We start from the raw sequence: 53,851 nt of genomic DNA, 5'->3' as shown, positions 1-53,851 counted from the left end.
GGGGTCGAAGACGCTGGGGGTGGTCATGACGATCGTCCTTGGGGAGATGGGGTGGTGGACCTCGGCGTGCGGGCCTCGGGGTCTGATCCACTCTCGAACTCCGTTCCGGGCCGAACAAGATCGAAGTCATCTACGATCGGTGCGCCAAACTCACCCATGGAGGCCGGCGATGGAGCGACACGAGATCGAGGTGTTCCTGACGCTGGCCGAGGAGCTGCACTTCCGGCGTACCTCCGAGCGGCTCGGTCTGGCCCAGGGACGGGTCAGCCAGACCATCAAGAAGCTGGAACGCCGCATCGGTGTCCCGCTGTTCGAACGCACCAGCCGCCGTGTCGCCCTGACCCCGACGGGGCAGCAGTTGCGCGACGATCTGATCCCGGTCCGCCGGCAGCTCCAGCGCGCCGTGGACCGCGCGATGGCCATGGGCCGGGGCATCACGGGCGTGCTCCACGTCGGGTACTCGAGCCCGATGGTCGCCGAGATCCTTCTGAGGGCCGCCGACACCTTCCGTACCCGCTACCCGGACTGCGAGATCGAGATCCAGGAGGTCCAGCTCTCCGACCCGTTCGGGCCGCTCAGGAGCGGTCGGCTCGATCTCCAGGTCACCGAACGCCCGGTGCAGGAACCCGATCTCACCCTCGGTCCCGTCGTCCTGCACGAGCCGCGGTCGCTGATGGTCCCGGCCGAGCACCCCTTCGCCCGGCGTACGTCCGTGTCGGTGGAGGACCTCGCCGAGTCGACGCTCCTCGCCGTGTCCGGAGCCGTACCGCCGTACTGGCTCGACCACCACTACCCGCGGCGGACTCCCCAGGGGTCGCCCGTCGAGCACGGCCCGACGTTCACGTACTGGACCGAGGTGATGAACCTCGTCGGCCTGGGACGTGGCGTCTCACCGGCGTGCCGGACCGCGGAGCGCTACCACGCCCGTCCCGACGTGGCGTGGGTCCCCTTCCGGGACGCCCCGCCCGTCGTGTACGGCTTCGTCTGGCCGGCGAGCGGCGAGAGCGCCCGGGTACGCGCCTTCGTCGACACGGTCTGCGAGGTCACTCGATGACGCTGTCCCGGATGCCACCGATGTCGGTGGTCGGCACGGGCCGGTTCATTCCGACCGGCTGACGGCCGCGGCCCCTTCCGCCAGCAGCGCGAGCACCTTGCCGATCTGCTCGCGCACGTCCGGATCGGTGATGAGCCCGTCCTCGCCGACGATCTGGGGAGCCACCGGAATCCTGGCGCAGGCCGATTCCACGACGGCGGCGCCGGTGTAGCCGAGCACGAGGCGCAGAGTGGCCTCCGCACCCTGGCCGCGCCCGGGGGCGGCGGCGGTCACCCAGGCCACGGGCTTGTCGCAGATCTCGGTGCCGCCGACCGTCCAGTCCAGCAGGTTCTTGAACGAGCCGGGCAGCGTACCCGCGTACTCCGGAGTACAGATCAACACCGCGTCCGCCTCCTCGACGGCGGCCCGTAGCGAGGCGACCGGAGCGGGCAGCGGATCGCGGTCGTCGTCGGGGTTGAAGTGCGGAAGCGCGCCCAGGCCCTCGTAGAGGCGGGTGCGTATCCAGGAGGGCGCCACCGCTTGCGCGGTGCCGAGCACCGCCGCGTTGGAGGAACCGGCCCGCAGGCTTCCGGACACCAGGAGAATCAGAGGCGGCGTAGGCATCCAGCCACCCTAACCAGCGTGCCGCGCACGGCGGATGGGCTTTTCGGCCGCGCGGATGGAAGACCTGGGGCCGAAGACGTGCGGGCGGAAGCCCTGCGGACGGAAGACCTGCGGGCGGGGCCGGTCCTACGGGCGACCACCCGCTTCGTGCTCCCGGATCGCCGCCTCCACGAGGGCGCGTGCCGCCCAGGTGATGGCCTCCTCCTCGGCCTGCGGGCCGAGCCCGCGGACGTCGCGCAGAGCGATCTGCGCCTCCCAGCCGACCACGATGGTCAGGGCCGAGATCAGCCTCTCGTACGACTCCGGGGCGAGGGTCTCGCGGAGCGGCTCGCAGGCCTGCTCCAGCCACTCGACCCGGCGGGGGCCGCGCCGCGGGGCGGGCGGGTCCTGGCTCTCGTCCACCGGCTGATCGACGGTCAGCCGGATGAGCCGGCGGCCGAGCGGAAGCGACTGCGGTGAGTACTTCAAGAGCGTCCTTATGAGGGCGTCCACGCGGGCCGCGGGGTCGTCGGCGATCGCGGGGTCGGCGAACGCCTCCTCGACGGGGGGCTCGTTGAGCGCGCCGGCGGTCGCGTCGATCAGCAGGTGATCGAGGCTCGGGAAGTACGCGTAGACCGTGCGCCGCGACACGTCGGCGGCGGCCGCGATCTCGTCGATGGACGGCGTCGCTCCGCCGGCGCTCAGCCGGACCGCCGCTTCGACGATCGCCTTGCGGGTACGGCGGCGCTGCGCTTCGCGGCCACCGCGACGGACTGGATCGTCACTGGTCATCGTCGACTGTCGCTCCCGGGTCGGTGGGTCGGCGGGGTCTTGACGCCCCCTCAGGGAATAAGTATATCTTCATGCAGTCGCTGCACAGCAGTGCAGTGAGTGCACGAAAGTGAACCGGAATGTTGTCCAGGTCACACAGCCGTACCTGTCACAGGAGCCGGGCCGCCGGTGTCTTGAGGCCGAACAGGCAGAACCGGACCTGATGCGGACTTGAAGCGGAGGACACACCATGAGCAAGCACACCGATGTGGTCGTGATCGGCGGCGGGTACGCCGGTGTCATGGCGGCCAACCGCCTCACGCAGGGCGGCGACGTGACGGTGACCGTGATCAACCCGCGCCCGTCCTTCGTCCACCGGATCCGCCTGCACCAGCTGGTGGGCGGGACCGGGGAGGCGGTCCACGACTACCGGGAGGTGCTGGGCGAGGGCGTCCGGCTGGTGGTCGACACCGTGACCCGGATCGACGCGACGGAGCGCAGCGTGGCGCTGGCGTCGGGCGGCACGGTCGGCTACGACTACCTGGTCTACGCGGTGGGCAGCGGCAGCGCCGACCCGAGCGTGCCGGGAGCGGCCGAGTTCGCGTACCCGATCGGCACGTTCGAGGAGGCGGAGCGGCTGCGGCCGGTCGTGGAGGCCGCGTCCGCGACGGCCGCGGTGACGGTCGTGGGAGCCGGCCCGACCGGCATCGAGACCGCAGCCGAACTGGCGGAGGCGGGTCGCGCGGTGACCCTGGTCTGCGGCGGCGTGCTCGGCCCGTACCTGCACCCGCGGGGCCGCCGTTCGGTGGCCCGGCGCCTGGCCCGGCTCGGGGTGACGGTCCTCGACGGCCCCGACGCGAAGGTGACGGAGGTGACCCGCGACGCCGTCCGGCTCAGCGGCGGGCGCGAGCTGCCGAGCGCGGTGACGATCTGGACCGTCGGCTTCGGCGTCCCCGACCTGGCCGTGCGCAGTGGTCTGAGCACCGACGCCCTGGGCCGCCTGCTCACGGACGAGACACTGACCAGCGTGGACGACGCCCGCATCATCGCGGCCGGGGACTCGGCGGCACCGTCGGGCCTGCCGCTGCGGATGAGCTGCCAGGCCGCGATGCCGATGGGCGCGCAGGCCGCGGACACGGTGCTCAGCCTGATCGCGGGCGAGCAGCCCGAGACCCTCAACAACCCGTTCGCCGCCCAGTGCATCAGCCTGGGCCGCGGCGACGGCATCTTCCAGTTCTCCAACCGGTCGGACGCCGCGGTGTGGCTGAAGGTCGACGGCCGCCTGGGCGCGAAGATCAAGGAGACGGTGTGCGTGGGCGTCGTCAAGCACATGGCCGACGAGGCGGCCAACCCCGGCGGCTACCGCCTCCACCGCGCGGGCGGCGCCGGCGCCCGCCAGGCCCGCCTCGAGGCAGCCGGCCCGGCCCCGACCTCGGCCCAGCGAGCATCGGCCTGAACGCCCGCGCCCCGGGCTGGGTGCGCGAAGAACGAGTGCACCCGGCCCGGTCACGACCGGGCCGCCGTCCGCAGCCCGGTCACGACCGGGCGGCCGCCCCTTCCGAAGCCTCCGCGGCGCGCCGGGCGGTCACCAGATAGCCCGCGAACCGCACATCGGGCCGGGCCTTCGCCCACCCGTCCGCCCGCTCGACCGGCACCAGCACGGTGGTGCCCGGAACGGGGTGGTACGTGTTGCCCGTGCTGCCGGGAGGCAGCGCGTAACGGCAGTGCACCTCGGCGATCGTCAGCACCTCCAGCGAGCTCGGCGCCTGCTCGTCCCCCTGCCCGTGATGCTCCTCGCGGAAGTCGATGCCCGCCGCCCGCTCGTCACCGACGACGTCGGCGTAGTCCTCCGGATCGACCTCCAGCAGCCGCCACGAGACGACGTCCCCCGGCGCGAAGTCCTCCCCGCAGCACTGCATCTGCCAGTCGTCGACCCAGATCGTCACCGTCATGAAGACCATTGTCCGCCGAGGAGCTCCCGGGCCCGGAGCCCGGCCTGGAAGCGCGAGCGGGCGTCCAGCGCGGTCATCAGCGAGGCCACCCGACGCCGGTACGTGCGCAGGGAGACCCCGAGCAGTCGGGACGCCGTCTCGTCCGTGTGGCCGGCGGCCAGGGAACGCAGTACGGCCCGGTCGGCCTCGCCGAGACGCGGAAACGGCGTGCGGCCGTACGCGGCGAGGTCCGTGGCGGTCTCCCACGCCGTCTCGAACAGTGCCCGCACTCCGGCCACGACGTCCGGCTCCTGGACGACGCTGTACGTACGGGGTTCTCCGGTCGCGGGCCGCGGCGCCGCGAGGACGGCGAGGCGCCGGTCGACGACGATCGCCTCGTGGGCCGGGGGAGCGGGCGAGATCCGGATCTCCGCACCGGCCCCGGCGAGGCGCTCCAGCAACTCCCGTCCGCCGGGAGCCCGGTAGACGGCGGGCCCGTACAACTTCCGCACCACGAGGCCCGGTACGGGTGTGCGCCGGGCGCCGACGGCCGCCGCCGACCAGGTCCCGGGTTCCCCGGCGGCGCAGAGGAACTCCTCCCGTGCGCCGTCGAAGAGGGCGCCGGCCCGCCGCACCAGCTCGGCGGTCCCCCGCAGCGTCACGATGCCCTGGGTCGTCATGGCACCAACCTGCCACCCGTTCGCCACGGGTACGACCGCTCCGCAGGATCTGAGGCATGACGACCACTGATCAGCAGACCTCCCCCACCTTCCTCCTCGGCGGAGACCTCCCCGTCGCCCGCATGGGATTCGGCGCCATGCGGCTGCCGGCCCGGGAGATCGCCGGCCCCGCGAACGACCCGGAGACCTCGGCGGCCGTACTGCGGCGGGCCGTCGAGCTCGGGGTGAACCACATCGACACCGCCTGGTTCTACTTCCACGGCGGGCTCTCGGCGAACGGCCTGATCCACCGCACTCTGCACCCGTACCCCGAGCACCTGGTCCTGGCGGCCAAGGTCGGCCCGGTCCGGAACCCCGACGGCAGTTGGGGACCCCCGGCGGGACCTCGCGAGCTGGCCGCCGACGTCCACCGCACCCTGCGCGAACTCGGCCGCGACCGTCTCGACCTCGTGTACCTGCGCCTCCAGCCGGGCGGCGGGGAAGGGCCGCTCGCCGACCGGTTCGCGGCACTCGCAGCCCTGCGCGAGGAGGGCCTGATCCGACACCTCGGCCTGAGCAACACGACCACCGAGCAGCTCGCCCAGGCGCAACGGATCGCCCCGGTGGCGGCCGTGCAGAACCAGTACGGCCTGTTCCACCGCCCGGACCCGGCCGTCCTCGACGCGTGCACCCGTCAGGGCATCGCCTACGTCCCGTTCTTCTCCTTGGAGACCCTGGGCCGCCCGGAACCGACCGAACCCCTCCACCGCATCGCCGCGCGACACGAAGCCACACCGGCCCAGATCAAACTCGCCTGGATGCTCGCCCAGTCCCCGGTGGTCCTTCCCATCCCGGGTACCTCGTCACTGCCCCACGTGGAGGAAAACACCGCAGCCGCCACCGTGCGCCTCGCGGAGCCCGACCTGACGATGCTGAACGCGCTACCGCACTGAGTCCGCCGCGCCTGGGTTCGATGCACCGCGGTGGGCCCGCTCACTCCGCCGCGTAGGCGCCCGTGAAGTAGTCGAGTTCCGGATCGGGCGGCCCGCACCGCAGGATCGCGTCGACCGCGGGCCGGACCTCGACCGGTACGGCGTAGCAGTAGAGCATCCAGGGGTCGTCCGGATCCGGCTCGATCACGTCCCGAAGCCGCAGAATCTGCTCGGGTTCGACGGGGAACGTGGTGCGCAGGAACTCATCCGCCTTGCTGTACCCCTCCAGTACCCAGACGGCGACGGGAGCGGTGAAGGGCAGTCGGCGTGGGCAAGGTCTTCCCGTCGGCTCACTGGACATGCGCTCAGCACGGCGCCCGCCCCAGGCCGCGACCATCGCTTTTCGCGATGCCAGGACCAGCGCCCACGTCACCGACCTCCCGAAGTCGTGCCCGGCTACTTCGCCTTGTCCTCCGCGAGGGTGTGGGCGACCAGGGCGTTGGCGTGGCCGTGGCCCAGGCCGTGCTCGGACTTGAGCCACGAGACGAGCTCCATGTGCTTGGTCAGCGGGGAGGAGCGGATGAGGTCCTTCCATTCCGCGATCGGGCGGCCGTACTTCTTCTCGATCGAAGGAAAGTACGCGGCACCCTTCAGCGAGTCCGTCATGTCGTCCATGCCTTTCGTTCGTCGGTGTAACTCGGTGTAACTCGGTGTAACTCGGTGTAACGCGGTGTTGGACGGTGTCGGTCGGTGTGTGTCGGTCGGCAAGCTCGGGTGTGTGCCGACGTGTCGGCCGCCACGCGGTCCGGTTGTATGACCGAGGGGGATCACCGAACTCATCGGTCCGGCCGCGGGGGTCACAGGCTGCGGGCGGTGATGTCCCCGTAGGACGTGGTCGCGTGGATGTTCAGGCCGGCGGCGGCACCGCCGGTGTTCTCGAGCGAGTTGTGGATGCGGCCGTAGCCGGTGCCGGCGTCCAAGGAGGCGGAGACCCCGCGGGCGACTCCGACGGTGATCGGGCCGTGCTCGGTGCTCAGGGTGACCGTGCCGGTCACGGCCTCGGTGACATGGATGGCGCCCTTCTGGGTGCTGATCCGGGCGGGGCCGCTCAGGCGGCCGACCGAGACGTCGCCGGCGAGAAGGGTGAGCCGGGCGCCGGCGGTCTCGTCGAGCTCGACCTTGCCCTGTGCGCCCTCGAAGGTGACGTCGCCGAGCCGTCCGACGCCCTCGAACGCGGCGTCGGCCGTCTTCGCCTCGACGCTCGAGCCGGCGGGCAGTTGGACGGTCACCGCGACATATCCGGAGTTGCCGAGGAGCTGGTGCTTCGCGGCCGGGGCCGCGATCCGCAGCACACCGTCGCCGAACTCGACGACCGTCTCCGCCGCCGCCTGCACGTCGCGACCCTTCGAGGCATCCGCGGGCAGGACCTCGACGGTGGTGTCGCTGCGGTCGGAGGCGATGAACCGGACGCGTCCCGCGGGGATGTCCAGGACGGCGGTGATCGGGCTGGTGGTGTCGAACTTCTGCATGTCGCTCTCCCTGGGCTCGTTGTTTCCGATACAGGAAAAGCTACGTTGCGTTCAGGGATCGGTCAACGAGATCTTTGCGCGGATTCGGCGTTATCCCAGGTAGTCGCAGCAATTTCATTGCGATGAGCCTACTGCTTAATGCAACGAGAGGGGCCCTCGATCGTTGCGATGACTGAAGGTGAACGCGCGGGGAGCGTGGAGCCGCGCGACAACAGGGGCATACCCGCAGTCGCTTCGGCCGGCCGGCCGGTCGGCGAGTCGCCTTCGCATCCCTCAGGGACTGGCGAAGGTGTGCCGGGTTTCCGGGTGGTACTAGGCGTCGAGACCCAACGAACGCCCCAGCTGGGCGAGTTCGGCATGGAAGAGCTTCTCCGGTGAGGGCGTCTGGGCGCGCAGGTGACCGTAGATCTCCAGCGTGACCAGGCCGTGCAGGTGTCCCCAGATCCGCAGGGCCAGGGCCACCCCGGCCGGCGGAAGCGCGGGGAACGCCGGTCGGACCTTGCCGAGGAGGCCGGGGTCGAAGTCGTCCCATGCGAAGTCGCCCTCGTACGCGGGTCCGGCGCTGTCCCAGGCCGCGTCGGCAAGCCCGGCGATGCCCACGCAGACCCGCCGCGCGGCGTCCGGCGCGGCGCCGCCGTCCGGGGCCCGGTAGCCGGGGACGGGGTCGCCGTAGATCAGCCGGAAGCCCTCGGGGTTGGTCAGCGCCCAGTCGCGGAAGGCGTGCGCCCATGCCTGTATCCGCTCGGCCGGGGCGCCCTGCGCGGAGGCGGCCCAGGCGGCGTCGACGGCGTCGGCGAGCGCGGTGTAGACGTCCGCGATGAGGGCCGTGACCAGGTCGTCGCGGGTCGCGAAGTAGCCGTAGATGGCGTTGGCGGTCATGCCCATCTCGCGGGCGATCGCCCGCAGGGTGATCGCGTCGGGACCGCCCGAGCCCATCAGCTCAAGTGCCGTGCGCTTGATCTCCGCGGTCGTCTCGGCCCGCAGTCGCTCGCGTCGTCCGGTGCTTCGGGTGGCTGCCACAGGCGCACTCTACAGCGTCACTACACTGCCTGCCGTATGGAAACTTCACGCTGTATAGTTTCCGCGCGGCGTGAGGCCCGGGCCTCGTGCCGCGTCCGGCACGACCACGGCATGAATCAAGGGGAGAACCATGCACATCGGCGTCATCGGAGCCACCGGCACCATCGGCAGTCGGGTCGTCGACGAGGCGCTGCGACGCGGACACCGCGTCACGGCGTTCAGCCGAAACGCCTCCTGGATCACCGACCGGCGCGAGAACCTCAGTTGGGCGAGCATCGACGTGTTGGACGCCGCGAGCGTCGCCGCCGTCCTGCCGGGCCTGGACGTCCTGATCAGCGGCTTCCAGCCGGGCAACGCGGCGAAGGACTTCGCCGACACCGTCCGGCGCTCGATCGCGGACCCGACCGTCTACGCGACTGCCGCCCAGGCCCTGCTCAAGGCCCTGGAGAGCCACCCCCGAACCCGACTGATCGTCATCGGCGGCGCCGGCAGCCTGGAGATCGAGCCGGGCGTCGTCCGCGCCGACCACGAGGACCTCATCCACGCATCGCTCGACGAACTCGGCCTGCCTCGCGCGTACGCCGCCGCCGTACGCGGCCACCGAGAGGCGCTGAACGTCCTGCGCGCCTCGAACCGCCTCTGGACGTACTTCAGCCCCGCCGAACAGATCGCCCCCGGCGAGCGCACCGGCCGCTTCCGCATCGGTGGCGACCAGCCCGTACGAGACGCCGACGGCCTGAGCCGAATCTCCGCGGAGGACGCCGCGGTCGCCCTCCTGGACGAAGCGGAACTGCCCCGCTTCGTCCAACGCCGCTTCACCATCGGCTACTGACCCGACAACAGGGTTGCCGCACGTGGCTGCCGTACCGCAGGATCCTGGCGGGGGTGACCATGGAACGCCATGTGCTCGAGAACCTGTTGGCCGGCGGCGACGAGGTGGCCGAGGCCGCCCTGGCCGCCCTCCGCAACGGCGCCACCTACACCGTGACGGACACGACGCATCCCGCAGAGCGACATGCCGGAGTCTTCGCACTCCGACTTCGGCGCATGCGGCGGCGGTACGGAGCAGAACCTCTCGGGGCGGAACGCATGGTGCACCTCCTCCGCGAACACCGCCGTCCGGTGCGCGGATGCCTGATCGATACCGCCGATCAGAAGTGGACCTACCTGCTCTACCTCACCGAAGACGCCGACGCCCTGGTGTCCTGCGCCCGCCTGCAGCGAGGTCCCCAGCGCCGACCGCTTCAATGAAGCTCTTTCATCCTGTACTGGTGGGTGAAATGGGCTGGTCAGCGGGTGCGGTGACGAGGCAGGGCCCCTCGTCGTCGGCGTGGTGATTCCACTCATCACACCCGAAGCACGGCATGAACGTGCAGGTCATCGCCCGTCCCGATGGCACACCGCTGTGGTTCTCCCGCGCGACACCCGGTCGCACCCACGACCTGACCACGGCCCGCGCCCATGGCATCGTCCGGGTCTGCCTCACCCGGCAGATCCTCGTCCTCGCGGACCGCGCCTACCAAGGTGCCGGCGCCACCTTCCGCACCCCGTACTACCGCCACCGAGAACAGCCCCAGCATTACCATCGTCCAAGCCGTCCACACGCTGCTGACCTGCAACTATCCGGGATGAAAGAGGCCGAAGGAATCAGGCCGGCCTCCTCACCTATGCCCTCACATCGAGACGCACGAGCGCGCCGATCTCCACGAGCTGGTCCGGCAGCGCCAAGTCGGAAACGCCCATGACCGTGCTGGCGGGCCGGTGCTCCCCGAAGTACTCGGCGTGGAGGCGTGCTGTCGTGTCGAAGTTCTCCCGCAGGTTCCTCACCAGAACCGTGGTCTCCACTATCTGGCCACGCTCGGCCCCGAACTGCCTCAGCACCAGGTCCAGATTCTCCAGCGTGGTGCGGACCTGCAGTTCGAAGTCGCCGGCACCCACGAAGTCGCCGTGACGGTCATGAGACAGCTGCCCCGACACATAAACCGTGTCACCGACCTGAGTGGCCTGACTGTACCCGTACAACGACTCCCACGGCATGCCGAACCCGAATGCCTTCACCTGAGAACTCATGACTCACTCCCTTGATACAGCGCGCGGAACCGTCCGTTGCAGACCGGCCCCTTGCGCATAGAAGTTACGGGTCCGTACAAACGATGCTTGTCTGGTAGCGCCTTCCAAGTGTTCTCTGCGCGCACAAAATTGGCGCAGTGGGCTCCTCCGGGCGCCGGTGTGATGAGTGGAACCTGTACGCCGACGACGAGGTGCCCTGCCTCCTCACCACACCCCGTCGGCCAGCCCGTTTCACCCTCCAGCAGAGGATGAAAGAGGCTCAATGAGCTAGGCCGGGCTGCGCAGCACCTCGCCCGCAGTAGCGACAAACGCGTTGTATGCCGACTCGGTATCGAAATGCAGGTAGCGATTTCGGTGCGTCGCCATGTCGGCCGCCGAGGTTTCTACGGCATGCGCCCATTCCCTCAACAGGTAAGTGATCCCTCTGATCCTGGCCATGAGTTCACCCACTGCATCCTGGAGCTCAGGTGGTCCCCATAGGTCCAGTTGACGGCTCACGGGCGCCATGGCCACAAGCAAGCTCTCCATCGTCTGCCTCTGTTCGGCAGTTGGTGTCTCCTCGCGCCACAGAGCTTCCTGCGCCCCTGCCAATACCTGAAGCATTCCCGCGTAGTGCTCCATGAGCTGAGAGCAGGCCTGCCGTCGATGCTCCCGCGCCCAGTGCCGGTGTTCGATCTCCGCCTGGTCCTGTGTCTGCTTGAGAAGAGCCGCAGAGGTCTTCTCCGCGCCGATTCGCGCGCCGCGCACAGCGGCCAGGCCTCCCACCGCAGCCCCACCGAGCGCACCCACCATGCCGGCCACACCGGCGACAACCCCTGCGACCCCTGCGTCCATTCGCTCATGGTGGATCACTGCGGCGATACCCGCGTGAACACTGGCAGAAGAGGGCCCCGCCGGCGCCCGCGGATGGGACGACCCACGGTGGGATCGGATGGATGCGCCACACCCCGCGCTGGACGGTCATATCGGTCTGCGTCGCCGAGGAACCGACGTCGCCGCCGACTGGTACGCGGTCTACGGCATCCAGCACAGCAACCTCGCCGCTCAACCCGGCCTTCAACGACTGACCGTCGTCGCCGCACTCGTCCTGGTAACGGCACCGTTCATTCGACGACACCCCACCAAGGTGAGATGACGTCTTCGGCGTGCGCTGCTGTACCGCCCCCAGTTCGGAGCTTCCATGGAGCGCCCGACGGCGGCCATGTCGCTCCGAAACGCCTCCTGGTGTTCGGCGCTCGGCGTGATGGAGTCCCCGCCATCTCAAGGCGGCTGGTGAGGTACCAGCCGCCGCCGACATCCGTCGACGGGTTCGGTCCGATGGTCGGTGGCCACCGGCGCTAGTCGGCCGTCGAGCTGCTTGGCTTCTCGCCTCGGTACGGCATCCAGCGGTATCCGGGCCGGAAGGGGACGTACTCGTCGTCGAGGCCAAGCTCACCGTGGAGACTCTCGCAGAGCACGAGCCCGTGGAGGCTGCCATCCGCCAGCTCCTCCGACCACTCAGCCTTGAGCTCGACGGGATCCAGCAGCGATTCAGGATCCCAACCGACGCGTGCGATGACGTACCCGTCAAACGTGGCGAGCAGCTCGTACAACTGGTGCCCCAGCTCGGTGAGCTCCGCCGCGGTGAGTCGCAGTCTCGGAAGGGTGCCGTCCAGGGCAACCCCCGAACCGACGGCCACCGGCACGAAGGAAACCTCGGAGTACGAGCCGGCGGCCCTCAGCATCGGCCGATGCAGGCGGACGCTGTGGTCACCTGCGCGCAGCACCCACGGCTTGGTATCGGTAAGGGCGGCCGCCCGCGCGGCCCTGATGTTGTCGCCGAAGTTCACGACGAGCTCGAAGCAGATCGCCAAGATTCGTCCCCCACTCTCACATAACTCAGCCCGCATCCCAGCACCGAAGACATCCCCACGATGCGCGAGGTGCGGCGAAATGGGTCCCTCGGCGACTCGGCAGCAGGGGGAGTACGGCGTTCCCGGCCACGGATCTGGCACGCAACCAATAGAAAGGTCTCGACAACACAAAAGCCCCGGGTCTCTGACCTGGGGCTTTGTAGTGGAGCGGATGACGGGAATCGAACCCGCGCTATGAGCCGGGGAACCACCGGCGCCCAGCTGGAGAATCAGGTTCCTGACCTGCGAAAACGGCCTCAGTTGCGGGGCTTCTTGTTGGCTCGGCGACAACCGTGTTGACGGCTGTTCACCGCCCCCAGGGCACGGGAGCGGAAGGCGGGGCGCAGCGGCGGTGGCACCTCCTGGACAAGACGAGGGATCAGCGCGGTCGCGGGAACAGCAGGTGTCATCTCCGCACGCCGTGGGGCAGGTAGATCATGCGTGCCCCGACGACGGGGCGGGGGCGGAGCCGGGGCTGCCGGGAGGCGCCGCGGTCCGTCTCCCAGGCGTCCTCACCGGCCCCTGCCTCCCGCAGGAGACGACCGGTCGCGTTCTCCTCGGACATCAGGGTGCCTGTGGTGTGGACGTTGCCCGGGGCGGACGCGGCGGCCATCAGCCTTGCGGCGGCGGCGGGTTCGGTCTCCGGGGGAATCACCAGCAGGTCGCAGCGGCCGAGGTCGTACGAGAGCAGGATCATCGTGTCGGGGGCCTGCTCGGTGAACCAGCCGACGTGCACGGCGTAGCCGCCGATGGGGACCTTGCGCAGGGCGACAGGCCAGGGTGCCGGGTTCGCGGTGATCCGCGTGACGCGTCCGAAGCGGTCCCGCAGCGCCTCCACCAGGGGGAGCAACTCGGTGGCGAGATCGCGTGAGTACGGCCACCAGGCGCCGTCCAGCAGGCCGGCCATGGAGGTGTTCGGGGTCAGGACCAGGCGAGCCTGGCGGGTGGGAGCGGTGGTGCTGGTCATGAGACCGGGACCCGTCCCCGGGGCGCCTGCGGGCGCCCCGGCCTAGTGATCGCCGGGAACGACGTCCGCGTGGGAGCGGGTGTACGAAGTGCTCCCGGTACCTCCAACGTACTCCGCGCCGCAGCCGGACGGGGGCGGCGGACCGGGCCGGTTCTTCCGGCGGGCGGGGCCGCCGGAAGCGCCGGGTCCCCGTCATCCGCGTCCGCGCCACTCGACGAGGACGAGGGTGGCGTCGTCGGTGGTGGCCCCGCCGCGGGCCCGTCTGAGCGTGTGGGACAGGTCGCGTGCCACGGCCCGTACGCTCCGGTCGGCCCGGTCCAGCCGGTGGACCCAGTCGATCAGCTGGTCCTCGCCGAACTCCTCCTGCCCGGTCTCGTGTTCCTCGATCAGGCCGTCGGTGAAGCAGAGGATCCGGTCCCCGAGCGCGAGCGTTACTTCGCTGACCTGCGGCTGGTCTCCGCCGAAGCCGACGGGGAGGGTGGTGGGGCTGTCGAGGCGGCGTACGACGCGGTGCTCGCGGATCAGCATGGGGGCGGGGTGCCCGGCATTGACCCACTGGAGGCGGCCGGTGCCCGTGTCGAGCCGCAGCATCTGTGCGGTGACGAAGTGGTCGGGGGCGAACTGTTCGGCGACGGCCCGGTCCATGAAGAGGTAGATCTCGGACAGCTCGACGCTGGTGCGGCGGGCGTGCCGGTACGCGCCGATGGCCACGGTCGCCATGGTCGCCGCGTCCAGGCCGTGGCCCATGGCGTCGATCATGGCGAGATGGAGGACGTCGCCGTTCAGGGCGTAGTCGAAGCTGTCGCCGGCCACGTCGTAGGCGGGTTCCAGGACTCCGGCGACGGCGACGCGGGGCATCGTCATGGCGAGCGGTGGCAGGAGCGACCACTGGATCTCGGCGGCGACGCTCATCGGTTCGCCGCGGCGGGTGCGGAAGAAGAGGTCGGTGTAGCCGTTCTTGGTCTGCATCGTGTCGGCGGCCAGGGCCGCGAGCCTGCGCAGGATGCGGCGGGCGTCGTCGTCCACCGCGTCCAGGGTGACGGCCAGGACGCCGGCCTGGTCGCCGCCGTCGAGCAGCGGGACGTGGACCCGTACGCCGTCGGCCACCGGCACCTCCACCGGGCGCGAGGTGAGGAAGCAGCGGCCGGCCTCCGAACCGTCGATGGGCAGGGGGTAGCCGTCCTCCAGTCCGTCCCCGGCCAGGGGGACCAGATTCTGCTGACCGTAGTCCTGGAGCAGGATCCGCACCTCGCGGCCCCCGATCCGGGCGACCGCGTCGGCGAGGGCCGATCCGACCCGGTCGGGCGGCAGCGCGTGGGCGTGGTCCAGGAGCCCGCCCAGCAGCATCTCCCCGAAGCTCTCCGAGCGGTCGGGGTCCCCGTCCTCGTGCGGTCCGACGGTCATCCGGGGGGCCTCCAGGTGGGCGGCGGGGCAACGCCCTGGTCCGGTGCCGACGGGCCGATCCGTCGGTATCGCGGTGCGGCTTCCAGGATGCTCCGCGGCGACCGGGTCCGCCACGCGCGCCGTGGGCTCCGCCCCCTGGTCAGGGTTCCTGCGAGTGGGGCCCCGTGCCGCTCGGGGGCCTGCTGGTGGCCAGCCAGGACCGGGCCGGTTCGGCGGTGTGGGCGGTGTCGACGGTGAGGTGGAGGCGGGTGCCTCCGCCGGGGGCGGGGTAGCTGCGCTGCTCGTCACCGGCGAAGCAGTGACGGAGGACATCGGCCACCATCCGGGCGGCGTCGGGGGTGGCGGCGACGATGCGGACTTCGGCGTACCCCGGCGGCGGCAGGACTTCGGCTTCCGGCTCGTTGCGGTCCAAGGCGGCACCGTCCTTTCCCATCGGCGACCCGCCCGCGCACGCCCGGAGCGGGCATGGCTCCATACGTCCACGGTACGTCCGAAGCCGTCGGCGCCGACCGGTCCCCGGCGGAGAGCGGCGCGTCCGCGCGACCTCCCGGAGTACGGTGAAAGAACGGGGCCGTCGCCCCGCCCGCCGGCCCGGCGTCCGCCGTGGCACCGGTCCGGGCGGCAGCGGCACCACCCGTGGACGGGCGGACCGATCATGACCGACGCAGGCTTCTCCCCGCGCCTCCTGCCGGACGAGGTCCACCGGGCCGTCGGGCCGGGCACCGCGCTGCTCCGGCTGGAGACGACAGGGTCTCGGCAGAGCCTCCTCGACGGCGCGTGGTGGCCGCGCTCGCGCGACGTCGGGCGGGAGATCCCGCCGTTGATCACCGCCCTGACCGAGCACCTCGGGCCCATCACCCGGGTCGGCCTGGACGCCTCCGCCTGGAACGGCATCCCCACTCGCCTGACCGTCGACGACCGGGTCGTGCACCTCGACTCCTTCCCCGTCGGCGACGACACCGTCCTGATCACACGCGGCGACAACGACCACTTCTCCCTCATGGTCGTCCCGCCCGCCACGACCCCCGAGGCCGCTCGCACGGCCATGGCCCGCGCCGTCCACGCCGACAACGTCACCCAGGCCGCCGAGATCCTCCTCGCCGAACTCCCCCACGCCGCAGCCCCGTCGGGCGGTACTTCCCCGGACGACGACGAAGCCCCAGGTCGCTGACCTGGGGCTTCATAGAAGAGCGGATGACGGGAATCGAACCCGCGCTATAAGCTCGGGAATCACCGCTGCTTTGGCCGCCCACATGGCCTCTGACCTGCGGACAAGTCTCTTCGCGGGTCCTGCCGGGAGGCTCTGCTCACACCCGTGGTGACCGCTGTTCACCGTCCTGGAGGGCACGGACGGGCACGTACCGGCTCCCACCCGGCGGTCCGGTGCGGCTGGACGGGTGTCGTTCGGCACCCGACTCCGGCGCCGTCCGCCTGGAGCGTCGCCCGGCCGGATTACATGAGCCTGCGCCTCGGCGCGGGGCGTGCCGGGGCCCTTCGCGGCCCCGGACCCGACGACTGGAAGAGCACCATGGCAGAGCGCCACCCTCGCAACCGCACCGGCCGCGGCCCGCTACGTCGCGGGCTCGCCGCCGCCCTGCTCGCGGTCGGCATGCTGACGGCTTCGACGACACCCGGATACGGCACAGGCGAGGCCGCGCCGGTGCCCGGCCCCCAGTTCACGCCGCTGACGGCGGCGGTGATGACGGAACCGGCTCCGTTCGTTGCCACGGACGGCAAGACGCACCTCTCGTACGAACTGCTCACCACGAACGCGCTGGCCGGCAGCGCACGGGTGCGGCTGGACCGTGTCGAGGTCCGGGACGCCCGCACACACCGGGTGGTGGGATCGCTGAGCGGGCAGGCGCTGGCCGATGCCGCCAACCCGGTGGGCGACCCCCTGCCGGGTGCGGACGGGTATACGCCGGCGCCGCCGGGGCCGACGCCGACCGTGATCCCGGGCTCCCAGCAGTGGGTCGTCTGGATCGACCTGGCCCTCGACCACGGCCAGCGGGTGCCCAAGGTCCTTGAGCACCACCTCTCGGGCGCCGTCCTCACTGCCTCCGGCTCCGCCCCGTTCGAGGAGACGGTTCAGGTCACCCCGACCGACCGCACCGCGCCGCTGAACCTGAACGCGCCGGTCCGCCTCGGCACCTGGTACTCCAGCGAATCGTGCTGCGGCAACACCCACCACCGTCGCGGCCTCGGCCCGATCAACGGCCGCTTCTACGTACCGCAGCGCTTCGCGATCGACTGGTACCGGGTCGGCGAGCAGGGGCAGACCTGGGAGGGCGACCCCGCGCGGCTCACCAGCTACCTGAGCTACCGGCAGCCCGTCGTGGCGGCGGCCGGCGGCCGAGTGGTGGAGGTCCAGGACGGGATCCCGGACAACACGCCGCCCGTCACGCCGCCGGTCCCCCCGATCGAGGAGACCGTCGGCAACCACGTCACCGTGGAGGTCGCGCCCGGCCGCTACCTCCTCTACGCGCACCTGAAGCCCGGCTCGCTCAGGGTCCGGGAAGGCGACCACGTCGAACCCGGCCGGGTCCTCGGGCTGATCGGCAACAGCGGCAACTCGACCACGCCGCACCTGCACTTCCAGGTGATGACCACGCCCGAGTTCTTCCCGACCGACAGCCCGCCGTTCACCTTCCGGAAGTTCCGCGTCGTCGGACAGGTCGAACCCCGCATCTGGGACGACAACCTGGGCCTGCAGCCCACCGGCGTCCTGCCGATCACGCCCTCGCCGTACGACGGACCCCACCGCGCGCGGTACCCGCTCGACCGCGAGGTGCTGGAGTTCTGACCGGATTCCGGTCGGGCCGACGATCGAGACAACGACGAAGGCCCTGGTCTCTGACCAGGGCCTTCGTTCAAGAGCGGATGACGGGAATCGAACCCGCGCTATAAGCACCCGGCACTTGAGCTGTTATATACCCGCTGACCTGCGGAAACGGATGCCGAGGCATGGGGTGGGCTGTCGCGGCCCACCCCATGCCGACCGTTGTTCACCGCTGCTACTGGCATGTTGTGGCACGGCCGCCGACTTCATGCGGCTCCTGATCGGGAGCTGGATCCGCAGCGTCTCCGGGCGCGGTTCACCCGCGCCCTTCTTCTTCGGCCTCCATGCGGCGGATGCCCTGGTGGGTGAGGGAGATCATCGCGGGGGTGTTGCCCGGTTCCCAGTCGACGGTGATCAGGTTCTCGCCGGCGAGGTAGGTGCAGGCGGCGGCCCGGTCCTCCTCCGGGATGCGCAGGTCGTTCCGCAGCTTCGGCCCGGGGACTCCGAGGAGGCGGTTGCCTCCGGTGGCTTCGTACGGCGAGCGGGATCAGGATTTCCACGGGGTCACCTCCGGAGCATGCCCGGGATGGGGATCGTCCGCGCGCCGATGAGCGGGTGTCGCGGGGGCGCCGGAGCCGCGCCGCCGTCGGTCTCCCAGGCGTCCTCGCTGCCGCGGGCGTTCCGTATACGTCGGCTGATCGTGGCCTCGTCGGACATCAGGGCGCCGGCGGCCAGGATGCTGCCGGGGAGGGCGGCGGCGGTCATGAGCCGTGCTGCCGAGGCGGGTTCGGTTTCGGGCGGGATCACCAGGAGGTCGCAGCGGCCGACGGCGTACGAGAGCAGGATCATCTTGTCGGGATCCTGTTCGGTGAACCAGCCGACGTGCACGGTGTGCCCGGTGACGGCGACCTTGTGCGGGACGACGGGCCAGTGGGTGGGGTTCACCGCGACGCGCGTGATGCGTCCGAAGCGCTCCTCCAACGCGTCGACCAGAGGCGGGAGTTCGACGTCCAGGTCATACGAACGAGGCCACCAGGCACCGTCCAGGAGGCCGGCGAGTGTGGTCTTCGGTGTCAGTGACAGGCGCGCCGAAAGCAGGGATGCGAGGGTGGTGGTCATGATCGCGGACCCGTCTCCGGGCCGCCCTGCAGGGCGGCCCAGTGTCTTGATCGCCGGAAACGACGTCCGCGTGGGAGCGGGTGCTCGACTTACTCCCGGTACTTTCAGCGTACTCCGCCCAGCGGCCGGACGAGCCGCCCTGACCAGGTCATTTCCCGCCGGGCACGCCGCCCGGAGCCGGGGTGGTCCCGAGCGTCATCCGCGCCACTCGATCATGACCAGTGTGGCGTCGTCCGAAGTGGCGTTGCCCCGTGCCCGTTTGAGGGTGTGGGAGAGGTCCCGTGCCACCGCCCGGACCTGCCGGTCCGCCTTCTCCAGCCGGTTCACCCAGTCGATCAGCTGCTCCTCGCCGAACTCCTCCTGTCCGCTCTCGTGTTCCTCGATCAGCCCGTCGGTGAAACAGAGGACGCGATCCCCCGGTGCGAGCGTCACTTCGCTGACCTGCGGCTGCGCTCCTCCGAAGCCGACGGGCAGGGTCGTGGGGCTGTCCAGGCGGCCTACGACGCGGTGTCCGCGGACCAGCATGGGGGCGGGGTGGCCGGCGTTGACCCACTGGAGGCGGCCGGTGTCCGTGTCCAGCCGCATCATCTGCGCGGTCACGAAGTGGTCGGGTGCGAACTGCTCGGCCACGGCGCAGTCCATGAAGAGATAGATCTCGGACAGCTCGATGCTGATCCGTCGGGCGTGCCGGTACGCGCCGATGGCCACGGTCGCCATCGTCGCCGCGTCCGTACCGTGGCCCATTGCGTCGATCATGGCGAGGTGGAAGGTGTCCCCGTTCAGGGCGTGGTCGAAGCTGTTGCCCGCCACGTCGTAGGCGGGTTCGAGGACGCCGGCGACGATGACGTGCGGCGTCACCATCGACAGGGGCGGCAGCAGCGACCACTGGATCTCGGCGGCGACGCTCATCGGTTCGCTGCGACGGGTGCGGAAGAAGAGATCGGTATGGCTGTTCTTGCTCTGCAACATGGCGGCGATCAGCCCGGCGATCCTGCGCAGGAGGCGGCGGTCGTCGTCATCGACGGCGTCCAGGGTGACCGCCAGGACGCCTGCCTGGTCGCCCCCGTCCAGCAAGGGCAGCAGGACCCGTACGCCGTCGGACAGTACGAGTTCGACCGGGCGTGAGGTGAGGAAGCACCGGCCGGCCTTGGAGTCGTCGATGGCCTGCGGTTCGCCGGCCGCCAGCCCTTCGCCCGGCAGGGGGATCAGCCGCTGCTGTCCGTAGTCCTGGAGCAGGATCTGCGGTTCCCGTCCCCCCCAGCCGCGCCACCGTGTCGGCGAGCACCGGCCCGACCTGATGCGGTGGCAGCTCGTGGGACCGGTCCAGGAGGCCACCCAGCAGCCCCTCCCCGAAGCTCTCCGAGCGATCGGGATCCCCGGGCGATCCGACTGTCATCCCGCTCCCTTCCGCAGGGCGGCGGACGGGCCGTGCAGCGCATCTGCCACGGCCCGGCGGGCACGGGAGCCGGGCCCGCCACCGGCGATCTCGCCGCCAGGATGCGCCTCGACGGCCGGGCCCGCCACACAGGACGCGGTCGCCGGTACAGCGCTCGACGAGGCACGCTGGGGACCGGCGGGAGACGATGGCCGACTGGGCGTCATCGCAGGACAACGTCACCCAGGCAGCCGAAGTGCTTCCCGAACAGGTGGCCGATGGCGGACATCTGCCAGGGGCGGACCCATGTCGTCGTGGACGCGCGGGGCCACAGGATCGGTGCGCTGTTCAGGAGAGGACGGCGGGAACCCGTATCGGAGCAGGGCTCCGTGCTGTCGACGGGCTCGCTCGGCTCACTCCGAGGACGGCGGCGGGGATGACTCGGCGGCGCGGCGGTACTCGGCGTTGATGCGCTGGGCTTCTTCGAGCTGGTCTTCGAGGATGATGATGCGGCAGGCGGCCTCGATGGGGGTGCCCTGGTCGACCAGCTCCCGGGCGCGGGCGGCGATGCGCAGCTGGTAGCGGGAGTAGCGGCGGTGGCCGCCGCCGGAACGCAGCGGAGTGATGAGGCGCGCTTCGCCGAGGGCGCGCAGGAATCCCTGGGTGGTGCCGACCATCTCGGCGGCCCGGCCCATCGTGTAGGCGGGGTAGTCGTCGTCGTCGAGACGGCCGAAGGAGTCGTCTGCTGTCACTTGCACCTCTCTGGTGAACGCGTGGAGGGGCCCCGGTGCCGTACTGGCACCAGGGCCCCGAAGGAACTACTACACCATCTGCCGGTCCTGATACTGCACCGGCCTTCTGTTTCCGCCGACCCGACCGAGATGCTGTCGGGCTCGCGGGGATCGCGATTGCTTGACCGGAGACCACCTCACTGTCGATGTCCTGCGGTACCCGGGGTCAAGAGTTCCGCCCCGGGCGATCCTGATGGCGCTCGGTCCCTCCGTTCTTCCCTCGGTGATCAATTGCTTCCCAACGGGGACTGCGTACTGCTGGTACTGCGCTTACGGGCACCGCGACGGTCATGACCGTGGTCCCGTGGACGGCGGCCCCTGATCACTGCGGGCCACCCGGTGCGGTCGTCAGTCCCGTCGCCATCCTGCTGACGATCCTGGCTTCGGAACTCCACCACCGCACCGCCCTGCCAACTGCACTTGCGGGTACTGCTGCCCGGCAGTTCATCTCTGCCCGGCCTTCTTGTCTCTCTGGGCTACGAGAGAAACCATAACCACGACACCACTCAATGTCTACTCCAGCCGAGACAGATTTTTGTGTGTCGAGAGGGGAAGTTGTCCTTTGTCGCAGCGCGGCCGGGAAGCCCGTCGTACGCGGGAGGGCCCGACCGGCACGTGTGCGGGTCGGGCCCTCCTCAGGCTGTCCGGTGGCGGCTCGCGTCGGTCCCGTCGGTCAGACGGCGACCGGGGTGCCGAGCATCGCGGATGCCTGCTGCACCGGGGTGAGGTCGGGTGCGTCGGCGTCGGCAAGCCCTCGGCAGGTGAAACCGAGCCGGGTCATGGCCCTCAGGACTTCGCCGGAGCTGAAGTCACGGCGGTCCTGGCGGGTGATGACCTGGCCGACCTGCTTGGCGGGATAGGCGCGGCGACCGATGATCACGGATTCACCGGTGACCGGCTCGGGCTTGATGCCCTTCATGGATTCCAGGACGCCGCTCTTGGTCAGATCGAACGGGTACCGGGCGATGACGCAACGCATGGTGCCTCACAGGGAGAGAGGGAGAAGGGGGCCGGCCGCGGTGAGTCGGTTCAGGCGGGGGTGAGGGCGTCCGGAGCGCCGCCTTGTCCGGCCGCTCCGGGCAAGGCGGCGCTCCGGTGGTTCCTCGTGGGGTGTCCGGCCGGGGCGATCTGGGTGGGGGGCGAGGTGAACGGCCGGTGGTCGCCAGGGATGTCGCGCAGCCGGATGCGGTCCGTGTACGCGCTGCTGTCACGGACGACGGCGAGCTGGGCCCGGGTGACCAGCCGGGTACACAGACCGTCGTCGTCGCAGATGAGCAGATGCTCCGAGCGGGCACTGATCACGACGGACAGGGCCACTTCCACGGTCATGTCGTCACCGACCCGCGGTGCGGCCGTTTCCGTGAGGTCGGCCACCTTCCTGTCCACGGGGTTGGCGTTCGCTGAGCGGGGCTGCGTCTGAACCAGCGTCAAAGTCTGGGCCGGCGTCAAAATGCCTCCTGCGGAGATGGGTCGGATTCCTCTTCACACGACGTGCGGACCGCCAGGCGGACGGCGGACCGCCGCGGGCTCACGCGCCGGCTCGCTGTGAGCTCGCGCGGCGGGCCGCCGAGGCGGCGCTACGCCGACCGCGGGACACCGGGCCGCGCTTACGCGGCTCGGCCGTCGGCGCGGTGATGGTGACCGGGACGCCGGAGGGGGTCCGCGCGCCGGTGATCCGGTGGAGCGCTTCCTCGCCGGAGCGGACCTGGGTGGTCCGGGGCACGATGCCGGCGGTGGCCATGAGGCGGGTCAGGCCGCGCCTCTGGTTGGCGGTGACCAGGGTGACGACGCTTCCGGACTCGCCCGCGCGGGCGGTGCGGCCGCCGCGGTGGAGGTAGTCCTTGTGGTCGGTCGGCGGATCCACGTTGACGACGAGGTCGAGGTTGTCGACGTGGATGCCACGGGCGGCGACGTTCGTGGCCACCAGGACGGTGACGTGGCCCGTCTTGAACTGGGCGAGGGTGCGGGTGCGCTGGGGCTGGGACTTGCCGCCGTGGAGCCCCGCGGCGCGGACTCCGCTGTCGAGGAGGTCCTGGGTGAGCCGGTCCACGGCGTGCTTGGTGTCCAGGAACATGATCACCCGTCCCTCGCGCGCCGCGATCTCCGTCGTCACCCGGTGCTTGTCAGCGCCGTGCACGTGCAGGAGGTGGTGTTCCATGGTGGTGACCGCACCCTGGGAGGGGTCGACGGAGTGGACGACGGGGTCGGTGAGGTAGCGGCGGACCAGGAGGTCGACGTTGCGGTCCAGGGTGGCGGAGAACAGCATCCGCTGGCCCTCGGGGCGTACCTGGTCCAGGAGAGCGGTGACCTGGGGCATGAAGCCCAGGTCGGCCATCTGGTCGGCCTCGTCCAGGACGGTGATCGCGACCTGGTCCAGCCCGCAGTCGCCTCGGTCGATGAGGTCCTTGAGGCGCCCGGGGGTGGCGACGACGACCTCGGCACCGCCCCGCAGGGCGCCGGCCTGGCGCCCGATGGGCATGCCGCCGACCACGGTCGCCAGGCGCAGCCTGACGGCGCGGGCGTACGGCGTGAGGGCGTCGGTCACCTGCTGGGCCAGCTCGCGGGTGGGGACGAGGACGAGGGCGATCGGCCGACGGGGCTCGGCGCGCTGCCCGGCGGTGCGGGCCAGGAGGGCCAGGCCGAAGGCGAGGGTCTTGCCGGAGCCGGTCCGGCCGCGGCCCAGCACGTCACGGCCCACGAGGGAGTTCGGCAGGGTCGCGCCCTGGATCGGGAACGGCACGGACACGCCCTGCGCGGTGAGCGCGGCCAGGAGCTCCCTGGGCATGTCGAGCGCGCCGAACGCCTCGACGGCGGGCAGCGGGGGCGTGATCGTCTTGGGGAGGGCGAACTCTCCCTGCACCGCGGCGAGCCGACGGCCGCGGCCGCCCGAGCGGCTCGGGTCTCCCGCACGGCTGGGGGCGGCCGAACCGAAGCGACCGGACCGGACGGGAGCGGCGATGGAGCCGAAGGCGGAGCCGCCGGTGCGGCGGCTGCGGGAGGAGCGGCTGGTCGTGCGTGTGGGGTTCATTCAGAACCTTCCTTGATGCGGCACGTCATCAAGGAATTCCCGCAGCGGTGGAGCGGTGCGGGGAACCGAAAGAACGGGCCGAAGGTAATGCGAAAGCGAATATTGCTCGCACGGATTCTGTATCGGTGCAGGCGCTGAAACTGAAAGAGAGTGACGTCAGGTGGACGTCGATATCCAGGGATCCAGGGCGGCGGAGGGACACAGGTTCGAAGTGGGCGGGCGTCCTCGGAGGGCCCATGGGCGGCGGAAGTCGATGGCCGTCCCGTAGAGGAAAACGCTGCCTGAAAATGCCTGTAGCTGGGGCCCGCACCCCGAGGGATGCGGGCCCCAGCTACGAACTGCGCGTCAGCTTCAGGCGGGAACGATGTTCTCGGCCGTCGGGCCCTTCTGGCCCTGCGCGATGTCGAAGGTGACCTTCTGGCCTTCCTGCAGCTCGCGGAAGCCCTGGGCGGCGATGTTCGAGTAGTGGGCGAACACGTCGGGGCCGCCACCGTCCTGCTCGATGAAGCCGAAGCCCTTTTCCGCGTTGAACCACTTCACGGTGCCAGCAGCCATGTCATATCTCCTTTGGGCAGTACATCGGCATCCGCACTTTACGGATGCCGTGTCGCCGCGATGATGCCCTGCCCGGAAAATGACCGGAAATAAAAAGTGCTCCTGCGCGACGGAGGGCCGCCTGGAGGCACTTGAAGTCTTTGGGTACCAAAACTGCAACTGATATCGACAGTAGCAGGTCGCGGCGGCTTCTGCGTGCAGATCAATCGCCCTCTGTGTGTTGCGGTAAAAACTCTCCCCGCGAGGCACGGTAAATTCTCGGCCCGCGGTCATAGATAGTGACTCACCCTGAGTGCAGCATTTCGGAAGCGCGGGCCCCCTCCGGGAGCAGTTCGGTCCGGGGTGGCCGATCGGGGATGTCGTGGTGAGGCGTCTCGGTGATGGCGATCCTGTCGAGCACGTTTCTACGACCTCCGCCACACGGGCAGCACCCTCGCCGCCGACGCGGGCGCCAAGCTGAAGGACCTCTCGAGCGTGACTCCGATATCGATCGGAGTGGAACGCCGCAATGCGCTGAGGAGCGGGTTCTCCTGACCGCCAGAATCGTCCGAGACGCCCCACTCGACGATGAAGCCGTCCCGGACAGGAAAGAAGGCCCAGGTCGCTGACCTGGGCATTCTCCAAAGAGCGGATGACGGGAATCGAACCCGCGCTATAAGCTTGGGAATCACCGCCGCCCGGCTTGATCGGCAGGCATCTGACCTGCGAAAACGTTCTCTGAGGCGGAGCCGGTCGCTGGCTCTGTGGCACCCGTGTCGACCGCTGTTCACCGCTCCGAAGGGCACGGATGGGGCACGGCCCGGAGTCTCGGGCTGCCGGACCGAGTTCCTCGGCCAGTCGAGGGTGTAGCCCCATTCGATCGAGCGCTGCTGCGGGATCGCCAGCGGTGCGGTCGATGCGGACGTTCTTCGTCCTGGTGCGACGGCGTGCGTGACGAGGTGTGTGAGTCGGGTGGGTGAGAGCTCCGGGGTGGTCGGTGATCTGCAGGCTTCGTGTGAAGGGCCGGTGCGGGCGTATCCGCAGGGAGGCGAGCCTCCCTGAGCTGTTCGTGCGGCCGGGCCGCCGAGATGGGTGGTGTCGGCAGGGCGACACCACCGTCCGCGTGGTCGCCGCCCCCGCATGGTGCACCAATGGCCTGCATCCGGCCCCGACTGGTCCGCGTGAAACCAGTGGGGGGCATCGCTGCGGGATCACCTGCGAGTATCACGTGTAGGTGATATCATGCAGGGGTATTAGTCGACCAGAGGGGCTTATGCCGTACGAGATCAAGGTCATCGAGCCGGCGCTTGCCTGGCTTCATGGCCTTCGTCGCACCGACCGGGAGACGCTGGTGCAGATCGCCAGTGCCCTTGACGTCCTCAAACAGGAAGGTCCCACGTTGGGGCGTCCCTTGGTCGATCACATTAAGGGGTCGAAGCTCCCGAACCTCAAGGAGCTCCGGCCAAGGCTCGTCCGGATCAACTGAGGTCAGACTGTTGTTCGTCTTCGACCCCGACCGGAACGCGGTGATCCTGGTCGGCGGTGACAAGTCGGGGAGTTGGCAGACCTGGTACCCGAGCGCAATCAAACAGGCCGAAGCGGCATACGCGATCTACCGAGAGGAGACGCAGGCATGACCACCGATAAGAGCGGCGCCACCTCGTGGGACGACCTTAAGGAAGATCTCGCGTTCACACCCGAAGAGAAGGCAAGGACCGAGGCAGGGACGCAGCAGATGCTTGCCGAGGTTCGGGCGTACCGCTTGGCGGAGGTGCGGAAGCGTCAGCACATCACGCAGAACCAGGTCGCGGAGATCCTGGGTGTCACTCAGGGTCGCGTCTCAGCCATCGAGAGGGGCGAGGTGAGGCGCTCTGAAGTCGAGACCCTAGCCTCCTACGTGGCGGCGCTGGGAGGGCAGCTCAAGCTTGTAGCAGACTTCGGAGACGAATCCCTAGTCCTTGGCTGACTCGGCTGCTGCGGTGGTAGCGGGCTTGGACCCTCTCCTGGCCCCGGCCTCCACCGGCCGTTGCGGCGGCGCTCGGCCTCTCGCCTGGCCTGCTCAGCCTCCCTCGCCTCAGCCTGGCTGCAGCACTCGGCGGCCTCGTATGCATGCTGCGCCTCCTGGAGGCACAGCGAGGGGAAGGCCATCGGCGACCTGGTCGCCCTGAGGGACTCCAAGCAGCCCGAGCAGACCCCGCTTGTGCACACCCGGGAGGAGATCTCGGCGATGTCGCCGGCGCGAGGGCAGGCGCCTTCGACTACCTGACCTGAGTGCCCGCCGGCTGTGCCGGGGCATGGTCGTAGCCGTAGACGAAAGACGGTGGCCGACCCCAGCGTCAGTGGGGTCGGCCACCGCAGTCATCTTCCCAGCCCCTGACGCCAGGGCGAGGAGACTGGACCGCTCGGTCCAGGTGTACGAGTCAGCCTCCCGTGCTCGACCTCCCCGTAGAGCGGCTGAACTCCGGTATCACCAGCAGCGTCCAGTACGTCCACGCCGCTCTGTCGATACGTGGTGCCTTTGCCGATAGAGGGCCTGACCGTGGCGTCGAGGGCTCTCACCGTAGGCGGCGGGCGCTGACCTCTTGGTCGAGTCGCCAGCTGTGTCCGCCGTCGGTCGATCGTTCGTTGCGCCAGTGGAAGGTGTCGGCGGTGATCTCGGTGAAGGTCCAGCGGATGAGGTCGCTGCCTGCGGCGCGTTCCATGACGATCTCGTCGTCGATCTGGCGGGCGTACATGTGCACCAGGTCGCCGCGGGCGGTGCCGTGGAAAGTGAACCGCCACAGTTGCAGGCGCGGATCCCAGATGCGCACGCACAGGCCGCACTCCTGGTCCGGAGCGCGGCCTGCGGCAGGGAGGTCCCCGCGCCCGGGCCATTGCCAGACGTCCAGGACGGCTCGGCCCTCCAGGGCGTAGCCGAACTCCCATTCGCCGCTGACGCGGCGGGCCGGCGCCCCGTGGGCGGGGTAGTAGGCGATCTCAGTCGCCCAGAGTCCGGCCAGGCGTCCGAACTGCTCCATCTCGGTCGCGTACAGGTCGCTGGGGCCATCGGCGAGCAGTGTCTTCATGCGTGCGTCTCCACGGTCGCGAGCGGGGTCAGGGCGGAGGCGAGGCAGTCGACGAGGGGAGCGGCGTACGCACTGTCCGGGTCGAGTTCCGGGTCGTAGATGGCGACGTCGAGCCCCACCACCCGGCCGGTGGCGGCCAGGGTCGAGACGAGTTCGGCGAGCTGGGAGAAGTCCAGGCCGGGACGGCCCGGGGAGTCCACCGCGGGCAGGACGCGTTCGTCGAGCACGTCGAGGTCGAGGTGGAGCCAGACACGGTCCAGCTCGCGTCGCTCCAGGCGGCGGATCACCCGCTCGCCCAGAGCGGCGATGCCGATCCGCTGGATCTCCTGGGCGGTGAACCGGGTGACCGGGGGTGTCTCCCCGCTCTCCTCCCGGTCGCCGATCTGGACCACGTCCTCGTCGGCGACCAGCGGTCGGCCGACCACGGGCCAGTGGGTGAGCAGCAGTTCACCGCGGCCGGTGGCCAGGGCCAGGTCCATTCCGGCGGCCGACCCGAGGGACGAACCGGTGTCGTGGTTGCCGGGGTGCCGGAAGTCGCTGTGCCCGTCGAGGTGGACGAGGCCGCAGCGTCCGAGGCGCCGGGCCCCCAGCAGGCATCCCAGCAGGATGCTGCAGTCGCCGCCCAGTACGACCGCGAACCGGGAGGCGGCGAGCGTGGCCCGGACCGCCTCGCCCAGTTGCAGCGCGTGCTCGCGGATGGTCACCCCGTTGCGGATGCGGGTCGCCGGCTGCGCGTCGAAGTCGTACGGCGGACGGTCGAGTTCCACCACGCGCGCCGGCCGCAGATGTGCTTCCAGCCCCGCCGACAGCAGCGCTTGCGGGGCCCGCCATGTTCCGGGCTCGCGCCCCGGCGCGGGCGGTCGCAGGCCGAGATTCCAGGGGGCCGTGATGAGCTCGACGGCAGCCATGAGCGTCTCCGATCATCCGGGAGTCATTTCCAACCGGATAACATCAGTACACTGGTTGGATTGATGGAGGCAAGCTCGTGAAAGGCGGTCGTGCGTGACGGGAACCATCCAGCCTCACACCTTCAGGCTCCGTGACCTGGTCGGCGGGCACATCGTCATCGACCTGGTGAACACGGTCACGGCGCGTGGCGCGGAGCCGATCGACTGGCTCGACGGTTACCCGCGCCTGCTGGAATGGGCCGCCCTCACCGGTCACTTCGCCCCCGCCGACCTCACGGCCTTGCGGCGGCTGGCCGGGTCCGAGCCCGACAGGGCCGAACTGGCCCTGGGTCGCACCCGCGAGCTACGCGAGGCTCTGCACGATCTGCTCGCGGCACTGATCCACCAGGATGCTCCGGCCCCGGCGGAGGCGGTCGACCGCGTGGAGAACCATTGGAAGCGCGCGGTCGCCAGCGCGCGTCTCACCTTCCGCGGGGCCACACCGCAGCTCCAGGCCGGCGTCGAGACATCGGGGCTCGACTACCTCGATCACGAACTCGCCCTGCAGGCATTCGACCTGCTTCGGGCGCTGCCGCTGGAACGCACCCGCGTCTGCCTCGGTCAGCGATGCGGCTGGCTGTTCATCGACGGCTCCCGGGGCGGCCGCCGCCGCTGGTGCTCCATGGCCACCTGCGGGAACTCCGCCAAAGGCCGAACCCATTATCAGCGGAATCGAGCCGGTGGCACGGGCCCAGGTCTGGACAACGACGAAGCCCCAGGTCTCTGACCTGGGGCTTCGTTCAAGAGCGGATGACGGGAATCGAACCCGCGCTATAAGCTTGGGAAGCTCATGTTCTACCATTAAACTACATCCGCGCAGCGGTTCGGTGATCCGTACCGTAGCGTCACACACTGTACCTCATAGCGGGCTCCCGACGTGTCGCGTCGTGGGGCCCTTCGGTTTTGGTGGGGTGGACGGGTGTGCGGGGGAAGGAAGTTGGGGCGTAGCGTGGGGGGCGGAGTGCCGGATGGAGTGGCGTCCTGTTTATCCCCTAATGTGGCTGTCTCGTCCACCACTTGTCGGGGAAGGGACTTGATGGGTTCGATGGAGCGCACCGTCGTCCGTTGTGCCGAGGGGCACGTGTTCAGTACCGCTTCGTTCCCGTTGCAGCAGCTCGGTGCCGGGCGGATCGGGCCCGGGCGGCTCATCCGATGTCCACGGTGTGCGCGGCTGCGGCACGCGGTGCCCGTGGAGCTCGAGCGGCGCTGATGTGGGAGCTGGGCGCGGGCCGTCCCGATTGGGGACGTCCGCGCCCTCTGCGTATCGTGGGGGCGTGCTTCTCTCAGACAAGGACATCCGGGCCGAGATCGACGCAGGCCGGGTGCGCATCGACCCGTACGACGAATCCATGGTGCAGCCCTCGAGCATCGACGTGCGGCTCGACCGCTTCTTCCGTGTGTTCGAGAACCACCGGTACCCGCACATCGACCCCGCCGTCGAGCAGCTGGACCTCACCCGTGAGGTCGAGCCGGAGGGCGACGAGGCGTTCATCCTGCACCCCGGCGAGTTCGTGCTGGCCTCGACGTACGAGGTCATCACCCTGCCGGACGACATCGCCTCCCGGCTGGAGGGGAAGTCCTCCCTCGGGCGGCTCGGCCTGGTGACCCACTCGACCGCCGGGTTCATCGACCCTGGCTTCTCCGGGCACGTGACCCTGGAGCTGTCGAACCTCGCCACCCTGCCGATCAAGCTCTGGCCGGGGATGAAGATCGGCCAGCTCTGCATGTTCCGGCTGAGCTCGCCCGCCGAGTTCCCGTACGGCTCCGAGCGCTACGGGTCGCGGTACCAGGGCCAGCGGGGGCCGACCGCCTCCCGCTCCTACATGAACTTCCATCGGACCCAGGTGTGAGGCGGTAGCCGACATGAGTGAAGTGCGCGAGAACCTGACGTACGAGGACTTCGGCCGCGCCGTCCGCGAGCTCGCCCAGACGATCGCGGACGACGGCTACCAGCCCGACATCGTGCTCTCCATCGCCCGCGGCGGCGTCTTCGTCGCCGGCGGCCTGGCGTACGCCCTCGACTGCAAGAACATCCACCTCGTGAACGTGGAGTTCTACACCGGCGTCGGCACCACCCTGGAAATGCCGGTCATGCTCGCGCCCGTCCCCAACGCGATCGACTTCTCCGACAAGAAGGTCCTCATCGCGGACGACGTCGCCGACACCGGCAAGACGCTCAAGCTCGTCCACGACTTCTGCGTCGACCACGTGGCCGAGGTCCGCTCCGCGGTCATCTACGAGAAGTCGCACTCCCTCGTGAAGTGCGAGTACGTCTGGAAGAAGACCGAGGACTGGATCAACTTCCCGTGGTCGGTTCTGCCGCCGGTCAGCCGGACGGGCGAGGCGCCGAAGCCGAACCTGGAAGCGCTCTAGGGACGCGGGCGCAGGATTCGGTTCCGCCGGGCTCGATCCGGCCCGGCCTGCCCCCGCCCCGTACGGAACCGCGCCTCGTGCGGTGTCGTCCCTCCAGGAGTCCGCAAGATCGACTCCGAGGAGAGCCCGCGCATGACCGGAACCGCTGCCCGCTACCTCTACCTCACCCGCCACGCCGAGGCCTCGGCGGACGAGAGCGAGCTGACGGAGGCCGGGCGCCGGCAGGCCGTGCTGCTCGGGGAGCGGCTGCGCGGGGTTCCGCTGGCGGCGGTCCACCACGGGCCGCTCGCCCGTGCCGAGCAGACCGCCCGGCTGATCGGCGAGCAGCTCGACGGCGTCCCGCTGCGGCGCTCCGCCGCGGCCGGCGACTACATCCCCTATCTGCCGGCGCGCGAGGAGCTGCCGCCGGAGACCGCGGACGCCATGCTCGGCTTCCTGGCCGGGTTCCCGGCCGAGGAGCGGGAGCAGGGGCCCGGGCTCGCGGCGGCGGCGGTCGCGGAGTTCACCGGACCCGTCGCGCGCGACGAGCCGCGCCATGAACTCGTCGTCACCCACAACTTCCTCGCCGGTTGGCTCGTACGTGCCGCGCTCGACGCCCCGGAGTGGCGCTGGATGGGCATCAACCACGCCAACGCGGCTCTGACCGTGCTTCGTTACGCCCCCGGCCGTCCGCCGTCGATCCTCCTCTTCAACGACGCCGGTCATCTCTCCGCCGACCTCCGCTGGACCGGTTTCCCACCGGAGCTCCACGTGTGAGCGTCAAACGACGAGCGTCAATCCGTTGTGCGCCAAAGCGATGAGCGTCAAACCGATGTGCGGTGGACCGATGAGTTTCTCCGTGGCCGGCAGTCAAAAGTCATGGTTGGGTGCACGGCGGCCGGCGTGACCCTCTCCAGGCAAGAGCCAGTACCGAGTCACCGAGCACCGAGCTACCGAGGAGCAGTCCCATGCGTACTCTGATCAGCACCGCTTTCGTCTCGCTCGACGGCGTCGTGGAGGCCCCGGGCGGCGAGCCCGGCTACCGGAACTCCGGCTGGACCTTCAAGCACACGGACTTCCTGCCCGAGGCGTTCGAGATCAAGGAGCGGGAGCAGAAGGAAGCCGCGGCGATGCTGATGGGCCGGACCAGCTACGAGGCCTTCAGCCCCGTGTGGCCGGACATGGAGGACTTCGCCGACTACAAGGTGATGCCGAAGTACGTCGTCTCCACCACCCTCGCCGAGGGCGACCTGGTGTCGAACTGGGGCGAGACCACGATCCTGCGCTCGGTCGACGACGTCGCCGCGCTGAAGGAGACCGAGGGCGGCCCGATCATCCTGCACGGCAGCGCCGCACTGAACCACGCGCTCTCCGACGCCGGCCTGATCGACCGTTACCACCTCCTCGTCTTCCCGCTCCTCCTCGGCGCCGGCAAGCGCCTGTTCAGCGCCACCGACAAGGACGCCCAGAAGCTCACGCTCGTCGAGCACGAGGCCTACGCCAACGGCCTGCAGAAGAACGTCTTCGACGTCGTCCGCTGACCACACACGAACTGCACGCGCGAGGCCCCCACCGCCGTGCGGTGGGGGCCTCGCTGTGTCCGCGTGTCCGTCCGAGCCGTCCGCGTGTCCGTCTGCGCGTCAGTGCGCGGGTCGCTCAGATCGTGCCGAGTTTGATGATCGACAACAGGGCGATCAGCTGGATCGCCGAGGCGCCCAGGGCCTTCGGCCAGGGCAGGTCGTGCGACTTGCTCACCATCGACGTGAACAGCGCGCCCGCCGCCAGCCAGGTCACCCAGCCGAGGACCTGCACCAGGCTGTTCTCGCCGCCCAGGAAGAGGGCGAAGAGCAGACGGGGCGCGTCCGTGATCGACATGATCAGCATCGACAGGCCGACCGTCGGCTGCCACGCCCCGTCGCCGCCCAGCTGGCGCGCCAGCGTGTGCGTCACCGCGCCCAGGATCGCGCCACCGATCACGAAGCCCACGCCCGTCATCAGGACGTAAGGGACCGCCGTCGACAGCGTCGCGTTGATCGCCTCGTCGCGGGCCTGGTCGAATCCGAAGATGGCCAGCAGGCCGTAGAGGAACGTGACGATCAGCGCCGGGCCCCACACCGGGTGGTCCCGCATCTGGAGGAACGTCGGGCCCGGGCGCAGCACGATGCCGCTCAGCAGGGCCTTCCACGGGAGCCGGGGGCCGGTCGGGGCGACGGGGGCCGCGCCGGCCTGGTACGTCGCCGCGTCGCCGTACGGGTCGTCGTGGATGCTGAAGGCCCGCGTGTGGCCCGGGTTGTTGTCCACGTAGCCCTGCTGCGGGTACGGGGGCTGCGGGTGCCCGCCCTGCCCATCGTGTCCGCCATGCCCGCCGTGCCCGCCTGGGCCGCCCTGCTGCGGGTACGGGTCCCCGAAGTACTCCGGCTCGCCGTACTGCTGCTGCGAGCCCTGCTGCCACTGCTGCTGCGGGTACGGCGGCGGGGCCGCCGGCTGCCCGTACTGCGGTGCCTGCTGCGGTTGTTGTTGCGGGGAGCGGTTGTCCCGGCCGCGTCCGATCCTGAATCCAGCCACGTCGTCGAACGTACCCGCTCCCGCTGTGTGCGGTGCGCGCACGGGGGAGCAGGGGCGCCTTTGCGGCCGACCTGTGACATCCCCTAGGGGCCGTGGGCCGGGGTACGGCCCGGGGGTACGACCCGTGGGCCGGAGTACGGCCCAGAGGTCCGTCTCAGGGGCTACGACCCAAGGGGGACCGGCCGAGGGGGACCGGCCGAGGGGACGACCCGAGAGCTACGCCCGCACAGGTACGACGAAGGGGCCGGCCCCCTTCCCGGGGGCGGCCCCTTCGTCGTACCTCAGCGGGTCCCTACTGCGCGGGCTCCGGCTCGGGCTCCGCCGGCACGTCCTCCACCGGCGTCTTGACCGAGTCGAGCAGCAGCTGCGCGACGTCCACGACCTGCAGGCTCTCCTTGGCCTTGCCGTCGTTCTTCTTGCCGTTGACCGAGTCCGTCAGCATGACGAGGCAGAACGGGCAGGCCGTCGACACGATGTCCGGGTTGAGGGACAGCGCCTCGTCCACGCGCTCCGTGTTGATGCGCTTGCCGATCCGCTCCTCCATCCACATCCGGGCACCACCGGCGCCGCAGCAGAAGCCGCGCTCCTTGTGGCGGTGCATCTCCTGCTGGCGCAGGCCGGGGACGGCGGACATGATCTCGCGCGGCGGCGTGTAGACCTTGTTGTGGCGTCCCAGGTAGCACGGGTCGTGGTACGTGATGAGGCCGTCGACCGGGGTCACCGGGATCAGCTTGCCCTCGTCGATGAGGTGCTGCAGCAGCTGGGTGTGGTGGATGACCTCGTACTCGCCGCCGAGCTGCGGGTACTCGTTGGCGATGGTGTTGAAGCAGTGCGGGCAGGTCGAGACGATCTTCTTCGCCGACTTCGGCTTCTTCGTCGACTCGTCCTCGTCGTCCTCGCCGAACGCCATGTTCAGCATCGCGACGTTCTCGGCGCCCAGCTGCTGGAACAGCGGCTCGTTGCCCAGACGGCGCGGGGAGTCACCCGTGCACTTCTCCTCGCCGCCCATGATCGCGAACTTGACGCCCGCGATGTGCAGCAGCTCGGCGAAGGCCTTCGTCGTCTTCTTGGCCCGGTCCTCCAGGGCGCCGGCGCAGCCGACCCAGTAGAGGTAGTCGACCTCGGTGAGGTCCTCGACGTCCTTGCCGACGATCGGGACCTCGAAGTCGACCTCCTTGGTCCACTCGACGCGCTGCTTCTTCGCCAGGCCCCAGGGGTTGCCCTTCTTCTCCAGGTTCTTGAGCATCGTGCCCGCCTCGGACGGGAACGCGGACTCGATCATCACCTGGTAGCGGCGCATGTCGACGATGTGGTCGATGTGCTCGATGTCGACCGGGCACTGTTCCACGCACGCACCACAGGTGGTGCAGGACCACAGCACGTCCGGGTCGATGACGCCGTTCTCCTCGGCGGTGCCGATCAGCGGGCGCTCGGCCTCGGCCAGGGCGGCCGCCGGGACGTCCTTGAGCGCCTCCGCCGAAGCCTTCTCGTTGCCCTCCATGTCCTTGCCGCCACCCGCGAGCAGGTACGGCGCCTTGGCGTGGGCGTGGTCGCGGAGCGACATGATCAGGAGCTTCGGGGAGAGCGGCTTGCCCGTGTTCCAGGCGGGGCACTGCGACTGGCAGCGCCCGCACTCGGTGCAGGTGGAGAAGTCGAGGATGCCCTTCCAGGAGAACTGCTCGACCTGGGAGACACCGAAGACGGCGTCCTCGGCCGGGTCCTCCCAGTCGATCTCCTTGCCGGCCGTCGTCATCGGCTGCAGCGGGCCGAGGGCGGTGGAGCCGTCCGCGTTGCGCTTGAACCAGATGTTCGGGAAGCCGAGGAAGCGGTGCCAGGCCACACCCATGTTCGTGTTCAGCGAGACCGTGATCATCCAGGTGAAGGACGTGACGATCTTGAGCGCCGCGAAGCCGTAGGTGAGGTACTGGATCGTGCTCAGGTCCAGGCCGTCGAGCAGCGCGATCAGCGGGTACGAGGCGAAGAAGCCCGGCTCCCAGCTGGTCACGTGGTGCTGGACGCCCTCGAGGGCGCGGAGCGTCATGATGCAGACGCCGACGATCAGGATGACGGCCTCGACGAAGTACGCCTGGCCGGTCTTGGAGCCCGCGAAGCGGGACTTGCGGCCCGCCTTGGTCGGCTTGCTCAGCTGGCGGACGACGATCAGGGTCACGATGCCGAGGACCGTCATCAGGCCGAGGAACTCGGTGAAGATCTCGTACGGCAGCCAGTCGCCGATGATCGGGATCAGCCAGTCGGCCTCGAAGAGCTGGCCGAAGGCGTTCACGATCGTGAGCAGCAGCGCGAAGAAGCCGATCGCCACGAACCAGTGCGCGAAGCCGACGATGCCCCAGCGGTTCATGCGCGTGTGGCCGAGGAACTCCTTGACCAGCGTGATGGTGCGCTGCTTGGGGTCACCGGTACGCGTACCGGCGGGCACCGGCTGACCGAGCCGCACGAAGCGGTAGATCTGCACGGTGGCGCGGCCGAACAGCGCGACGGCCACCACCGTGATGGCGATCGACACGATGATCGCGGCGAGTTGCATGACGGGCTCCTCGGGCGGGCCTGCGAGGCGGAATCCACAGAACGTACTAAGCGGTAACTTAATTCAGTCCTGCTGAGGGTACCCAGATATTCCGCCGCACTGTAGTTGTGCCTGCGGTGATCTGTGTCGCTCAGGCCACCCTTGCCGGGCCCGCTCAGGAGACGTGCGCCGATGCCTTCACGGACGCCCGTGTCCATGCGTGAATCGTACGGCCCAGAATCGCCAGATCCATGCCCAGCCAGTGATGGTCCACATAGTGGAGATCGAGCAGGGTCATCTCCTCCCACGGCAGGTCCGACCGGCCGCTGACCTGCCACAGTCCGGTCAGCCCCGGCCGTACGGTCAGTCGCCGCCGGCCCTCGCCCCGGCACTCCTCGTCGTCGGGCGACAGTGGCGCCGGACCGACCAGCGACATCTCGCCACGCACGACATGGAGCAGTTGCGGCAGCCGGGTGATCGGGCGACCGCCGCCGCGGAAGCTCAGCAGGTGGTACGGGCGCCCGCCGAGCCCTGCCCGTACCTCCCGGCGCAGCACCCCGCCCGGGGCCTCCAGGGGGCCGAGCGCGGACAGCGCGAGCGCCGCTGCGACGGCGAGCAGGACGGGGGAGAGGAGCAGGAGCAGGATCAGGGCGACGGTGAGATCGAGTACGCGCTTGGCCGTCATGCCGCTGCCTCCTGCGGGCCGCCGCCTCCGCTCATGCCCTTACCTCCGCTTCATGCCGGTTCATGGGACCCTTCAAGAGGTCCGTCATGGGATATGTCCGGCTTTGATCCACGAATGCCCCGACCCTCTCACCCGGAACCCCGAATTCCCGGTCGCCACACCGCGATCCGGCCCTCCCCAGGGCTCCACCTGAGCCCCCTGTCCGACGAAGAGTTGAGTCGACTCCACTCAGGTCTGTTGACTCCGTGGGACGGGTGGTGCATCCTTGAGCGAGTTCCACTCAAGTCAGTTCAGCTGGAGGAATCGAAATGGCACGTGCGGTCGGCATCGACCTGGGCACGACTAACTCCGTCGTCAGCGTTCTCGAAGGCGGCGAGCCCACCGTCATCACCAACGCCGAGGGCGCCAGGACCACGCCGTCCGTCGTCGCCTTCGCGAAGAACGGCGAGGTGCTCGTCGGCGAGGTCGCCAAGCGTCAGGCGGTCACCAACGTCGATCGCACCATCCGGTCGGTCAAGCGCCACATGGGCACCGACTGGAAGATCGACATCGACGGCAAGAGCTTCAACCCGCAGCAGATGAGCGCCTTCATCCTGCAGAAGCTGAAGCGTGACGCCGAGGCGTACCTGGGCGAGAAGGTCGTCGACGCGGTCATCACCGTCCCGGCGTACTTCAACGACTCCGAGCGTCAGGCCACCAAGGAGGCCGGTGAGATCGCGGGCCTCAACGTCCTGCGCATCGTCAACGAGCCGACCGCGGCCGCCCTGGCCTACGGCCTCGACAAGGACGACCAGACGATCCTCGTCTTCGACCTCGGTGGCGGCACCTTCGACGTGTCCCTCCTGGAGATCGGCGACGGCGTCGTCGAGGTGAAGGCCACCAACGGTGACAACCACCTCGGTGGTGACGACTGGGACCAGCGCGTCGTCGACTACCTGGTGAAGCAGTTCGCCAACGGGCACGGCGTGGACCTGTCCAAGGACAAGATGGCTCTCCAGCGTCTCCGCGAGGCCGCGGAGAAGGCGAAGATCGAGCTCTCGTCCTCGACCGAGACCACGATCAACCTGCCCTACATCACGGCCTCCGCCGAGGGCCCGCTGCACCTGGACGAGAAGCTCACGCGCGCCCAGTTCCAGCAGCTCACCGCGGACCTCCTGGAGCGCTGCAAGACGCCGTTCCACAACGTCATCAAGGACGCGGGCATCCAGCTCGGCGAGATCGACCACGTCGTTCTCGTCGGTGGCTCGACCCGTATGCCGGCCGTCGCCGACCTGGTCAAGGAACTGACCGGCGGCAACGAGGCCAACAAGGGCGTGAACCCGGACGAGGTCGTCGCCATCGGCGCCGCCCTGCAGGCCGGTGTCCTCAAGGGTGAGGTCAAGGACGTCCTGCTCCTCGACGTGACCCCGCTGTCCCTCGGTATCGAGACCAAGGGCGGCATCATGACGAAGCTCATCGAGCGGAACACGACGATCCCGACCAAGCGGTCCGAGATCTTCACCACCGCCGAGGACAACCAGCCGTCCGTCCAGATCCAGGTCTACCAGGGCGAGCGCGAGATCGCGGCGTACAACAAGAAGCTCGGCATGTTCGAGCTGACCGGTCTGCCGCCGGCCCCGCGCGGTGTCCCGCAGATCGAGGTCGCCTTCGACATCGACGCCAACGGCATCATGCACGTGACCGCGAAGGACCTGGGCACGGGCAAGGAGCAGAAGATGACCGTCACCGGTGGCTCCTCGCTGCCGAAGGACGAGGTCAACCGGATGCGCGAAGAGGCCGAGAAGTACGCGGAGGAGGACCACGCCCGCCGCGAGGCCGCCGAGAACCGCAACCAGGGCGAGCAGCTCGTCTACCAGACCGAGAAGTTCCTCAAGGACAACGAGGACAAGGTCCCGGGTGACGTCAAGACCGAGGTCGAGGCCGCCGTCGCCGAGCTGAAGGAGAAGCTCAAGGGCGAGGACTCCGCCGAGATCCGTACCGCCACCGAGAAGGTCGCGGCCGTCTCCCAGAAGCTCGGTCAGGCCCTCTACGCCGACGCCCAGGCCGCCCAGGCCGCGGGTGGCGCCGAGGCCCCGAAGGCCGACGACGACGTCGTCGACGCCGAGATCGTGGACGACGAGAAGCCCGGTGACGCGAAGGGCGGCGCTGTCTGATGACGGAGGAGACCCCGGGCTTCGAGGAGAAGCCCGACGTCCCCTCCGGCGCCACCCCTGACGACGCCGCCGATGCCGCCGAGTCCCCCTCCACGGAGGAGGGCCCGGCGGCCCCGGCCGGGGACGCACTCAAGACCGCCGGTCTGACGGCCGAGCTGGACCAGGTCCGCACCGCGCTCACCGAGCGCACCGGGGACCTCCAGCGGCTCCAGGCCGAGTACCAGAACTACCGCCGCCGGGTGGAGCGCGACCGGATCACCGTCAAGGAGATCGCCGTCGCGGGCCTCCTGACGGAGCTGCTGCCCGTGCTCGACGACGTCGGCCGGGCGCGGGACCACGGCGAGCTCGTGGGCGGGTTCAAGTCGGTGGCCGAATCGCTGGAGACGGTCGTCGCCAAGATGGGCCTGCAGCAGTTCGGCAAGGAGGGTGAGCCCTTCGACCCGACGATCCACGAGGCCCTGATGCACTCGTACGCGCCGGACGTCACCGAGACGACCTGCGTGGCGATCCTGCAGCCGGGGTACCGGATCGGCGAGCGGACCATCCGGCCCGCCCGTGTCGCGGTGGCGGAGCCCCAGCCCGGGGCGGCGCCGGCCGCGAAGGACGAGAAGAAGAAGGCCGACGAGGAGAGCGGTGGCCCCGAAAAGGGCTGACGCGAAGATCGTCCGAGAGGAGGGACGCCGGTGAACACGAAGGACTTCGTGGAGAAGGACTACTACAAGGTTCTCGGCGTCCCCAAGGACGCCACCGACGCCGAGATCAAGAAGGCGTACCGGAAGCTCGCCCGCGAGAACCACCCGGACGCCAACAAGGGCGACACCAAGGCGGAGGAGCGCTTCAAGGAGATCTCCGAGGCGAACGACATCCTCGGCGACCCGAAGAAGCGCAAGGAGTACGACGACGCCCGCGCCCTGTTCGGCAACGGCGGCTTCCGGGCCGGCGGCCCGGGCGGCGGCTCCTTCAACTTCGACCTGGGCGACCTCTTCGGCGGCGCCCAGGGGGCCGGCGGCCAGGCCGGCGGCTTCGGCGGCGGGCTCGGGGACGTCTTCGGCGGGCTGTTCAACCGGGGCGCGGGCGGCGCGGGTACGCGTACCCAGCCGCGCCGCGGACAGGACATCGAGTCCGAGGTGACGCTCAGCTTCACCGAGGCGGTCGACGGGGCCACGGTCCCGCTGCGGATGTCCAGCCAGCAGCCCTGCAAGGCCTGCTCCGGCACCGGTGACACGAACGGCACGCCCCGCGTGTGCCCGACCTGCGTCGGCACCGGCCAGGTCTCGCGCGGCTCGGGCGGCGGCTTCTCGCTCACCGACCCGTGCGTGGACTGCAAGGGCCGCGGCCTGATCGCGGAGAACCCCTGCGAGGTCTGCCAGGGCAGCGGACGCGCCAAGTCGTCCCGGACCATGCAGGTCCGGATCCCGGCGGGCGTCTCCGACGGCCAGCGGATCCGGCTGCGCGGCAAGGGCGCGCCGGGCGAGCGCGGCGGGCCGAACGGCGACCTGTACGTCGTCGTGCACGTCGACGCCCACCCGGTGTTCGGCCGCAAGGACGACAACCTGACCGTCACCGTCCCCGTCACCTTCGACGAGGCGGCGCTCGGCGGCGAGATCAAGGTCCCGACGCTGGGCGGCCCCCCGGTCACCCTCAAACTGCCGGCGGGCACGCCCAACGGCCGGACGATGCGGGCCCGCGGCAAGGGAGCGGTCCGCAAGGACGGCACCCGCGGCGACCTGCTGGTGACGGTGGAGGTCCAGGTCCCCACGGACCTGACCGACAAGGCGCGCGAGGCCCTCGAGACGTACCGCGAGGCGACCGCGGGCGAGGACCCGCGGGCGGAGCTGTTCCAGGCCGCGAAGGGAGCATGAGGACATGGAGAGCCGTCCGGGGCGCAGCCGTAACCCGTACGAACTGACCGACGAGACGCCGGTGTACGTCATCTCGGTGGCGGCCCAGCTCTCCGGCCTGCACCCGCAGACCCTGCGCCAGTACGACCGGCTCGGGCTGGTCTCCCCGGACCGCACCGCGGGCCGGGGGCGGCGCTACTCGGCCCGCGACATCGAACTGCTCCGTCAGGTGCAGGCGTTGTCGCAGGACGAGGGCATCAACCTGGCCGGCATCAAGCGCATCATCGAGCTGGAGAACCAGGTCGCCGCGCTGCAGGCGCGGGTCGCCGAGCTGTCGGCGGCCGTCGAGGGCGCTGCGGCGACGCTGCGGCAGCGCGAGGCCCAGGTGCACGCCTCGTACCGGCGCGACCTGGTGCCGTACCAGGACGTGCAGCAGACCAGCGCGCTGGTCGTGTGGCGGCCGAAGCGCCCCGGCGAGTAGCTCCACGGTCGTCGAACGAGGCCCCCTCCCGTCCGGGAGGGGGCCTCGTCGCGTGTCCGCCGGCCCGGGCGGGGGTTACGGGATCAGCTCGCCGATCGCATCGGCGGCGATCTCCCACCAGGGCGCGGCGCCGGTGCCGAACGCGGCGGCGAGGGCGGTGCCGAGGGCGATGTCCCGTGGCTGGACGCCGTCGTGCCATTCGGCGCCGACGAGGCCGTCCCCGGTGGAGTCCAGCAGCCCGAGGGCGCGGCCGTCGCGGGTGAGCCGGCTCTCGGCGTACGAGCAGGGCACGAGGCGGTAGCGGACCCCGTCGACGGCGGCGTCGACGCGGTACGAGCGCCGGAACAACCGCCCCTTGGCCGGCCGGAGGACGGCGGGCAGCCCGTCGACGGTGAGCGTGAGGCGGGCGGGGTCGCGGGTGCCGACGGGGACGGCGTCGTTCGTCTCGCCGTCCCCGGGCGTGCGCGCGACGATCACCTCGGGCAGCCCGTCACCGGCGACGCGCACGGTCCCGGAGGCGTGGTCGAGCGCCACCCGCGGCGTCTGCGCGGTCGCGGTCACCGGTCCTGCTCCAGGATCCCGGACTGGGCGATGAGATACCCGAGTTGGGCCCGGCTGCCGCTGCCGAGCGCGGCGGCGAGCTTGGCGATGTGCGCCCGGCAGGTCCGCACGTTCATGCCGAGCCGGCGGGCGATGGCCTCGTCGACATGGCCCTCGACGAGGAGCCGGGCGATGGAGCGCTGGACCCCGCTGATGTCGTCGGTCTTGAGGTCGTACGGGATCTCCGCCTTGATGGGCACGGCCAGTCGCCAGAACTGGTCGAACACGTTGGCGAGATAGGTGACGAGGCCGGGGTGCCGGAGCTCCAGGGCGATCTGGCGGTCCTGCCGGGCGGGGATGAAGGCCACCTCGCGGTCGACGACGATCAGCCGGTCGATGATCTCCTCGAGCGTGCGCACCTGGACCTCGGGGCCGACGTGCTCCAAGTAGGCCAGGGTGAGCTCGGTATGACGCGCCGTGTGCTGGTAGAGGGTGCGCATGCGAATGCCGCGACCGAGCAGCGGGGTGACGCGCCCGAGCGCCTCGCTGAGGGCGTGCGCGGGGCGCCCGCCGCCCGGCTGGACGGTCAGCAGCTCCCGCGTACAGTTGGCCACCACCCGGTCCAGGGTGGTGTTGATCCGGTCGATCCCTTCGAGCACCGTGATGGCGTGCGTCGTGGGCGACTCCTGGGCGCTGATGGCCATGAACGGTTCGAACGCGTCGGAGAGTTCGACGGTGAGTCGCCGGCGGTCGAGGATCTCGCGCTCGATGGGCTGCAGCAATTGAGCCAGAGCCGCCGAGGGCGGAACCGGGCGGAGCCACTGCGCGTCGTCGGGGTCCGGGTGGAGCAGGGACAGGTCGAGCAGACAGGGTGCCTCGGAGACCTCCGACCGGGCTATTCGTCCCGTACGCAAAGCGGTGGCGTAAAGCTCGCCGCCCGATTCGCACAGCTCCGCATGCGAATGCGGGTGCCCCGGTCGGTCCGGTTTTTTCTGCATATGTACACCCCCAGGCTCCTGCATCTCAGGAACATGATGCCTGGCCGAGGTGGTGGAAGCGGTGAGAGTAAGCCATCGTCGTTGCCGCGGGGGTCGAAGAACAGACGTTGCCTTCAAGTGAGGTTGCTCGGTGATGACGAAGAAACTCATACACGCAGTGACCGCGGGAGCTTTCATCGCGGCTGCCGCGATGGGCGTTCTGGGGGCGGTCGAGGACCCGGGCTGGCACACCACGCCTGCGAAGGTGCAGGCCGCCGCTGCCCCGAACGACCCGGGCTGGTCTCTGACCCCGGCCTCCGTGACCGAAGACCCGGGCTGGAGCTTCGCACCCGCTGTCGCACAGGACCCGGGCTGGAGCTTCGCTCCGGCCGCCGTTCAGGACCCGGGCTGGTCCCTGTCCCCGGCGGACATGCAGGACCCCGGCTGGCACCTCCTCGAGGCATGAACATCCCCGAGGACTCGCGCTTCCGACGCGAGATGGCGACCGCCTACCGATCCGGGTGGCACTTCATCGACCTCGTCACGGCCTTGCCGCACGGTGGCGATTCGTTGATGGTCACCCTCTTCGGTGAGCCGATCATCATCACGCGCGGGGAGGACGAGGACATCCGCGCCTACCGATGTCTGCGCAAGCCGCGAGGCGCCCCGCAGCCCGTCCGCTGTGCCATCCGGTACGGCATGATCTTCGTCAATCTCGACCAGCGGGACCACCAGCTGGTCGAACCAGAGACCATCACCGCCACCCCCCGCAGTGCCTGAGCGGTTCCCCCGTCGTTCCAGATCGCTCAGGTGCTTCCCCCACACAGCGGCGCCATCGTGGACCTGAAACACGATGGCGCCGCTGTGCTGTCCGCGCTCGGTGGCGTCACGCCCGGCCCATCGCGCGGGTCAGCGCGATCTCGATGACCACCCGGTCCGGGTTCGGCGCCGGCGTGCGGCCGTACCGGGCCGCGTAGCGGTCGACCGCGTCCGCGACGACGTCCGCCTCCGTGCGGATCCGCGCCACGCCCTCCAGCGTCGCCCAGCGGCCCTTGTCCACCTGGCACACCGCCACCCGCGCGCCCTCCGGGCCCGCCGCCAGGACGTTGGCGACCTTGTGGCTGTGCTTGTTCGTGATCACCCGGGCGATGCCCTTCTCGCCGCCCTCGGGGTCGTACGTGACGCCCACCGCCACCACGTGCGGCGTGCCGTCCGGCCGCGGCGTGGTCAGCGTGCACATGTGGTACTCGCGCCAGAAGCTGAGATACGAGTCGTCCGGGTTCCTCGGGTCAGTCGCCATGCCCGGAAACTACCCGCGGCGGACCCCTGTCCGACACCTTGAGCGGAATAGACTCAACTTTGTGTATGTTGGAAGCGTCAGAGAAGTGGCATGAACAGAGTGCCTGAGGACGCCGGCAGCCGACGCCGAGGAGGAGACACCGCACGTGGACGCAGAACTGACCAACAAGAGCCGTGACGCGCTGAACGCGGCGAGCAGCCGCGCCGTGTCCGAGGGGCACGCCGACCTGACCCCCGCGCACCTGCTCCTCGCGCTGCTCGCCGGTCAGGACAACGAGAACATCGTCGACCTGCTGGCCGGCGTCGAGGCCGACCAGGCCGCCGTACGCTCCGGTGCGGAGCGGCTGCTCGCCGCCCTGCCCAGCGTCACCGGCTCCACCGTCGCGCCGCCGCAGCCGGGCCGCGAGCTGCTCGCCGTGATCGCCGACGCCGCCGAGCGCGCCAAGAAGCTGGGCGACGAGTACCTGTCGACCGAGCATCTGCTCATCGGCATCGCGGCGAAGGGCGGGCACGCGGGCGCGGTCCTGGACCAGCAGGGGGCCACCGCGAAGAGACTGCAGGACGCGTTCGAGGAGAGCAGGGGAGGGCGCCGGGTGACCACACCCGACCCGGAGGGTCAGTACAAGGCACTGGAGAAGTTCGGCACGGACTTCACCGCGGCCGCGCGCGAGGGCCGGCTCGACCCGGTCATCGGCCGCGACCACGAGATCCGCCGGGTCGTACAGGTGCTGTCCCGGCGCACCAAGAACAACCCGGTCCTGATCGGCGAGCCGGGCGTCGGCAAGACCGCCGTCGTCGAGGGGCTCGCCCAGCGGATCGTGAAGGGCGACGTCCCCGAGTCGCTGAAGAACAAGCGCCTCGTCTCACTCGACCTCGGCGCGATGGTCGCCGGCGCGAAGTACCGCGGCGAGTTCGAGGAGCGGCTGAAGACCGTCCTCGCCGAGATCAAGGCCAGCGACGGGCAGATCATCACCTTCATCGACGAGCTGCACACCGTCGTCGGCGCGGGCGCCGGCGGCGACTCCGCGATGGACGCGGGCAACATGCTCAAGCCGATGCTGGCCCGCGGCGAGCTGCGGATGGTCGGCGCGACGACGCTCGACGAGTACCGCGAGCGGATCGAGAAGGACCCGGCCCTGGAGCGCCGCTTCCAGCAGGTGCTGGTCGCCGAGCCGACGGTCGAGGACACCATCGCGATCCTGCGCGGCCTCAAGGGCCGGTACGAGGCCCACCACAAGGTCCAGATCAACGACTCCGCACTGGTCGCCGCGGCCACGCTCTCCGACCGGTACATCACCTCCCGCTTCCTGCCGGACAAGGCGATCGACCTCGTGGACGAGGCGGCCTCCCGGCTCCGGATGGAGATCGACTCCTCCCCGGTCGAGATCGACGAGCTGCAGCGCTCCGTCGACCGGCTCCGCATGGAGGAGCTGGCCCTGAAGAACGAGACGGACGACGCGAGCAAGCAGCGACTGGAGAAGCTGCGCCGCGACCTCGCCGACCGAGAGGAGGAGCTGCGCGGCCTGACCGCCCGCTGGGAGAAGGAGAAGCAGTCCCTCAACCGGGTCGGTGAGCTGAAGGAGCGGCTCGACGAGGCGCGCGGCCGCGCCGAGCGGGCGCAGCGCGACGGCGACTTCGACACCGCGTCCAAGCTGCTGTACGGGGAGATCCCGGCGCTGGAGCGGGAGCTGGCGGAGGCGAGCGAGGCCGAGGCGCAGCAGGAGGCGTCGAAGAACACGATGGTCAAGGAGGAGGTCGGCCCGGACGACATCGCCGACGTCGTCGGCGCCTGGACCGGCATCCCCGCCGGGCGCCTCCTGGAGGGCGAGACGCAGAAGCTGCTGCGCATGGAGGACGAGCTGGGGCGGCGGCTGATCGGCCAGACCGAGGCGGTGCGAGCCGTCTCCGACGCGGTGCGCCGCACCCGCGCCGGGATCGCCGACCCCGACCGTCCGACCGGCTCGTTCCTGTTCCTCGGCCCGACCGGCGTCGGCAAGACCGAGCTGGCGAAGGCGCTCGCGGACTTCCTCTTCGACGACGAGCGGGCCATGGTCCGCATCGACATGTCCGAGTACTCCGAGAAGCACTCCGTCGCCCGGCTCGTCGGGGCGCCCCCCGGCTACGTCGGCTACGAGGAGGGCGGCCAGCTGACGGAGGCGGTGCGCCGCCGCCCGTACAGCGTGGTGCTGCTCGACGAGGTGGAGAAGGCGCATCCGGAGGTCTTCGACATCCTGCTCCAGGTCCTCGACGACGGCCGGCTCACCGACGGCCAGGGCCGCACGGTCGACTTCCGCAACACGATCCTGATCCTCACCTCGAACCTGGGCAGCCAGTTCCTGGTGGAGCCGATGACGAGCGACGAGGAGAAGAAGCAGCAGGTCCTGGAGGTGGTGCGGACGAGCTTCAAGCCCGAGTTCCTCAACCGCCTGGACGACCTGGTGGTCTTCTCCGCGCTGGACAAGGCCGAGCTGGGCCGCATCGCGCAGCTCCAGATCGACCGCCTCGCCAAGCGCCTCGCCGAACGCCGGCTCACCCTGGACGTCACCCCGGCGGCCCTGGAGTGGCTGGCCGACGAGGGCAACGACCCCGCGTACGGCGCCCGCCCGCTGCGCCGCCTCATCCAGACGGCCATCGGCGACCGCCTGGCGAAGGAGATCCTCGCCGGCGAGGTACGCGACGGCGACACGGTCCGGGTGGACCGCTTCGAGGAGGGGTTGATCGTGGGCGCGGCGCAGTAGGGGCCGCGCGGTTCGGGCCTCCGCTTTCCGGCCTCCTCCGCGTGGCCGGGTGACCGTCCCGCCTCGTACGCGTCAGACCGTGAACGGCATGACGCGTACGAGGGCCGTGTTCCCGTCCTTCCACCGCACCGACACGCTCACCGCCGCCGGCGGGTCCGGCACCGTGGCCGGCTCCTGCACGTCCAGGCACACGTCGGCCCCGCAGTACGTGCGCCGCTCGCCGGCCGGCCAGGTGCCGGCCAGCCAGCCCTCGACCTCGTCGCGGGGCATCCGGAACTCGGCGGTCTCCTGCACGTCCAGCCAGCTGGTCCGCGTGCAGCGGGCGCCCTCGGCGCTCCTCGGGAGGGTCGCTCCGGCCCACGCCATGGTCTCCGCGCAGTCGACGGGTTCCGGCTCGGCGGCAGAGTCCCAGAACGACACGCTCCAGACGACGAAGGCGACCGGCAGACCGCACAGGACGGTCATCAGGCCGAGCGAGATCCACAGCCATCGGCGCCCGCGCCTCGGCGCGGCGTTCGTCGCGTTCCCCGTGAGATCCCCCATGAGCACGAGATCATGTCAGCCCGCAGCGGATACGGGACCCGTTACGGCCCTGTGGGGTTGCCACCCCCCGCCCCGCATGGGAGAGGATGACAACATCCGTACGAAGGGAAATCCACGGTGAGCATCGACCCGTCCTCGATTCCGAATTTCGGGGGCCAGCCCCAGCCTCAGGCCTCAGGACCGGCGGGCCCCGTCGTCCCCGACCAGGACCTGGTCAAGCAGCTCCTCGACCAGATGGAGCTGAAGTACGTCGTCGACGACGAGGGTGACCTCGCGGCGCCGTGGGAGGACTTCCGCACGTACTTCATGTTCCGCGGCGACGACGAGCAGAAGGTCTTCTCCGTGCGGACCTTCTACGACCGTCCGCACTCCGCCGACGACCGCGCCAAGGTCCTCGACGCGATCGACGACTGGAACCGCCGCACCCTGTGGCCGAAGGTCTACACGCACCTGCACGAGGAGGAGGACGGCTCCGCCACCCTCCGTCTCATCGGTGAGGCGCAGATGCTGATCGGCACCGGCGTCGCCCTGGAGCACTTCGTGTCCTCCACGGTCAGCTGGGTCCGCGCGTCCATCGAGTTCGACAAGTGGCTCGTGGAGCAGTTCGGCCTGGAGAGCCCGGAGGACAAGGAGTCCGGCGACGCCGGCACCGAGTCCGAGTGAGGCCTCACAACGCCATCGGGGCCAGCGTCAGCGCGTACACCCCGTAGCAGAACGACAGCCCGGCCAGGGCTGCGGTCACCGCGACCGCGGCCCTCGGCCGGGCTTTCGTCAACGCGCAAGCGAGCGGCAGCAGCAGCGGGAACGCCGGCAGCAGGAAGCGCGGCTTCGACTCGAAGAAGCCCGAACCGCCGACCGTGATGAGCACCAGCACCCCCGTGTAGACCAGTACCGGCAGCGGCGGCCGGTGCGCCCGGTCCGCCAGCGCGAGCAGCGCGAACAGCAGCACCCCGGCCGCCGTGATCACCAGCGCCATCGCGAAGCCGAACTGGGTCGGCCGGGTCAGCATGTCCCGTACGAAGCGCAGCGCGCCGGCCCCGAAGTCGAAGCGGGACGTCCAGCCGTCCTGGACGGCGAAGTACCCGCCGAGCGGATCGCCCCGCCGCACGCCCACCCACACCACGTACGCCAGCCAGCCCGACGGCGCGAGCGCCGCCGCGGCCCACAGCCGGCCCGCCGCCCGGCCGCGCCGCCGCCACAGTTCCCAGCCGGCCGCCGCGAGCACCGCCGCCGCGACCGCGATCCCGCTCGGCCGGGACAGCCCGGCGAGCGCCGCGAGCGCGCCCGCCCACAGCCAGCGCCGGGTGAGCAGCGCGTACAGCGACCAGGCGGCGAGGGCCGTCATCACCGGCTCCGTGTATGCCATCGACAGCACGATCGAGTGCGGCAGCAGCCCCCACAGCACGACCAGCCAGGTCGCCGTCGTCCGCCCCTGCAGCCGCTCGCCGACCAGGTAGACGCCCCAGGCCGCCGCCCCGGCCGCCGTCCAGGACACGAGCAGCCCGGCCGTGCCGCCGGCCACCGGCAGGACGGCGGAGACGCCCCGGACCAGCCCGGGGTAGAGCGGGAAGAACGCCAGGTCTGACTGGACGGCGCCGTCGGGCCAGTACAGCGTCCGGCCGTAGCCGTGGGCGGCGATCCGGGTGTACCAGTCGGAGTCCCAGGACGTCGCGAGCAGCGCCCGCGGCGACCGGCCGACGTGCCAGGCCCAGAGGGCGAGGACCAGCATCCCGGTGAGCCGGGCCGCGGCGAACAGTCCGAGCGCGGGCGCCGCCCGGTGCAGGGACGCCCGCCACCGCGCCGGGTTCCGGACGGCGACGCCACCGGTGGTCGACGGGGCCGCGCGATCGAGGGTCTCGGCGGACAGGGTGCACCTCCGTGCGCACGGGAACCGATGAGCCGGGTCGATCCGACGAACTGAACCGGATCTGTCCGACAAATCGGTCTACCCGACGATCGGCGCGGCACGGAGGGGGCGCGCCGGGAACGCCCGCTACAGCCCCTGGAGTCGGCTCACCGCCTGTTCGAGAACATCGGACCTCTTGCAGAACGCGAACCGCACGAACGGCGCGCCCTCCTCCCGGTGGTCGTAGAACACCGCGTTCGGGATCGCGACGACGCCGCAGCGCTCCGGCAGCGACCGGCAGAAGGCGAAGCCGTCCGTCTCGCCCAGGGGCCGGATGTCGGTCGTCACGAAGTACGTGCCGGCCGGGCGGTACACCGCGAAGCCCGCCCGCTCCAGGCCGTCGCTGAGCAGGTCCCGCTTGGCCCGCAGATCGGCCCGCAGTGCGTCGAAGTACGTCTCCGGCAGCCGCAGCGCCTCGGCGACCGCGTACTGGAACGGCCCGGACGACACGTACGTGAGGAACTGCTTCGCCGAGCGGACCGCGCTCGTCAGCTCCGGCGTGGCGGTGATCCAGCCGACCTTCCAGCCGGTGAACGAGAACGTCTTGCCCGCCGAGCCGATCGTGACCGTCCGCTCGCGCATCCCGGGCAGGCTCGCGATCGGCAGGTGCGCGGCGTCGTCGAAGACCAGGTGCTCGTACACCTCGTCGGTGACCACCAGCAGGTCGCGGGCCACCGCCAGCTCGGCGATCGCGGTCAGCTCGGTGCGGGTGAGGACCGTGCCGGTGGGGTTGTGCGGGGTGTTGAGCAGGATCAGCCGGGTCCGGTCGGTGACCGCGGCCCGCAGTTCGTCGAGGTCCAGGACGTAGGCGCCCTCGTGCGGGCGGAGGGTGACCGGGACCCGGGTCGCGCCGGCCATCGCGATGCAGGCGGCGTACGAGTCGTAGTACGGCTCCAGGGCGATCACCTCGTCGCCCGGTTCGAGCAGCGCGAGCAGTGACGCGGCGATCGCCTCGGTGGCGCCCGCGGTGATCAGGACCTCGGTGTCCGGGTCGTACGCGAGTCCGTACCGTTTCAGCTGGTGCTCGGCGACGGCGGTGCGCAGCTCGGGGACGCCGGGGCCCGGCGGGTACTGGTTGCCCCGGCCGTCGCGCAGGGCGCGCACGGCGGCCTCGCGGATCTCCTCCGGGCCGTCGGTGTCGGGGAAGCCCTGCCCGAGGTTGATCGACCCGGTCCGGGCGGCCAGCGCGGACATCTCGGCGAAGATCGTCGTGCCGAACTCCGCGAGGCGGCGGTTGAGCAGCGGTCGTGTCATGACGGCCATCCTGGGCCGAAGCTCTGGCCTTCCTCAAGTGCGCTTTGGCATGCGCGCGGCGAGGGGATCACCGCCGTATGACAGCGGTAGCCCTCTTCGTGATCGGGATCGTGATCGTCCTCGCCATCGTCGTGTCGGTGGTGGCCTTCCACCTGAAGGACACCGCGTACAGCGCGGGCTCGCGCTCCGACGGGAGCTGGTGGGCGTCGTCCTCCTCCTCGTCCTCTTCCTCGTCCTCCGGCTCGTCCTCGTCGTCGTCCACGTGCTCGTCGACGTCGTCGTCCACGTGCTCGTCGACGTCGTCGTGCTCGAGTTCGTCCTGTTCGTCCTCCTCCTGCTCCTCCTGTTCGTCGGGCTCCTCGTGCAGCTGAAGCTCTGGAGTTGCTCAAGTCGCGTTGCGGCCCGGGTGGGCGGGGGCATCCCCCTGACACGCACAGAACGGGGGTGACCGTCATGGAAGGTCTGGTGATCGCGATCGTCCTGCTGCTCGTGGTCGTGGGCGTCATGTCCTCGGCCCGCGGCGGGCGACGGAGGGGCGGCCGGCGTCGCAGTTGGTGGGACAGCGGCGGCGGCAGCGGCGGATGCGGGGGCGGAAGCTCGTGCGGCTCGTCGTCCTGCGGGGGCGGCGGATGCGGGGGCGGCGGCGGAGGCGACTGACACGGGGCAGTCGGTCCGCTCGTCGTGAAGGTGCCCGGTGCGGCCAACGGCCGCCGGGCACCTTCCTGTTGTCCGGGCCCTGTGTGGCCCGGTGCGCCGGGTGAGCCTTCTTGTGGGACCTGACGATCGAATCCGATTGAACAGTTGAACCGTGGGGCCCCCGAGGGGATGGAAACCACGCCAAGTTGGGTAAAAACGCTGTGCCGTCCTAGTACTTCATGATTCCCTCGCTGTTGAGAACATCCAGCCCTCGGACCGTGTGTGGACCCGAGACGGCGATCCCCCACTCCCGTAGAACCCTTCTCCGGGGCGCCCCCGGCCCACCCGTCAAACCGTGTTTGCGGAGCCGACCCATGCTCACGACCCTGAAGACCTCCTACACCGATACACGCGCGGCCGACCTGGCCTGGGCCCTGGGGCGCGAGCCGCTGCCCGCCCTCGCCGTGCTCGATCTCGAACTGACCGGAGCCAAGCTCCAGTTGCGCCTTCTGGGCGCCTCCCACCAGGTGCTCCTCGAGGAGGAGAGCCGTAGCTGCTCCGAGACCGTCGCCTGCATGCCCGGCAGCAGCACTCCGCTGCCGCTGGGCGTGTCCAAGCGGGTGGGCGGGTGGGAGTACGAGTTCGCGGCGCGCGTCGAGACCCTCTCCCAGGGCTCGTTCGCGGGCCGCGCGCAGGAGCTGCTCGCCCTCGTCGCCGACCACCCCAACGGCCTCGCCGGAACGTTTCCGGGCTCGCCGCACGCGTTCACCGCGATGCTGGCGCAGCGGCACGAGGGCCAGGTGCGCTGGCGCACCTGGCACGCGTACCCGCAGGAAGGACAGTTGGTGGTGACCCGGACGCGGATCGGCGCCCGGACGCCTGCCGCGTCCTGAGTCCGCGAGCCGCGCCGTGCGAGCTCTAGACGCGCCGTGCGAGCGCTTGATGCGCCGTGAGAGCTCTCCGACGCGCGGTGCGAGCTCTTTGCCGCGCCGTGCGGCGAACTCGGCCATTGCACTCTTGTGGGTGACAATTTGCTCCGCATGTGTGACGTAGCGTTACGAACATGATCGACCCGCCCGTGTCCCTGTCGCCCAAACCCGCGGCGCGGCTGCCCGAGCTCGTGGAGCGGCGGCACCCGCGCCCGTCGCCGGTGCGGCCGCGGGAGGTGCGGTACCGGGTTCTCGCGGTCGTCTTCGTCTGCGCCGCCTGCGGACTCGTCTACGAGCTCGAACTCGTCGCCCTCGCCTCCTACTTGATCGGCGACTCGGTCACCCAGGCGTCCGTCGTGCTGTCCGTCATGGTCTTCGCGATGGGGGTCGGGTCGCTGCTCGCCAAGCGGCTGCGCTGCCGCGCGGCCGTCGGCTTCGGCCTGGTCGAGGCGGGGCTCGCGCTCATCGGCGGCTGCTCGGCGCTCGTGCTGTACGCGGCCTTCGCCTGGCTCGGCGAGGCCCGTTACGTGCTGGTGGCGTTCTCGCTGGCCATCGGCGTGCTGATCGGTGCGGAGATCCCGCTGCTCATGGCGCTGATCCAGCGCGCCGAGACGTCGTACGGGTCCGGGGAGGGCGGCCGGGCGTACAAGGCGGGTGCGGGCGGCCGGGCGGGTGCGGGCGGTCCGACGGGCCCGGGCGGCCGGGGGCGCGGGTCCCGTCGGCGGTCCGCCGACGGGACGGACGACGCCGCCGGCACGGTCGCGGACCTGTTCGCCGCCGACTACGTGGGCGCGCTGGTCGGCGGACTCGCCTTCCCGTTCCTGCTGCTGCCCTGGCTCGGCCAGCTCACCGGCGCGCTGGTGACGGGCGCCGTGAACGCGGTGGCCGGCGGCGCGCTGGTGCTCTGGCTCTTCCGGCACGACCTCACGTCCCGCACACGCGCGATGCTGCTCGCCGTGAACGTGGGCGTGCTGGCCGTCCTGGCCACCGCGACGGTCCTCGTCGACGACTTCGAACGGGCCGCGCGGCAGGCCGTGTACGGGGACAGCGTGCGTGTCGCCGCACGGACCGACCTCCAGGAGGTCGTGGTCACCGGTGAACGGGGCGGCCCGGCCGCGCTGTTCATGAACGGCACCTTCCGTACGGGCGGCGGCGACGCGCACCTGTACCCCGAGGCGCTCGTCCACCCGGCGATGAACGGGCCGCGGTCCCGCGTCCTGATCCTCGGCGGTGGCGACGGACTCGCCGCCCGCGAGGTGCTGCGCTACCCCGACGTCACCTCGGTGACCGTCGTCGAACTCGACCCCGGCGTCGTCCGGCTCGCCCGGACCTCTCCCGAACTCACCGCGCTCAACGGCGAGGCGTACGCCGACCCGCGGGTGCGGGTGGTGTACGCGGACGCGTTCCGCCGGCTGCGCGCCGAGGCCGCGCGGGCCGCCGGACGGTACGACGTCGTCGTCTCGGACCTGCCCGACCCCGGGATCACCGCGAGCACGAAGCTGTACTCGGAGGAGTTCTACGGGCTCGCCGCCCGTGTCCTCGCACCGGGCGGGCGGATGGCGGTGCACGCGGGCTCGGCGACGGCGCGCCCCGGGCCGTACTGGACCGTCGAGGCGACGCTCCGCTCGGCGGGCCTCGCCACCCGTGCGTACGGCGCGTTCGGCACGGGCTCCCGGGCCGGCGGCCGTGCCTCCGGCGAACGTGCCTCCGGCGGGCGGGGCGAGGCGCCGCACGACTGGGGCTTCGTGCTGGCCTCGGCCGCCGCTCGGCCGCCTGCCCTGGCTCTCCCGTCCGAGGCGCCGCACCTGCAGTCCCTGACCGCGCGGGCGCTGGCGTCCGGCGCCCGCCGCGTCGAGCGCACCCGGGGCCCGCGCCCGCTGCCGCCGTCCACGCTGGTGCATCCGCGGTACGGCGGATGACCGCCGGGAGACGACGGAGGGGAGGGAGGGGCGCGACGGACGCGGCGCGCAAAGCGAAGA

The 53,851-nt window shown here is 70.4% G+C and carries 59 protein-coding genes, 1 tRNA gene and 3 pseudogenes (1 of these 63 cut by a window edge); 27 read left to right on the top strand and 36 right to left on the bottom strand.

The window, feature by feature from the left end; all coding sequences use genetic code 11:
- On the bottom strand, positions 1–27 hold the 5' portion of the coding sequence (locus R2D22_RS17650; RefSeq protein WP_318104670.1) for an alkene reductase. The gene continues 1,074 nt to the left of window position 1, outside the view; 27 of the gene's 1,101 nt are visible here — the first part of the coding sequence; it begins with the start codon at positions 25–27; its stop codon lies off the left edge, out of view.
- 142 nt (positions 28–169) lie between these two features.
- On the opposite strand from R2D22_RS17650, the gene R2D22_RS17645 reads away from it, so the two are divergent.
- Complete coding sequence (locus R2D22_RS17645; RefSeq protein WP_318104668.1) at positions 170–1,054, top strand: LysR family transcriptional regulator; 885 nt, start codon at positions 170–172, stop codon at positions 1,052–1,054.
- Positions 1,055–1,099: 45 nt separating this feature from the next.
- Here the strand turns inward: R2D22_RS17645 and R2D22_RS17640 are convergent, their stop codons facing one another.
- A complete protein-coding gene (locus R2D22_RS17640; RefSeq protein WP_318104667.1) occupies positions 1,100–1,657 on the bottom strand; it encodes an NADPH-dependent FMN reductase in 558 nt (185 codons plus the stop codon).
- Positions 1,658–1,783: 126 nt separating this feature from the next.
- Positions 1,784–2,428, bottom strand: a complete 645-nt coding sequence (locus tag R2D22_RS17635) for a TetR/AcrR family transcriptional regulator (protein ID WP_318104665.1) — start codon at positions 2,426–2,428, stop codon at positions 1,784–1,786.
- A gap of 229 nt (positions 2,429–2,657) precedes the next feature.
- On the opposite strand from R2D22_RS17635, the gene R2D22_RS17630 reads away from it, so the two are divergent.
- Complete coding sequence (locus tag R2D22_RS17630) at positions 2,658–3,863, top strand: NAD(P)/FAD-dependent oxidoreductase (protein WP_318104664.1); 1,206 nt, start codon at positions 2,658–2,660, stop codon at positions 3,861–3,863.
- A 79-nt stretch (positions 3,864–3,942) separates the two neighbouring features.
- Here R2D22_RS17630 and R2D22_RS17625 read toward each other — a convergent pair whose 3' ends face one another.
- The gene (locus R2D22_RS17625) at positions 3,943–4,359 is read right to left on the bottom strand and encodes a DUF6578 domain-containing protein (RefSeq protein ID WP_318104662.1); all 417 of its coding nucleotides are present in this window, start codon (positions 4,357–4,359) and stop codon (positions 3,943–3,945) included.
- Positions 4,356–5,018, bottom strand: a complete 663-nt coding sequence (locus R2D22_RS17620; RefSeq protein ID WP_318104661.1) for a DNA-binding response regulator — start codon at positions 5,016–5,018, stop codon at positions 4,356–4,358. Before R2D22_RS17620 ends, R2D22_RS17625 begins: the two co-directional genes overlap by 4 nt.
- 56 nt (positions 5,019–5,074) lie before the next feature.
- Here R2D22_RS17620 and R2D22_RS17615 point away from each other — a divergent pair, with 56 nt between their 5' ends.
- Complete coding sequence (locus R2D22_RS17615; protein WP_318104660.1) at positions 5,075–5,950, top strand: aldo/keto reductase; 876 nt, start codon at positions 5,075–5,077, stop codon at positions 5,948–5,950.
- A 40-nt stretch (positions 5,951–5,990) separates the two neighbouring features.
- Here R2D22_RS17615 and R2D22_RS17610 read toward each other — a convergent pair whose 3' ends face one another.
- From R2D22_RS17610 to R2D22_RS17595, 4 genes are all read right to left on the bottom strand, one after another.
- On the bottom strand, positions 5,991–6,290 hold the full coding sequence (locus R2D22_RS17610) for a DUF7683 domain-containing protein (RefSeq protein WP_318104659.1): 300 nt from the start codon (positions 6,288–6,290) through the stop codon (positions 5,991–5,993).
- 95 nt (positions 6,291–6,385) lie between these two features.
- Entirely contained in the window at positions 6,386–6,595 is a 210-nt protein-coding gene (locus tag R2D22_RS17605; protein ID WP_318109833.1) for a DUF4287 domain-containing protein, read from the bottom strand.
- Positions 6,596–6,786: 191 nt separating this feature from the next.
- Positions 6,787–7,458 (bottom strand): DUF4097 family beta strand repeat-containing protein, encoded by a 672-nt coding sequence (locus R2D22_RS17600; protein WP_318104658.1) that lies wholly within the window; start codon positions 7,456–7,458, stop codon positions 6,787–6,789.
- 312 nt (positions 7,459–7,770) lie between these two features.
- Positions 7,771–8,478: a TetR/AcrR family transcriptional regulator gene (locus tag R2D22_RS17595; RefSeq protein WP_318104657.1), complete on the bottom strand. Its 708-nt coding sequence runs from the start codon at positions 8,476–8,478 to the stop codon at positions 7,771–7,773.
- A gap of 130 nt (positions 8,479–8,608) precedes the next feature.
- On the opposite strand from R2D22_RS17595, the gene R2D22_RS17590 reads away from it, so the two are divergent.
- From R2D22_RS17590 to R2D22_RS17580, 3 genes and pseudogenes are all read left to right on the top strand, one after another.
- Positions 8,609–9,310 (top strand): NAD(P)-dependent oxidoreductase, encoded by a 702-nt coding sequence (locus tag R2D22_RS17590; RefSeq protein WP_318104654.1) that lies wholly within the window; start codon positions 8,609–8,611, stop codon positions 9,308–9,310.
- 59 nt (positions 9,311–9,369) lie between these two features.
- Complete coding sequence (locus R2D22_RS17585; protein WP_318109831.1) at positions 9,370–9,729, top strand: hypothetical protein; 360 nt, start codon at positions 9,370–9,372, stop codon at positions 9,727–9,729.
- 98 nt (positions 9,730–9,827) lie between these two features.
- A pseudogene (locus tag R2D22_RS17580) lies at positions 9,828–10,067 on the top strand (transposase family protein); the annotation flags it as partial.
- Between the two features lie 76 nt (positions 10,068–10,143).
- On the opposite strand, the gene R2D22_RS17575 reads toward R2D22_RS17580, so the two are convergent.
- Positions 10,144–10,548 (bottom strand): RidA family protein, encoded by a 405-nt coding sequence (locus R2D22_RS17575; RefSeq protein ID WP_318104651.1) that lies wholly within the window; start codon positions 10,546–10,548, stop codon positions 10,144–10,146.
- A gap of 267 nt (positions 10,549–10,815) precedes the next feature.
- Complete coding sequence (locus tag R2D22_RS17570; RefSeq protein WP_318104650.1) at positions 10,816–11,382, bottom strand: hypothetical protein; 567 nt, start codon at positions 11,380–11,382, stop codon at positions 10,816–10,818.
- A gap of 97 nt (positions 11,383–11,479) precedes the next feature.
- On the opposite strand from R2D22_RS17570, the gene R2D22_RS17565 reads away from it, so the two are divergent.
- Positions 11,480–11,683 (top strand): hypothetical protein, encoded by a 204-nt coding sequence (locus R2D22_RS17565; RefSeq protein ID WP_318104649.1) that lies wholly within the window; start codon positions 11,480–11,482, stop codon positions 11,681–11,683.
- A 202-nt stretch (positions 11,684–11,885) separates the two neighbouring features.
- Here the strand turns inward: R2D22_RS17565 and R2D22_RS17560 are convergent, their stop codons facing one another.
- From R2D22_RS17560 to R2D22_RS17545, 4 genes are all read right to left on the bottom strand, one after another.
- Positions 11,886–12,401, bottom strand: a complete 516-nt coding sequence (locus R2D22_RS17560; RefSeq protein ID WP_318104646.1) for an immunoglobulin domain-containing protein — start codon at positions 12,399–12,401, stop codon at positions 11,886–11,888.
- 445 nt (positions 12,402–12,846) lie between these two features.
- Positions 12,847–13,407, bottom strand: a complete 561-nt coding sequence (locus tag R2D22_RS17555; RefSeq protein WP_318104645.1) for a DUF5994 family protein — start codon at positions 13,405–13,407, stop codon at positions 12,847–12,849.
- Between the two features lie 192 nt (positions 13,408–13,599).
- Positions 13,600–14,811 (bottom strand): PP2C family protein-serine/threonine phosphatase, encoded by a 1,212-nt coding sequence (locus R2D22_RS17550; protein WP_318104643.1) that lies wholly within the window; start codon positions 14,809–14,811, stop codon positions 13,600–13,602.
- A 139-nt stretch (positions 14,812–14,950) separates the two neighbouring features.
- Complete coding sequence (locus R2D22_RS17545) at positions 14,951–15,223, bottom strand: hypothetical protein (protein ID WP_318104641.1); 273 nt, start codon at positions 15,221–15,223, stop codon at positions 14,951–14,953.
- 243 nt (positions 15,224–15,466) lie between these two features.
- Between R2D22_RS17545 and R2D22_RS17540 the strand changes: the two genes are divergently transcribed.
- Together R2D22_RS17540 and R2D22_RS17535 are read left to right on the top strand one after the other, a co-directional pair.
- Complete coding sequence (locus tag R2D22_RS17540) at positions 15,467–15,982, top strand: DUF5994 family protein (protein ID WP_318104639.1); 516 nt, start codon at positions 15,467–15,469, stop codon at positions 15,980–15,982.
- 357 nt (positions 15,983–16,339) lie between these two features.
- Positions 16,340–17,614 (top strand): M23 family metallopeptidase, encoded by a 1,275-nt coding sequence (locus R2D22_RS17535; RefSeq protein WP_318104638.1) that lies wholly within the window; start codon positions 16,340–16,342, stop codon positions 17,612–17,614.
- A gap of 292 nt (positions 17,615–17,906) precedes the next feature.
- Here the strand turns inward: R2D22_RS17535 and R2D22_RS17530 are convergent.
- The 8 genes and pseudogenes from R2D22_RS17530 to R2D22_RS17495 form a co-directional block, all read right to left on the bottom strand.
- Positions 17,907–18,125: pseudogene (locus R2D22_RS17530) on the bottom strand (hypothetical protein); the annotation flags it as partial.
- A gap of 29 nt (positions 18,126–18,154) precedes the next feature.
- Entirely contained in the window at positions 18,155–18,709 is a 555-nt protein-coding gene (locus R2D22_RS17525) for a DUF5994 family protein (protein ID WP_318104636.1), read from the bottom strand.
- 195 nt (positions 18,710–18,904) lie between these two features.
- Positions 18,905–20,105: pseudogene (locus tag R2D22_RS17520) on the bottom strand (PP2C family protein-serine/threonine phosphatase).
- Positions 20,106–20,497: 392 nt separating this feature from the next.
- Positions 20,498–20,836, bottom strand: a complete 339-nt coding sequence (locus R2D22_RS17515; protein WP_318104635.1) for a MerR family transcriptional regulator — start codon at positions 20,834–20,836, stop codon at positions 20,498–20,500.
- Between the two features lie 712 nt (positions 20,837–21,548).
- The gene (locus R2D22_RS17510; protein WP_318104633.1) at positions 21,549–21,854 is read right to left on the bottom strand and encodes an SCO5918 family protein; all 306 of its coding nucleotides are present in this window, start codon (positions 21,852–21,854) and stop codon (positions 21,549–21,551) included.
- A gap of 50 nt (positions 21,855–21,904) precedes the next feature.
- A complete protein-coding gene (locus R2D22_RS17505; RefSeq protein WP_411977039.1) occupies positions 21,905–22,204 on the bottom strand; it encodes a hypothetical protein in 300 nt (99 codons plus the stop codon).
- A 199-nt stretch (positions 22,205–22,403) separates the two neighbouring features.
- Positions 22,404–23,903 (bottom strand): DEAD/DEAH box helicase, encoded by a 1,500-nt coding sequence (locus R2D22_RS17500; protein ID WP_318104630.1) that lies wholly within the window; start codon positions 23,901–23,903, stop codon positions 22,404–22,406.
- Between the two features lie 351 nt (positions 23,904–24,254).
- Positions 24,255–24,458, bottom strand: coding sequence for a cold-shock protein (locus R2D22_RS17495; RefSeq protein WP_020133169.1), 204 nt, complete (start codon positions 24,456–24,458; stop codon positions 24,255–24,257).
- A gap of 1,252 nt (positions 24,459–25,710) precedes the next feature.
- Here R2D22_RS17495 and R2D22_RS17490 point away from each other — a divergent pair.
- Genes R2D22_RS17490 through R2D22_RS17480 form a run of 3 tightly spaced genes read left to right on the top strand, consistent with a single transcriptional unit; the run spans position 25,711 to position 26,403 of the window.
- Positions 25,711–25,923 (top strand): type II toxin-antitoxin system RelE/ParE family toxin, encoded by a 213-nt coding sequence (locus R2D22_RS17490; RefSeq protein ID WP_318104623.1) that lies wholly within the window; start codon positions 25,711–25,713, stop codon positions 25,921–25,923.
- A gap of 10 nt (positions 25,924–25,933) precedes the next feature.
- Positions 25,934–26,074 carry a type II toxin-antitoxin system RelE/ParE family toxin gene (locus tag R2D22_RS17485; protein WP_318104620.1) on the top strand — a complete coding sequence of 47 codons (141 nt, stop codon included), beginning with the start codon at positions 25,934–25,936 and terminating at the stop codon, positions 26,072–26,074.
- Entirely contained in the window at positions 26,071–26,403 is a 333-nt protein-coding gene (locus R2D22_RS17480) for an XRE family transcriptional regulator (protein WP_318104618.1), read from the top strand. The genes R2D22_RS17485 and R2D22_RS17480 overlap by 4 nt, the downstream gene beginning before the upstream one ends.
- A 589-nt stretch (positions 26,404–26,992) precedes the next feature.
- Here R2D22_RS17480 and R2D22_RS17475 read toward each other — a convergent pair.
- Entirely contained in the window at positions 26,993–27,502 is a 510-nt protein-coding gene (locus R2D22_RS17475) for a hypothetical protein (RefSeq protein ID WP_318104617.1), read from the bottom strand.
- Positions 27,499–28,410, bottom strand: coding sequence for an arginase family protein (locus R2D22_RS17470; RefSeq protein ID WP_318104615.1), 912 nt, complete (start codon positions 28,408–28,410; stop codon positions 27,499–27,501). Before R2D22_RS17470 ends, R2D22_RS17475 begins: the two co-directional genes overlap by 4 nt.
- Positions 28,411–28,504: 94 nt before the next feature.
- Here R2D22_RS17470 and R2D22_RS17465 point away from each other — a divergent pair, with 94 nt between their 5' ends.
- On the top strand, positions 28,505–29,176 hold the full coding sequence (locus R2D22_RS17465; protein WP_318104614.1) for a CGNR zinc finger domain-containing protein: 672 nt from the start codon (positions 28,505–28,507) through the stop codon (positions 29,174–29,176).
- Positions 29,177–29,194: 18 nt separating this feature from the next.
- On the opposite strand, the gene R2D22_RS17460 is transcribed toward R2D22_RS17465, so the two are convergent.
- A tRNA-Gly gene (locus R2D22_RS17460) sits at positions 29,195–29,265 on the bottom strand.
- A 458-nt stretch (positions 29,266–29,723) separates the two neighbouring features.
- Between R2D22_RS17460 and dcd the strand changes: the two genes are divergently transcribed.
- From dcd to R2D22_RS17440, 4 genes are all read left to right on the top strand, one after another.
- Positions 29,724–30,299 (top strand): dCTP deaminase, encoded by a 576-nt coding sequence (gene dcd, locus R2D22_RS17455; RefSeq protein WP_030690788.1) that lies wholly within the window; start codon positions 29,724–29,726, stop codon positions 30,297–30,299.
- A 13-nt stretch (positions 30,300–30,312) separates the two neighbouring features.
- Positions 30,313–30,822 carry a phosphoribosyltransferase gene (locus R2D22_RS17450; RefSeq protein ID WP_318104612.1) on the top strand — a complete coding sequence of 170 codons (510 nt, stop codon included), beginning with the start codon at positions 30,313–30,315 and terminating at the stop codon, positions 30,820–30,822.
- Between the two features lie 132 nt (positions 30,823–30,954).
- A complete protein-coding gene (locus R2D22_RS17445) occupies positions 30,955–31,578 on the top strand; it encodes a histidine phosphatase family protein (protein ID WP_318104611.1) in 624 nt (207 codons plus the stop codon).
- Positions 31,579–31,769: 191 nt separating this feature from the next.
- Positions 31,770–32,342: a dihydrofolate reductase family protein gene (locus R2D22_RS17440; RefSeq protein ID WP_318104609.1), complete on the top strand. Its 573-nt coding sequence runs from the start codon at positions 31,770–31,772 to the stop codon at positions 32,340–32,342.
- 115 nt (positions 32,343–32,457) lie between these two features.
- Here the strand turns inward: R2D22_RS17440 and R2D22_RS17435 are convergent, their stop codons facing one another.
- From R2D22_RS17435 to R2D22_RS17425, 3 genes are all read right to left on the bottom strand, one after another.
- Positions 32,458–33,366 carry a Yip1 family protein gene (locus R2D22_RS17435; protein WP_318104607.1) on the bottom strand — a complete coding sequence of 303 codons (909 nt, stop codon included), beginning with the start codon at positions 33,364–33,366 and terminating at the stop codon, positions 32,458–32,460.
- Between the two features lie 292 nt (positions 33,367–33,658).
- The gene (locus R2D22_RS17430) at positions 33,659–35,911 is read right to left on the bottom strand and encodes a (Fe-S)-binding protein (protein ID WP_318104605.1); all 2,253 of its coding nucleotides are present in this window, start codon (positions 35,909–35,911) and stop codon (positions 33,659–33,661) included.
- 154 nt (positions 35,912–36,065) lie between these two features.
- A complete protein-coding gene (locus tag R2D22_RS17425) occupies positions 36,066–36,575 on the bottom strand; it encodes a sugar transferase (protein ID WP_318104603.1) in 510 nt (169 codons plus the stop codon).
- A 308-nt stretch (positions 36,576–36,883) separates the two neighbouring features.
- On the opposite strand from R2D22_RS17425, the gene dnaK reads away from it, so the two are divergent.
- The 4 genes from dnaK to R2D22_RS17405 are packed head-to-tail and all read left to right on the top strand — an operon-like array spanning position 36,884 to position 41,050.
- Entirely contained in the window at positions 36,884–38,728 is a 1,845-nt protein-coding gene (gene dnaK, locus R2D22_RS17420) for a molecular chaperone DnaK (protein WP_318104602.1), read from the top strand.
- Positions 38,728–39,381: a nucleotide exchange factor GrpE gene (gene grpE / locus R2D22_RS17415; RefSeq protein ID WP_318104600.1), complete on the top strand. Its 654-nt coding sequence runs from the start codon at positions 38,728–38,730 to the stop codon at positions 39,379–39,381. Before dnaK ends, grpE begins: the two co-directional genes overlap by 1 nt.
- A gap of 30 nt (positions 39,382–39,411) precedes the next feature.
- Positions 39,412–40,590, top strand: coding sequence for a molecular chaperone DnaJ (dnaJ, locus tag R2D22_RS17410; RefSeq protein WP_318104598.1), 1,179 nt, complete (start codon positions 39,412–39,414; stop codon positions 40,588–40,590).
- Between the two features lie 4 nt (positions 40,591–40,594).
- Complete coding sequence (locus R2D22_RS17405; protein WP_318104595.1) at positions 40,595–41,050, top strand: heat shock protein transcriptional repressor HspR; 456 nt, start codon at positions 40,595–40,597, stop codon at positions 41,048–41,050.
- Positions 41,051–41,125: 75 nt separating this feature from the next.
- Here R2D22_RS17405 and R2D22_RS17400 read toward each other — a convergent pair whose 3' ends face one another.
- Both R2D22_RS17400 and R2D22_RS17395 read right to left on the bottom strand, forming a co-directional pair.
- Positions 41,126–41,611 carry a hypothetical protein gene (locus tag R2D22_RS17400; RefSeq protein ID WP_318104593.1) on the bottom strand — a complete coding sequence of 162 codons (486 nt, stop codon included), beginning with the start codon at positions 41,609–41,611 and terminating at the stop codon, positions 41,126–41,128.
- On the bottom strand, positions 41,608–42,588 hold the full coding sequence (locus R2D22_RS17395) for a helix-turn-helix transcriptional regulator (RefSeq protein WP_318104591.1): 981 nt from the start codon (positions 42,586–42,588) through the stop codon (positions 41,608–41,610). The genes R2D22_RS17400 and R2D22_RS17395 overlap by 4 nt, the downstream gene beginning before the upstream one ends.
- 157 nt (positions 42,589–42,745) lie before the next feature.
- On the opposite strand from R2D22_RS17395, the gene R2D22_RS17390 reads away from it, so the two are divergent.
- Both R2D22_RS17390 and R2D22_RS17385 read left to right on the top strand, forming a co-directional pair.
- On the top strand, positions 42,746–43,033 hold the full coding sequence (locus tag R2D22_RS17390) for a hypothetical protein (RefSeq protein ID WP_318104589.1): 288 nt from the start codon (positions 42,746–42,748) through the stop codon (positions 43,031–43,033).
- Positions 43,030–43,347, top strand: coding sequence for a (2Fe-2S)-binding protein (locus R2D22_RS17385; RefSeq protein ID WP_318104587.1), 318 nt, complete (start codon positions 43,030–43,032; stop codon positions 43,345–43,347). The genes R2D22_RS17390 and R2D22_RS17385 overlap by 4 nt, the downstream gene beginning before the upstream one ends.
- A gap of 106 nt (positions 43,348–43,453) precedes the next feature.
- Here the strand turns inward: R2D22_RS17385 and R2D22_RS17380 are convergent, their stop codons facing one another.
- Complete coding sequence (locus R2D22_RS17380; RefSeq protein WP_318104585.1) at positions 43,454–43,867, bottom strand: pyridoxamine 5'-phosphate oxidase family protein; 414 nt, start codon at positions 43,865–43,867, stop codon at positions 43,454–43,456.
- Positions 43,868–44,012: 145 nt separating this feature from the next.
- Here R2D22_RS17380 and clpB point away from each other — a divergent pair, with 145 nt between their 5' ends.
- Positions 44,013–46,604 (top strand): ATP-dependent chaperone ClpB, encoded by a 2,592-nt coding sequence (clpB, locus tag R2D22_RS17375; protein WP_318104583.1) that lies wholly within the window; start codon positions 44,013–44,015, stop codon positions 46,602–46,604.
- 72 nt (positions 46,605–46,676) lie between these two features.
- Here the strand turns inward: clpB and R2D22_RS17370 are convergent, their stop codons facing one another.
- Positions 46,677–47,147, bottom strand: a complete 471-nt coding sequence (locus R2D22_RS17370) for a hypothetical protein (RefSeq protein ID WP_318104582.1) — start codon at positions 47,145–47,147, stop codon at positions 46,677–46,679.
- A 117-nt stretch (positions 47,148–47,264) separates the two neighbouring features.
- On the opposite strand from R2D22_RS17370, the gene R2D22_RS17365 reads away from it, so the two are divergent.
- Entirely contained in the window at positions 47,265–47,810 is a 546-nt protein-coding gene (locus R2D22_RS17365; protein WP_318104580.1) for a type III secretion system chaperone family protein, read from the top strand.
- A 4-nt stretch (positions 47,811–47,814) separates the two neighbouring features.
- On the opposite strand, the gene R2D22_RS17360 is transcribed toward R2D22_RS17365, so the two are convergent.
- The 3 genes from R2D22_RS17360 to R2D22_RS17350 all read right to left on the bottom strand — a co-directional run bounded on the left by R2D22_RS17360 (position 47,815) and on the right by R2D22_RS17350 (position 50,593).
- Complete coding sequence (locus R2D22_RS17360; protein WP_411977144.1) at positions 47,815–49,014, bottom strand: hypothetical protein; 1,200 nt, start codon at positions 49,012–49,014, stop codon at positions 47,815–47,817.
- Between the two features lie 126 nt (positions 49,015–49,140).
- Positions 49,141–50,316 (bottom strand): pyridoxal phosphate-dependent aminotransferase, encoded by a 1,176-nt coding sequence (locus tag R2D22_RS17355; RefSeq protein WP_411977038.1) that lies wholly within the window; start codon positions 50,314–50,316, stop codon positions 49,141–49,143.
- Positions 50,317–50,374: 58 nt separating this feature from the next.
- The gene (locus R2D22_RS17350; RefSeq protein ID WP_318104574.1) at positions 50,375–50,593 is read right to left on the bottom strand and encodes a hypothetical protein; all 219 of its coding nucleotides are present in this window, start codon (positions 50,591–50,593) and stop codon (positions 50,375–50,377) included.
- A 724-nt stretch (positions 50,594–51,317) separates the two neighbouring features.
- On the opposite strand from R2D22_RS17350, the gene R2D22_RS17345 reads away from it, so the two are divergent.
- The gene (locus R2D22_RS17345) at positions 51,318–51,836 is read left to right on the top strand and encodes a DUF2617 family protein (protein WP_318104572.1); all 519 of its coding nucleotides are present in this window, start codon (positions 51,318–51,320) and stop codon (positions 51,834–51,836) included.
- 170 nt (positions 51,837–52,006) lie between these two features.
- Positions 52,007–53,791 carry a spermidine synthase gene (locus tag R2D22_RS17340; protein WP_318104570.1) on the top strand — a complete coding sequence of 595 codons (1,785 nt, stop codon included), beginning with the start codon at positions 52,007–52,009 and terminating at the stop codon, positions 53,789–53,791.
- The last annotated feature ends 60 nt before the right edge of the window (positions 53,792–53,851 follow it).

The organism is Streptomyces sp. HUAS YS2 (assembly GCF_033343995.1).
Classification (GTDB): Bacteria; Actinomycetota; Actinomycetes; order Streptomycetales; family Streptomycetaceae; genus Streptomyces; species Streptomyces solicathayae.
This window is presented reverse-complemented; position numbering and strand designations above follow the sequence as displayed.

Excerpts from the sequence above, each read along its gene's own strand:
- R2D22_RS17535 (WP_318104638.1), top strand. The coding sequence starts at position 16,340 with ATGGCAGAGCGCCACCCTCGCAACCGCACCGGCCGCGGCCCGCTACGT.
- R2D22_RS17510 (WP_318104633.1), bottom strand. The coding sequence starts at position 21,854 with ATGCGTTGCGTCATCGCCCGGTACCCGTTCGATCTGACCAAGAGCGGC.
- R2D22_RS17550 (WP_318104643.1), bottom strand. The coding sequence starts at position 14,811 with ATGACCGTCGGACCGCACGAGGACGGGGACCCCGACCGCTCGGAGAGC.
- R2D22_RS17540 (WP_318104639.1), top strand. The coding sequence starts at position 15,467 with ATGACCGACGCAGGCTTCTCCCCGCGCCTCCTGCCGGACGAGGTCCAC.
- R2D22_RS17425 (WP_318104603.1), bottom strand. The coding sequence starts at position 36,575 with ATGACGGCCAAGCGCGTACTCGATCTCACCGTCGCCCTGATCCTGCTC.
- R2D22_RS17440 (WP_318104609.1), top strand. The coding sequence starts at position 31,770 with ATGCGTACTCTGATCAGCACCGCTTTCGTCTCGCTCGACGGCGTCGTG.
- R2D22_RS17430 (WP_318104605.1), bottom strand. The coding sequence starts at position 35,911 with ATGCAACTCGCCGCGATCATCGTGTCGATCGCCATCACGGTGGTGGCC.
- R2D22_RS17505 (WP_411977039.1), bottom strand. The coding sequence starts at position 22,204 with ATGACCGTGGAAGTGGCCCTGTCCGTCGTGATCAGTGCCCGCTCGGAG.
- R2D22_RS17635 (WP_318104665.1), bottom strand. The coding sequence starts at position 2,428 with ATGACCAGTGACGATCCAGTCCGTCGCGGTGGCCGCGAAGCGCAGCGC.
- R2D22_RS17640 (WP_318104667.1), bottom strand. The coding sequence starts at position 1,657 with ATGCCTACGCCGCCTCTGATTCTCCTGGTGTCCGGAAGCCTGCGGGCC.
- R2D22_RS17590 (WP_318104654.1), top strand. The coding sequence starts at position 8,609 with ATGCACATCGGCGTCATCGGAGCCACCGGCACCATCGGCAGTCGGGTC.
- dnaK (WP_318104602.1), top strand. The coding sequence starts at position 36,884 with ATGGCACGTGCGGTCGGCATCGACCTGGGCACGACTAACTCCGTCGTC.
- R2D22_RS17555 (WP_318104645.1), bottom strand. The coding sequence starts at position 13,407 with ATGACCAGCACCACCGCTCCCACCCGCCAGGCTCGCCTGGTCCTGACC.
- R2D22_RS17445 (WP_318104611.1), top strand. The coding sequence starts at position 30,955 with ATGACCGGAACCGCTGCCCGCTACCTCTACCTCACCCGCCACGCCGAG.
- R2D22_RS17615 (WP_318104660.1), top strand. The coding sequence starts at position 5,075 with ATGACGACCACTGATCAGCAGACCTCCCCCACCTTCCTCCTCGGCGGA.
- R2D22_RS17450 (WP_318104612.1), top strand. The coding sequence starts at position 30,313 with ATGAGTGAAGTGCGCGAGAACCTGACGTACGAGGACTTCGGCCGCGCC.
- R2D22_RS17585 (WP_318109831.1), top strand. The coding sequence starts at position 9,370 with ATGGAACGCCATGTGCTCGAGAACCTGTTGGCCGGCGGCGACGAGGTG.
- R2D22_RS17600 (WP_318104658.1), bottom strand. The coding sequence starts at position 7,458 with ATGCAGAAGTTCGACACCACCAGCCCGATCACCGCCGTCCTGGACATC.
- R2D22_RS17405 (WP_318104595.1), top strand. The coding sequence starts at position 40,595 with ATGGAGAGCCGTCCGGGGCGCAGCCGTAACCCGTACGAACTGACCGAC.
- R2D22_RS17570 (WP_318104650.1), bottom strand. The coding sequence starts at position 11,382 with ATGGACGCAGGGGTCGCAGGGGTTGTCGCCGGTGTGGCCGGCATGGTG.
- R2D22_RS17480 (WP_318104618.1), top strand. The coding sequence starts at position 26,071 with ATGACCACCGATAAGAGCGGCGCCACCTCGTGGGACGACCTTAAGGAA.
- R2D22_RS17395 (WP_318104591.1), bottom strand. The coding sequence starts at position 42,588 with ATGCAGAAAAAACCGGACCGACCGGGGCACCCGCATTCGCATGCGGAG.
- R2D22_RS17525 (WP_318104636.1), bottom strand. The coding sequence starts at position 18,709 with ATGACCACCACCCTCGCATCCCTGCTTTCGGCGCGCCTGTCACTGACA.
- R2D22_RS17475 (WP_318104617.1), bottom strand. The coding sequence starts at position 27,502 with ATGAAGACACTGCTCGCCGATGGCCCCAGCGACCTGTACGCGACCGAG.
- R2D22_RS17610 (WP_318104659.1), bottom strand. The coding sequence starts at position 6,290 with ATGTCCAGTGAGCCGACGGGAAGACCTTGCCCACGCCGACTGCCCTTC.
- R2D22_RS17565 (WP_318104649.1), top strand. The coding sequence starts at position 11,480 with ATGGATGCGCCACACCCCGCGCTGGACGGTCATATCGGTCTGCGTCGC.
- R2D22_RS17345 (WP_318104572.1), top strand. The coding sequence starts at position 51,318 with ATGCTCACGACCCTGAAGACCTCCTACACCGATACACGCGCGGCCGAC.
- R2D22_RS17340 (WP_318104570.1), top strand. The coding sequence starts at position 52,007 with ATGATCGACCCGCCCGTGTCCCTGTCGCCCAAACCCGCGGCGCGGCTG.
- R2D22_RS17625 (WP_318104662.1), bottom strand. The coding sequence starts at position 4,359 with ATGACGGTGACGATCTGGGTCGACGACTGGCAGATGCAGTGCTGCGGG.
- R2D22_RS17620 (WP_318104661.1), bottom strand. The coding sequence starts at position 5,018 with ATGACGACCCAGGGCATCGTGACGCTGCGGGGGACCGCCGAGCTGGTG.
- R2D22_RS17385 (WP_318104587.1), top strand. The coding sequence starts at position 43,030 with ATGAACATCCCCGAGGACTCGCGCTTCCGACGCGAGATGGCGACCGCC.
- R2D22_RS17380 (WP_318104585.1), bottom strand. The coding sequence starts at position 43,867 with ATGGCGACTGACCCGAGGAACCCGGACGACTCGTATCTCAGCTTCTGG.
- R2D22_RS17470 (WP_318104615.1), bottom strand. The coding sequence starts at position 28,410 with ATGGCTGCCGTCGAGCTCATCACGGCCCCCTGGAATCTCGGCCTGCGA.
- R2D22_RS17370 (WP_318104582.1), bottom strand. The coding sequence starts at position 47,147 with ATGGGGGATCTCACGGGGAACGCGACGAACGCCGCGCCGAGGCGCGGG.
- R2D22_RS17495 (WP_020133169.1), bottom strand. The coding sequence starts at position 24,458 with ATGGCTGCTGGCACCGTGAAGTGGTTCAACGCGGAAAAGGGCTTCGGC.
- grpE (WP_318104600.1), top strand. The coding sequence starts at position 38,728 with ATGACGGAGGAGACCCCGGGCTTCGAGGAGAAGCCCGACGTCCCCTCC.
- R2D22_RS17490 (WP_318104623.1), top strand. The coding sequence starts at position 25,711 with ATGCCGTACGAGATCAAGGTCATCGAGCCGGCGCTTGCCTGGCTTCAT.
- R2D22_RS17355 (WP_411977038.1), bottom strand. The coding sequence starts at position 50,316 with ATGGCCGTCATGACACGACCGCTGCTCAACCGCCGCCTCGCGGAGTTC.
- R2D22_RS17575 (WP_318104651.1), bottom strand. The coding sequence starts at position 10,548 with ATGAGTTCTCAGGTGAAGGCATTCGGGTTCGGCATGCCGTGGGAGTCG.
- R2D22_RS17630 (WP_318104664.1), top strand. The coding sequence starts at position 2,658 with ATGAGCAAGCACACCGATGTGGTCGTGATCGGCGGCGGGTACGCCGGT.
- R2D22_RS17645 (WP_318104668.1), top strand. The coding sequence starts at position 170 with ATGGAGCGACACGAGATCGAGGTGTTCCTGACGCTGGCCGAGGAGCTG.
- R2D22_RS17605 (WP_318109833.1), bottom strand. The coding sequence starts at position 6,595 with ATGACGGACTCGCTGAAGGGTGCCGCGTACTTTCCTTCGATCGAGAAG.
- R2D22_RS17500 (WP_318104630.1), bottom strand. The coding sequence starts at position 23,903 with ATGAACCCCACACGCACGACCAGCCGCTCCTCCCGCAGCCGCCGCACC.